Origin of the sequence: Paraprevotella clara YIT 11840 (assembly GCF_000233955.1) — a bacterium.
Classification (GTDB): domain Bacteria; phylum Bacteroidota; class Bacteroidia; order Bacteroidales; family Bacteroidaceae; genus Paraprevotella; species Paraprevotella clara.
In genome coordinates this window covers 115,344-173,014 of sequence record NZ_JH376592.1, presented here as the reverse complement: position 1 = coordinate 173,014, position 57,671 = coordinate 115,344, and the positions used below count along the sequence as shown (strand labels likewise).

Sequence of the window (57,671 nt, the reverse complement as noted above, 5' to 3'; positions counted from 1 at the left end):
TATAATGTGAAAGCCGTGCCGCAGACTTATGTGAACATCAAGGCGCGGGACGCGGCTTCGCTCAACCATTTTCTGATGACCCATCGGGAGCAGATAACCGATTTGTTCCTTGCTTCGGAAATGCAGTGGGAAGCAGCGCGTTTGAAGAAAAAGTACAGCAAGATTGTGGACGACGCGTCGCGGGAACTTTTCGGCTATACGGTGAAGGTGCCGGCAGATATCGCTAAGGTCAAAAAGGGGGAACAGTTTATCTGGGCTTCGTCAGACCGTCAGACACAAGATATGAACTATGTATGCTACAGTCTTCCGTTGGCGGACAGCAGCATGTTGTTGACCAAACGGTGGGTAGAACTGCGTGATTCGGTCATGAAACGGAATATTCCCGGTTCGACACCCGAGAACTGGATGACCACCACACGTGAAAACGGCGAACCGTTGGTGGTGCAGCGGTCGGTTCAGTTGGCCGACGGGCGTCAGGTATATGAGATGCGCGGTCTGTGGGAGATGCGCAAAGGGGCGCTCGGCGGTCCTTTCGTGTCGTTGGCATATCCCGACTCTGCGCAGGGGCGTTTGTTGGTGACGGAAGGTTTTATTTATTCGCCCGATACGAACAAACGCGACCTGGTGCGCCGCATGGAAGCCGCCTTGCGTACGTTAGCTCCGATGAAACCTTGAAAAAAACGCTTCCTTCCTTGTGGGATGGGGCCGTTTTTCTTATCTTTGTTCTCACGAAGATAGGATGCGGTTCGGTATAGACCAATCAGAAAACTGCGTTTTCGTTTGTCTCTGCGCTCACCTTTCACTATCTTTGTACCAAATGAAAGTACGAATATGTCTGTAAAAAGAACCTTCCTGAGCGTTTGGGGAATGATACTGGCGGGAGTTGTGTGGGCACAACCCCGGCTTGCCGTAGACCGCGATGTGGCCAACATGGGTGAGATTATGTTTCAACTGCCTTCTAAAGTAAACTTTACGTTGCGCAACACGGGGACTGACCCGTTGAGTATCACGGAAGTCATCCCTTCATGCGGCTGTACGGCCGTAGACTGGACGCGCGAGCTGATAGCCCCCGGAGCGGAAGGTACGATCACAGCGATATATGACGCCAAGATGTTGGGCGTTTTCCAGAAAGACCTTGAGGTGTACACCAATGCTTCGGACGAGCCGGTTTATTTGCATATACAAGGGCGCGTGGTGTCTAAGCTGTCCGACTATTCAGGTTCTTTTCCCATAGATTTGGGGAATGTGCGATTGAATATCAATAATATAGAATTTGACAATGTGAATCGCGGAGATCATCCGATGGTGGAACTGCAAATCGTCAATATGGGGCGGAAGAGTTACAAGCCTTATCTGATGCACTTGCCGCCTTATCTTTCGGCACAGTATTTCCCGGAGACGTTGAGCGGCGGGCGTATCGGCAAGATCATGCTCACGCTGGACAGTGAGAAGTTGCACCAGATGGGGTTGACGCAGACTTCCATCTACTTGGCCCGTAAGGTGGGCGACAAGGTGTCGGAGGACAATGAGATTACAGTTTCTTCCGTGTTGTTGCCCGACTTTTCGTCTTTGTCGGCGAAAGACAGGGAACAGGCACCTCACATGGAACTTTCCGCCGACACATTGGACATGGGCGAACTGGGACGCAAGCGTAAGAAGTCGATGACAGTCCTTGTGAGCAATAAGGGCAAGCGTACGCTCGAAATCCGGACTTTGCAAGTCTTCAATAAAGCTTTGGCTGTGGGGTTGAGCGACCGGAATATCGAGCCGGGTGAGACGGCGAAGCTGAAAGTCACGGTGTTGGCTAAATATCTGAATAAAGTGAAGAGCAGCCCGCGCGTGTTGTTGATTACGAACGACCCTGCCCGCTCGAAAGAGATTATTACCGTAAACGTGAAGCAATAAAGATGACGGCTATGGAACATCCTGAGAACAGTGCGGAATATAAGGGACTGACCGTGAACAGCGGCGTAGCCCAACCTTCGATTGTGAACCCGTACCTGAAGCGCGGCCGGTACCGGCATCGGCAGATGTCGGCAGGGGATTATGTGGAAGGCATCCTGAAAGGGGACGTGACGATACTCGGACGGGCCGTGACGTTGGTGGAAAGTACGAACCCCGCCCATCAGGCCGTGGCGCAGGAAGTGATAGAAAAATGCCTGCCCCATGCCGGGCGTTCCATTCGCGTGGGCATCAGCGGGGTGCCCGGTGCCGGGAAAAGTACAAGCATTGACGTGTTCGGCATCCATGTGTTGCAGGAGTACGGAGGCAAATTGGCCGTGCTGGCCATCGACCCGAGCAGCGAGCGGAGCAAAGGGAGTATTTTGGGCGACAAGACCCGTATGGAGAAACTGGCCGTGCATCCCGACTCTTTTATCCGTCCCAGTCCCTCGGCCGGTTCGTTAGGCGGCGTAGCCCGCAAGACGCGTGAGACGATCATCCTATGCGAGGCTGCCGGTTTCGACAAGATTTTCGTGGAGACGGTGGGCGTGGGACAGAGCGAAACGGCCTGTCATTCCATGGTAGACTTCTTCCTGCTCATCCAGTTGGCCGGTACGGGAGATGAGTTGCAAGGCATCAAACGCGGTATCATGGAGATGGCCGACGGCATCGTCATCAACAAATGTGACGGGAACAACGTGGATAAGTGCCAGTTGGCCGCTACGCAGTTCCGCAATGCGTTGCACCTGTTCCCAGCCCCAGAAAGCGGATGGACGCCACAAGTGCTGACCTATTCCGGCTTTTACAATTTGGGCGTGAAGGAGATTTGGGACATGGTGTACCGTTATATGGATTTTGTGAAAGGGAACGGATATTTCGAACATCGGCGCAACGAGCAGTCCAAATACTGGATGTATGAGACCATCAACGAGCAGTTGCGCAACAGCTTTTTCCAGAACGAACAAATTGTATCCCGTCTGGCTGAAGCCGAAGCCATGGTGTTGTCGGGACGGCAAACCTCTTTCGTGGCAGCCAAACAGTTGCTCGATGAATATTTCGCCTCGCTCCGGTGAGCGGAGGTGGCGCGTAGGAAACAGCCGGGACGGATGTGTGGCATCCGTCCCGGCTGTTTTTCTTCTGGACAGGAAGCCCCGTCCTGTGTGTTTACGGTTACATCCGCTTCCGGATGGCTTCAGCGCATTCCTCCATCAGCCACTTCGGAGTGGACGTGGCCCCGCAGATGCCTACCGAACGGCAGTCCTCCAACCAGGCGAAATCGATTTCCGACGCGGCGTCCACCAGATACGAGCGTGGGTTCACGCTTCGGCATTCGTCGTACAAGACTTTTCCGTTGGAACTCTTTTTGCCGCACACGAAGAGAATCACATCGTGGCGCGTGGCGAAATCGCGGATGTGCGGCATGCGGTTGGCCACTTGGCGGCAAATGGTGTCATAGTAACGGAAGGTTGCTGTGGGAGAGATGTACGCGCCGATGTATTCCACGATTTTCCGGAAACCCTCCAACGGTTTGGTGGTTTGCGAATACAGGCAAATGTCCCGGTTGAAGTCCAGTTTGTCTACTTCTTCCGGCGATTCGATGACGATGGCCTTGCCGTCGGTCTGTCCCACGAGACCGAGCACCTCGGCATGGCCGTTCTTTCCGTAGATGACGATTTGTTTGCTTTCCGTGCCCCCCTCCTGGTATTCCTTTTTGATGCGTTCCTGTAAGTGAAGTACCACAGGGCAGGTCGCGTCTATGATTTCAATCCCGTTGGTTTCGGCTTGCCCGTACGTGGCCGGAGGCTCACCGTGGGCACGCAAGAGCACTTTGGCGTGATGCAAGGTCGAGAATGTGGCGTGGTCGATGGTGATGAGGCCGAGTTTTTTCAGACGGTCGCATTCCTTGCCGTTGTGCACGATGTCGCCCAGACAATAGAGCGTGGCTCCCCGTGCCAGCTCTTCTTCCGCCTTGTTGATGGCGCGGGTCACGCCGAAGCAGAAGCCCGACCCTTGGTCTATCTCTATCTTCATTTGTAAGAATCCTTTAAGTTTTAAACACTGTGCCGTACAGTCCCTTTTTCCGTTTTGCTGAAGTTGTCGTTTCGTTCTGCTCCGAATGGAAAATCAATCGGAGCAGAACGATTTTTCAATCTCAAGAGATTGATTTTTCATTCTCAGTAGATTTTTTAGCCGACTCTATCTTATTGGTATGCAATGGTTTGCATGTTTGTATGGAATCCTCTTTATTCCGCTCCGGCAGCTTTGCGGAACCGGGCTGCGAGCCATTCCTTTTGTTCGGAAATCGTCATGTGGCTGTTGTCCAGTTCTATGGCGTCGTCGGCCTTACGGAGCGGACTTACGGCGCGGCTCGTGTCTATCCGGTCGCGTTCTTTCACGTTTTCCAGGATTTCCTCGTAACTGCCTTTTTCACCTTTGGCCTGCAATTCGTCATAGCGGCGTTGGGCACGGATTTCGGGCGAGGCGGTCACGAATATTTTGAGCTCGGCATCGGGGAACACCGTCGTGCCGATGTCCCGTCCGTCCATGACGATACCTTTTTCCCGTCCCATCTGTTGTTGGAGGCTGACCATGGCTTCGCGCACGAAACCGAGTGCGGCCACGATGCTGACTTTGGACGATACGGCCAGCGTACGGATGTCGTCTTCCACCAACGCCCCGTCCAGATAGGTTTGTGGTTTTCCCGTCTCGGGATTGAGCTTGAAAGCGATGTCTATGTGCGGAAGGGCGGTTTTCAGGCGGTCGGTGTCTACCTCGTCGCCGTGGAATAGCCCGTGCCGGAGGCAGTAGAGCGTGACGGCACGGTACATGGCACCGCTGTCGATGTAAATATAGCCTATTTCGCGAGCTAAATCTTTGGCCATCGTGCTTTTTCCGCAAGAGGAAAAACCGTCTATGGCAATCGTGATTTTCTTCATGTCGTTCTGTATATTATAATAATGTATAAGCTGAAATGAGGACTTGTCTGTCCTTACAGGCGGTAGGACGCGTTGAAGACGAAAGACGGGGCGGACAGGTGGTACTGGGCGTATGCCAGTCCGAAACCGAAACGGGAAAGCAGGATGCCCGCACCGGCACAAAGACCGGCGGCGTGGGAAGAGCCTACCGCCTTCATTTCGTTGGCTTTCCGGAAGTTGTAACCCAAGGACAGGTACATGTAGTCGGTAGGCAGGAAATCCACGCCCGCTGCCAGATGGTTCATGAGCATCTTGCCTGTAGACAACTCTTCGCCCGATGCGAAATAGTAATCCTTGTCCCATCGTGTCAGGTCCACGAGGGTGACGGACACGCGGAATGGGGCGTGGTCGAATCCTTTCGTAAAACCGATTTGCATGGAGAAGGGCAGCTTTTCGTGAATTTCGCCGAATGCTTTTACCTGTCCGCCCAGGTTGCGCGCTACGGCCGACAACGAGAAATCCGTGTTCTCGTTGTAGTAATTTACGCCCAAATCTACGGCCAGTGCCACAGACGAATAGTCGCCGTATTTCGAATAGATGAACTTTCCTGTGGCACCACCGGCCCACCGGTCGTTCAGGTTGTAGGCATACATGCCGCTCAAAGCCATGTCCATGGCCGAGAAAGAGCCCACGGTGACGTTGTCGGCCGTGATTTCGTCCATGGTGCCGTAGTGGGCATATTGCGCCGTGACGCCCATTGTGGAACGTTCTCCCAATATCTTGACAAACGCCGCGCTCCCCACGTTACATCCTTGCAGGTAAGTCATGAAATTGAGATTCAGCGTCTTGTCACTTACGGAACTGAGCAGTGCGGGGTTGCTGAAAACGAGCGACGCGTCGTCCTCTATCAGGGAGATATTGCGTCCGCCCAAAGCCGTGGAATGTGCGGACACAGGCATTTCCAAGAAGTTGAACACGGAGTTGCTTTCTTGGGCATGCGACGCGGCAGCAAGCAGGATATATAATGCTAAAATAAGCTTTTTCGTCATCTGAAATGAATTTTGTGGCCAAAGATACGGATTTTCTGAAATATCTGATTATATTTGCGCGATAATTCCGTATGGGCATACCGTTATGCAGATATAACGTGAAAAAGTCCGATTTAGGGTGTGGAACGAAAAAAAATGTGAGATTGGAAAAAAAATGGGGCGAAGCGCATGAGATATAAAAAAAATGTGCTACTTTTGCCCTTGCATGAAGAATACGTAAAAAGCTAAATATAATATGGAAATTAAAAAATCATTGAGCGCGGATCTCGAAGGCAAGAAAGGCACTGGATTACTGATGGGCTTTGTCTTGGCTCTTTCGGCCATGTTTGTCGCATTCGAGTGGACACAGCATGACAAGAAGGTTATTGAAACAGAACCTGTATTCACGGCGGCGATTGAGGAGGACATGATTCCCATCACGCAACAGCCCGAAGTTGTGGCACCACCCCCGGCTGCAGCTCCGAAAATCGCTGAAATCATCAATATCGTGGACAATGAAACGGAATTGGTGGAGGAGGAAGTGGAAACTTCCGAGGAAGTGAACCAAGCCATTGTGACGACTCCGGGTACGGGGACAACGGCCGTAGCTACGGGACCGGTAGGCCCTGTGGTGGAAGAAGTGGACGAGAACCAGATTTATGACATCGTAGAGGAGAATCCTCGCTTCCCCGGTGGTGAAGAAGCTTGTATGAAGTGGTTGTCCGACAACATCAAGTATCCCCCTATTTGTGTGGAGCAAGGTATTCAGGGACGTGTATACGCTCAGTTCGTGGTGAACAAGGATGGTTCTATCGTGGATATTAAGATTGTGCGTAGTCCGGATCCTTATTTGTCGAAAGAGGCTGAGCGCGTGTTGAAGATGATGCCGAAGTGGAGTCCCGGTAAGCAAAGAGGTAAACCGGTACGTGTGAAGTTCTCATTGCCGGTGATGTTCAGATTGCAATAATATAATAAGATGTATAATGTAAGGAGGCTGCTCACGGCAGCCTCTTTTTGTGAAAAGTATAGCCTATGTATAATTGGAAAGAACTTTTAGACTACATTAACGGTGAGATTGCCGGAATGTCTTTCGAGCGTCAGCCGGCGGAACTCTATGCACCGATTCGTTACGTCCTTTCGATGGGGGGGAAGCGAATCCGGCCGGTATTGATGTTGATGGCTTATAACCTTTATAAGGAAAAGGTGGAGGTTATCGGATCCCAGGCCATGGCCATCGAGATTTATCATAATTATACGTTGTTGCACGATGATTTGATGGACAGGGCCGATATGCGGCGGGGTATGGCTACGGTGCATAAGAAATGGGACGACAATGCCGCGATATTGAGTGGGGACTCCATGCTGGTCATGGCTTACCGTTACATGCAGCAGGGTTGTCCGGTGGAACAATTGGGAAACGTTATGGGATTGTTTACGGAAACTGCCCTTGAAATAGGAGAAGGGCAGCAATACGATATTGAATTCGAGACCCGTGCGGATGTCAGCGAAGAAGAATATATAGAGATGATTCGTTTGAAGACATCCGTATTGTTGGCTTGCGCGCTGAAAATCGGGGCATGGCTGGGGGATGCCCCCCGGCAGGATGCGGAGCTTCTTTATCGTTTCGGCGAGAATCTCGGTCTGGCTTTCCAGTTGCAGGATGATTACTTGGATGTATATGGCGACCCGGCGGTCTTCGGTAAGAAAATAGGAGGGGATATCCTGTGCAACAAGAAGACTTATATGCTGATTAATGCGTTGGGGCGCGCTTTGCCTGCCGATCGTGAGCGGTTGGAGCAGTGGTTGGAAAAAGAAGAGGGGACTTATGCGCCTGAAGAAAAAATCGCCGCCGTAACAGAACTGTATGATAAGATGGGTGTCCGTGCCTTGTGCGACGAGAAAATCCGTTTCTATTTTGAACGGGCTCATGAAATTCTGGATAAGGTGAATTTGCCGGAGGAGCGGAAGGAACCGTTGTGGGAGATGGCGCAAAGTTTGTTGAATCGGAAGTCTTGAAGGAACGGGGAAGTCGGTGATGAGAATAATTGATACGCATGCCCATTTGTTCGATGAGGTTTTTGCCGAAGATTTGGAAGAGGTGGTTTCCCGTGCTTTGCAGAACGATGTGGAGAAGGTGTTTCTGCCCAATATAGATGAGACGACTATCACGTCCATGTTGGAATTGTGTACAAGGTTTCCGGGATTCTTTCATCCGATGCTGGGGCTTCATCCCACGGAGGTGAGAGCGGATTATGGCGAGGTGCTCGGACGTATGGAGGCACTGTTGCAAGCCGGCCATTCTTTTATAGGTATCGGTGAAGTGGGATTGGACTATTACTGGGACCGTACTTATTATAAAGAACAGCAAGAAGCCTTCCGTTGCCAAGTGGAGTGGTCGCTGTCATACGGTCTTCCCCTGATGATTCATTCCCGTTCCGCACAAAAAGAACTGGTGGACCTGCTCACTCCTTTTCGTACGAGAGGGGTTGCAGGAGTTTTCCATAGCTTTGGCGGCACGGTGGAAGAGGCACGGGAGTTGCTTTCGTTCGAAGGATTCATGATAGGAATCAATGGTGTGCTGACTTTTAAAAAGTCTGCCTTGCCGGAGGTGTTGCGGCAGATTCCGATAGAGCGGGTGGTGCTGGAAACCGATGCCCCTTATTTGTCGCCGGTTCCTCACCGGGGCAAAAGGAATGAAAGCGCATATATCCGGCACACATTGGTGAAAGTGGCGGAGGTTTACGGTTTGCCGGTGGAAACGGTTGCCGAACAAACATACGAAAATGCATTGAAAATGTATCCTGGCGCCCGTAAATGAAGCCGTCGAAAGGTTAAAATTAAACTTTTTGTAGGATGAGACGCACTTTTTGGGCTGAGTATGGTGATAGTCCGGAAAAAAAAGAATATTTTTGTACTCGAAAACGGAGGCATATCGTTTTTTTTTGTAACTTGCGCCCGTTTTGAGAAGGAGAGATGCTCGAGTGGCTGAAGAGGCACGCCTGGAAAGCGTGTATACGCCTAAAGCGTATCGGGGGTTCGAATCCCCCTCTCTCCGCTAAACATAAACGAGGAAATAATAATAATTAATATTAATCTTAAAAAATTAGACACACAATGAAAAAGTTATTTGCAATTATTGCGATGTTTGGAGTTTTTGCATTCGGTGCGACTCAGGCCATGATGGCACAGACTGACGAGGCCGCTGCTGCGGAATCGGATTCGGCTGCTGCAATGGTAGACAGTGCAGCAGTAGATTCGGCTGCCATAGATACGGCTGTTGTCGAGACAATGGATGCTACGGAAGAAACTGTTGCGCCGGTAGAGGAAGAAAGCTTCCATAAGGAATTGAAGACGAAGTTCATCGAAGGTGATGCAGGCTTCATGTCATTGGTTGCTATAGCCTTGGTGTTCGGTTTGGCATTCTGCATTGAACGTATCATTTACTTGAGCTTGGCTGAAATCGATTCTAAAAAATTGATGGCTCAGATTGAGGAAAGACTGAATGCAGGTGATGTTGAAGGTGCAAAGACGATCTGCCGTAACACTCGCGGTCCTATTGCTTCTATCTGCTATCAGGGCTTGATGCGTTTCGATGACGGTGTGGAGGATGTAGAGCGTTCTATTACGGCTTATGGTGCCGTGCAGGCCGGCTATTTGGAAAAAGGATGCTCTTGGATTACCTTGTTTATTGCTATGGCACCGTCACTCGGGTTCTTGGGTACTGTGATCGGTATGGTGATGGCCTTCGACCAGATTCAGCAGGCAGGTGATATTTCTCCGACTATCGTTGCCGGTGGTATGAAGGTGGCCTTGATTACGACAATCTTCGGTATTATCGTTGCATTGGTATTGCAGGTATTTTATAACTATATCCTTTCTAAGATTGAGGAAATCACTTCTAACATGGAAGAAGCTACTATTTCTTTGCTTGACATGTGTATGAAGTATAACTTGAAAAAATAATTAGCAATATGGCAGCAAAGAAATATATGACGTCATATTATGTCCTGTATGCTTGCTTTGCAATCATCGTATTGTTTTTCGCGGCATTCTTTGGATATGGATATGATAATCCCGTAGGAGATTATAACGCTCCTGTTTGTACGGAAGGTTTAATGTGGCTGATGTATGGTATGTTTGCCGTAACTTGCTTGTTGGCGCTTTGGAGTGTCGTTCGCGGCATTAAGATTTCCATGGGTTCCAAGGGAGGCGACATCAGCGGTGTGCCGGGGGCTAAGATTAGTGCTGTTTCTTTTGCCCTTTTGGTAGTTTCTTTAGTGGTAGGTTGGGTTTGTAACCTGAACGAGACCGATTTTACGGCAGCGGACGGAACTGTGACATCTGCCACTATGGTTACCGTAACTGATATGTTCTTGGTATCGATTTATATCATGTTGTTATTGACTACTGTTGCAGTTGTCTTTAACATGTCTGGTGTAATGAAGAAAAAGAAATAAAAACGTCTAATTTAAGAGTAGGAAATGGCAAGAAAAAAAAGAAAAGTACCTGGATTGAACGCCAGTTCAACAGCGGATATTTCTTTCATATTGCTTATCTTCTTCCTTGTGACAACTTCAATGGATACGGATTCCGGTTTGGCAAGACGCTTGCCGCCGCCGCCTGAAGATGAACAAAACGAAGCTCAGATAGACGTGAAAGAGAGAAACGTGTTGATGGTTAAAGTCAATGCAGCGGGGCAACTCATGTGTGGGGGGGATTTCATCGAGATCGACCAATTGTGCGATAGAGTGAAAGATTTCGTGAAGAACGAGAACAACAGTCCTAACCTGCCTGAGAAACATGCCAAGAATATTCCTTTGTTGGGAGTATGTGCGGTGACGGACAAGCATGTGGTTTCCGTACAGACCGACCGAGGGACAAGTTATAATGTGTATTTTCAGGTTCAGAACGAGTTGGTTCGTGCATACAATGAGTTGAGAGACGAGTTGAGTAAAGCCAAGTTCGGGAAACTTTATGGGGCTTTGGATGATGAGCATCAGGCTGCCATTCGCGAATACTATCCGCAGAAGATTTCCGAGGCAGAACCTAAAAATTATGGAGGGACAGACTAATGGGACGATTTAGTAGAGGCGGAAGCCGAGAAATGCCGGAATTGAATACATCTTCACTTCCTGACTTGATTTTTACCATTTTGTTCTTCTTCATGATCGTAACGACCATGCGTGAAGTTACCTTGAAAGTGAAATTTACGGTGCCTACAGGTACGGAATTGGAGAAGTTGGAGAAGAAATCTGCGGTTTCTTTCATCTATGTAGGGCCTCCGACAGACCAATTAAGGGCTGCAATGGGTTCGGGTACGAGAATCCAGTTGAATGATAGATTTGCGGAGCCGGCCGAGGTGATGGATTTCATTGCGGAGGAACGTACAAGAATGACAGACCAGGCTGCCCAGACTGTATCTATGAAAGTAGATCAACATACGCAGATGGGTATTATTACCGATATCAAACAGGTTTTACGTAAGTCGTGGGCCTTAAAGATCAATTATTCTGCTGCAAAGCGAAATTGATAAAGAGAAATCATTAAAAAACGGTATTTTCATTATGAAAATGCCGTTTTTTTTATGGATTTATACCAAGGTCTTTGTTTTTTCTTTATTTTTGCAATAAATAAACGAATAGATTATGGGGATTGCTAATTTGGATGCTCTTGACGAGCAGATTCTGAAATTAATTGCCGACAACGCACGTATTCCTTTTTTGGAAGTGGCTCGTGCTTGTCATGTATCTGGTGCCGCTATTCATCAGCGCATACAGAAGTTGACGCGCTTAGGGGTCTTGAAAGGTTCACAATATGTGTTGGACCCGGAAAGAATCGGTTACGAGACTTGTGCCTACGTGGGGCTTTTTCTGAAAGATCCTTCAGATTTCGATCGCGTGGTAGAGGAGTTGAGAAACATTCCGGAAGTGGTGGAATGTCATTATACAACTGGTGATTATGACATGTTTATCAAAATCTACGCCCGGAACAACCACCACATGTTGAGTATCATCCATGATAAGTTACAGCCTTTGGGCTTGCAACGCTCCGAAACCATTATTTCTTTTCATGAGGCCATTAACCGGCAGATGCCGATTCCTGAGATAAAGAATAAGAAGGGGAGCACGGAGAATATGGATGTAGAAGTGGAGGAAGAAGAATAATGGGGAGAAAGGAAAAGAGGTTGTCATGTCGGGAAGGCGGACAACCTCTTTTCCTTTCTTTTTAGGTCTTGTTATTTTATACGATTCTTCGTTTGAGACGGAATTTCTTAGGGGTATCAATGGTGGCTCTTTCTCTGATAATCTTTGAAGGAGAAAGGGCATTGATGTTTTTCGTCCCTATCATGTCGGGAACTTTGTATGAGTTCCCATAGCCGGATGTCGAAGGGCGGGAAGAAGGCATCCGCTTGTTGGGGCGTGTCTTCTATTTCCGTGAGATATAGTTTTTGGGCGAGTGGCAGGGCTTCTTTGTACACACTTTCACCGCCGATGATGAATATCTCTTCTTCTTCCTTACAATGTGACAGAGCTTCTTGTAAGCTACTGAATGTTTCCGCACCGGGGAAGACGGCTGCTTTGTTTTTACTCAGCACGATATTACGCCGGTTGGGCAACGCTCCTTTGGGAAAGGATTCAAACGTCTTGCGCCCCATGATGATGGTGTGTCCGGTGGTGAGTGCCTTGAAGCGCCTCAGGTCGTCGGGAAGCCGGTACAGCAAGCGGTTTTCAAAACCGATGGCACGGTTGCGTGCAATAGCTACGATAACGGATATCATGTCGGGATGGTTAGAGGGTTATACGGAAACCGCACCGGCAATGTGCGGCCAAGGATTATAGTCTTCCAATGTGAAGTCTTCGAACTTGAAGTCGAAGATGCTTTTCACGTCCGGATTGAGCTTCATGCGAGGCAAGGGACGAGGTTCCCGGGTGAGTTGCAGTTTCACTTGTTCCAGATGATTCTTATAGATATGTGTGTCTCCTAACGTGTGTACGAAGTCGCCTGCTTTCAGTCCCGTCACTTGTGCCATCATCATCAACAACAGGGCGTATGATGCAATATTGAAGGGAACGCCGAGAAACGTATCCGCACTACGCTGGTAGAGCTGGAGGCTCAATTTCCCGTTAGCCACGTAGAACTGAAAAAAAGCATGGCAGGGAGGCAGGTTCATGTTCCCGAGATCGCCGACGTTCCATGCACTGACGATGATACGGCGCGAATCGGGATTGTGTTTGATGGTATCCACAGCCTCTTGTATCTGGTCTATGAATCCCCCTTTATAGTCCGGCCACGAACGCCACTGATACCCGTAAATATGTCCCAGGTCGCCGTTCTCGTCCGCCCATTCGTTCCAGATCCTTACGCCGTGTTCCTGCAAATATTTCACGTTGGTATCGCCTTGCAGGAACCAGAGCAGTTCGTAGATGATGGATTTCAGGTGTAACTTCTTTGTGGTAAGCAGCGGGAATCCTTCTTCGAGGTTGAACCGCATCTGATGGCCGAATACACTGAGGGTACCCGTACCCGTACGGTCGCTTTTTTCCACGCCTTCCTCCAGTATTCTGTGTAACAGGTCGAGATATTGTTTCATGCTTAATATTGTTTTATTCTTTTTTCTTCTTGATAAGGGTGGTCAGCCAATCGTTGGCGGCTATGCAGAGCATGACTACACCCACGACATACAACAGGTCGGTGAAGTCGATAATCCATTCAATGACGATAAGCCCTACGCCCCAACAGGCATTCTTGATGGCAGATTGTTTGAGCAATTGGTTTCTCCTATCTTCGTCTACCGTCCGTTTTTCCGGGTCATACGCGGATCTTTCTATTCTCATGTTCTTTTCACGATGAGAACGGTATATCAGGTAGACGGCCAAAAGTACGAGGAGGACAGGAATGAGGAACAGGATTACGGTAAGTACCGTAAGGAGCACGCCGCCAATTCCGAGAAGTCCGGATATGAAGTCCAAAATCCCTTCGTTTCCCAAGTCTTCCATGAGAGAAAATGTGTGGGAGTAAACCGATGGAGGAGCATTCCACGTGCTGTCGTCAACCACGTCTTCCAGAGCCGACACCGTATCGGAGTAGACAGTGATGCCATTTTGTGCCAAGGTAATATTTTGTGCGAGACAAGCCCATAAAAGGCAAAGCCATATTTTGAGCCGTATGACGGGAAATATAGGGCGTTTCATGTGATAAGCTGTTTGATTTTTGGGACAAAGATAGCGAAAGGCGAGCGCAGAGACAAATGAAAACGAAGTTTTCTGGTTTGGCTATGCCGAGCCGCATCCTATCTTCGTGGGAACAAAGATAGCGAAAGGCGAGCGCAGAAGCAAATGAAAATCCGTCCGATTTTGTTGTTCGCCCCATTTTTTTTGCCTACTTTTATCCTCATAAAATGATACGACATGACACGACCGGATATACCTCAAGAGTTTAAAGACTATGCCCGACGTTTGCTCGGTGCGGAGCGTTATGCACGTTTTGCCCAAGCTTTGGATGAAGACCCTTCCGTAAGTGTGAGGCTGAACCCGTTCAAGGCCGTATGGTCCGGTCTTTTAGCGGAAGATTTGAATGGGGTAGATGGCTCGGTGCCTTGGGCCTCCGGAGAAGGATGCTACCTGAGCGAACGCCCTCCGTTCACGTTCGACCCGTTGTTTCATGCCGGTGCCTATTATGTACAAGAGGCGGCTTCCATGTTTTTGGGGCAAATCTTACGCCGTTATGTGACTCGTCCGGTGGTAGCACTCGACCTTTGTGCTGCGCCCGGGGGCAAGTCTACCCATATTCGTTCATGTCTGCCGGAGGGTAGCCTGCTGGTATCCAACGAGCCCGTTAAGGCACGTGCTCAGGTTTTACTGGAGAATCTGACGAAGTGGGGACATCCCGACGTGATAGTGACAAACAGTTACCCAAAGGATTTTGCCCGTTTGCCGGACTTTTTCGACCTGTTGGTGACCGATGTGCCGTGCTCCGGTGAGGGGATGTTCCGGAAAGAAGAAGATGCCGTGACGGGTTGGAGCATGGAGGCTGTGCGGATGTGCCGGGACCGTCAGCGTGAGATTTTGCGTGACGTATGGCTTTCGTTGAAGCCGGGAGGGCTGTTGGTGTACAGTACTTGTACGCTGAATGCTTTGGAGGATGAGGAAAATGTGGCTTGGATAGCCGAAGAACTTGGTGCGGAAATACTTCCTTTTGATGTGGAACCGGGTTGGGGTGTCGTCGGGAACCTGTTGGCAGTCTCCTCAGTAAAAGATACGGCGAAGGCGGAAAAGCTTTTTCCCGTCGCCCATTTCATTCCCGGCTTTACTCGTGGAGAAGGATTCTTTTTGGCTGTTTTACGTAAAAATGGCGAAGAGGAGACTTCTGATTGGGCGATGTCCTTCGATAGGTATGAAAATGAGCGCGTGAAGTCTAAAAAGAAACGTGCGCTACACGCTTCCGTTCCGGCTTTGCCTGCTTCCTGCCGGTCATGGTTGCTTCATGCCGATACCTTTGATTTCGTGCCCGACGGACCGGTGTGGACGGCTGTACGCGCTTCGTTCTCCCGTCAGGTAGGCCTGTTGCAGGAAGCGGTTAAAGTGTGGCAGGCTGGTGTTCCGTTGGCTACGGTAAAGGGGAAAGACTATATTCCGCTGCACGCTTTAGCGATGTCCGTTGACTTGAATCGCTCGGCTTTTCCAATTGTTCCCGTTTCCTACGATATGGCGGTGGCCTATTTACGTAAAGAAGTGCTTGTCTTACCTCCCGACACTCCTAAAGGTTACGTGTTGCTGACGTTTCAGGATACTCCGATCGGTTTCGTGAAAAATATAGGTGGACGGGCCAATAACCTTTATCCCCAGGAATGGAAAATACGTACAAGTTATCTTTCAACTTATAGTTTAAGGGGAGATTTAGGACGAAAATCAATAGAGTAAAGTGAAAAATACTAAAAAATAGATGCTTTTCCTTTTGATTCCTTGCTTTTTAATCCGGTAAAAGCTATATTTAAAGCCTGAGAGTGTGAATGGATTGAAACGATGAGGGTTCATACTCACACCGTAGAAATCTAATTGTCTAACTTAATCTAAACAACGCTATGAAAATTTTATTTATCGGATCCGGGTGCGCCTGCAGGCTACCTTTTGTAGAATATCTTTTTAAGAAGAAAATACAAGAGGCAGAGGTTCCGGACATTGAAGTAGAGTCTGCCGATATGGCCATGTGGGGAGTCACTTCTAATGAAAGTGGGATTCCGGAAAGCAGTGGTCCTGATAAAGTAGGCAATTTACTGAATCAGGCTGATTTTATCGTGGTTATGGAGGGGAGGCAGCGCAACTTTCTGACACGTTTTATGGATTACAGTAGTTGGAATAAAATTCACTTATTCTTGGATTATTGTACATCCGGGAAAGAACATTTGGTAGGTTCCGTGTGTGGCGATCTCGATTATCAGACGCAGGATGAAGAAATGACTAACGGTTGCATGAATCTGATAGCTCGTATAAAAGCCTTTTTGAAGGAGCATTTAGGCGAGAAAACGGAAATCTCCACGTTGATAACGGCTTAAACGATAAAGCATATCGGGCAGGGACATTCATGCTCGGTATGCTTTATGATTAGATATGAAGGAATATGTGTTTTGTGAAAACTATTGTGAGTCTCCTTGTGATGCTTATGGTCGGATTGCAAAGTGTGCAATCGCAAAATTGGGTCATAGTGAAAACTCCGTCTGTAAAGGTGATATCCGAAACACGGAGGGTCGGGGGAGTCTTGGGGAAAGCTAAAAAAGGGGCGGCGTTATGGTTGCGTGAAGGGACGGTAACGGATGATTGGGCTCATGTTTGGTTTAAGGGACGTGCCGGAGGGCTGCCGCTTTCTGCCGTGGAACAGTTCTCTTCGTCAAAGCTTTCGTGGCAGGCTATGGCGCGTACATACGATTTGGTGAGCCTTAAAGAAGAAGGTAAAGTGTTGGCCACAATGGATTTCGAGGTAAGGGACAGTACGTTGTTCATGTGTTTGCGTTGGCCGGATTCAAGGCGGGGTACGGAAATCTATGAGTTGGCTCGGGATTCTTGCCGGTTGGTAGCCACGCGGGCTTGTGCTGGGGAGATGCCCGACGACATGAAGATGTTTTATCAAACTGCCAAGTCATTGAAATATGCACGTGTTTTCTATTACGATGAAACGAAAAAATCTTTCTTCGACGGGGACTCTTTCTATTTTCGTGAAAATGCAGAGGCCGTTTCCAAGGATACCGCTTGCTTTTCTGGGGTAAGGATACGATTAAAAGAATTTCGGAAAGAAACGAAGGGACCTAAGACAGGCACCGGTCGGAATGCCGTTATGCCTGGGGAGCAGAATCCTGAGTTTCCGGGAGGTGAAAAGGCATGTATGGCCTTTTTGTCTAAGAATATCCACTATCCGCCTGTTTGTGTATCTGAAGAAGCGAGCGGAAGAGTATATGTGCAATTCGTGGTGGAAAAGGACGGAGAAATCGGTCAAATCAGGGTGTTGCGAAGTCCTCATCCTTATTTGGCACAGGAAGCAGTGAGGGTGGTGGGCATGATGCCTGATTGGAAGCCCGGATATAAGAACGGCAAACCCGTCAGGGTGTTGTTTTCTTTGCCGGTAAAGTTTGGGTTGAAATAGGCATAAGGAAAGATGAAAGGCGGAAGCGAAGTGTATTCCTTCCGCTTTATTCTTGTGGTGTAGCGCTGTCCTGCTCTTTTGCTTCCGTGTTGTTTTTCGGTGCGTCCGGCGTATCGAACAAACCGTAAGTAGTACGGAGGACACGGAATTCCGTCCGGCGGTTCAGGGCGTTGCAGATTTCCTGCTGTTCTTCCGGCAGTTTTTTGATGAAAGCTTCCGTCAACGTGTCGTTCTCATGCAGGAACGGATACCGTTCCGTCAATCGTTTGCGGATGACTTTCGGGCGTGTCTCGCCGTATCCGATGGGAGTCAGACGGTCGGTTGCGACGCCGTGTGCTATCAGGTACTTCACCACGGATTCTGCCCGGCGTTGGGAGAGGCGGATGTTGTATTCATCCCTTCCCCGGTAGTCGCAATGCGAGCTGAGTTCAATCGTGATGTTCGGATTGTCTTCCATGAGCGTGACGAGGGAATCCAGTGCGAGGGTAGAAGAGTCCGTGAGTTCCGCACTGTCGAAAGCGTAAAACACATTGTCTACCAATACGGGAGCCGTGATAGAAGCCAGTTCGAACTGAAGTACGTATTCTTTGCTTACGCTGCTGGTGTCCACTCGCAGTTGTTCTTTATGATTCAGGAATCCCTTGCACGTACCTAAAAATACATAGTCTACATTCGGTTGGATTTCCTGGGTAAAGGAACCGTCGCCTTTCACGCTCAACTTTAGATTGGTTCCGTCGTTGCCTACCATGTAAACCAAGCCTTCCGGCAGTTCATAGCCGTCTTTTTCGTAGACCCATCCCTTGACCGTGAGCAATACTTCCGGACATTCGAAACTCATGATGTGGTCCCACCCTCGGGCATCGCCTCGGTTGGTACTGAAAAATCCCCGGTTGTGCAGTCCGTCGAAAGTCATGGCAAAATCATCTCCTTGCGAATTCATCGGATATTTCAGGTTCTCTACGGTCCATGTGCCCGTACTGTCCTGTTCGGCCTTGAACAGGTCCAAGCCGCCCATGCCGACGTGTCCGTCGGAGGAAAAATACAAATCTCCGTTCGGACGGAACGAAGGGAACATTTCATTCCCCGGAGTATTGATGGGTTCGCCGAGATTATCCACTCCGCCTAACCCGTGTTCTCCTATTTCGATTCGCCAGATGTCCAGGCCTCCTAATCCTCCCGGCATGTCGGAGACGAAATACAGCCATCTGCCGTCCGGCGATACGGTAGGATGGGCAAAGGAGGATAAAGTGTCTTTGGTGATTTCCAACAATTTGGGTGCGCCCCAACTGGCATCCGTACGATCCGAAGTATAAATCTGTGCATATCGCGGATATTCGGGGTCATGCGTGCAACGGGTGAAATACATCGTTTTGCCGTCCGGCGAGAAAGCACAGGCTCCTTCATCGTACTCACTGTTTATCTCGGATTCTACCTGTTCCGGCGACTGCCATTTCCCTTTATCGTCTTTTCGGGAGATAAAGATGTCACCGGACTTGATTCCTGTGATGCCGCTCAGTTCGTTGCCTGTTGCCTGTGGGCGTGTGGAAGTCAGGTACAGCATGTCCATATCATCCCCTGTCAGCATCGGGCAATAGTCCGAACGGCGGGCATTGAGTAGCGGTTCTTTCTTTATCGAATACAATGTAGGTTTCTGTTTCCAGATGGGCGCCATGGTACAGCCCTGTAGGCCGTGACGTGCCAACACGTCGTCCGGTTTGTACTGAAGGTAAATCTCATAATTCTGCAACGCTTTTTTGTAATCGCCGTTTTTGCGTTGCATTTCAGCTAAATAAAAATAAACGATGCTGTCCGGGTAGTTGTATCGTGCCGCATTCTGATATGACCCGATAGCCCGTGAGGTGTAATTGATACGCCGATAACAGTCTGCGGCTTTATAGGCCCGTTCGCCCCTCTTGGCCCGTTCCTTGGGTTTGGTTCGCATATAAGCTTTCCGGTATTCGGCAGCCGCTTCGAAATATTCTCCGATGGCGTAGAATTTATCTCCTTTTTTCACATTGCTTTCCGCACTACAGCCTGCGAGCCATAGTGTCACGAAAACGACCCCAAAAAGAGAAATCCATTTTTTCATATTCCGTTCGGTGTGCAAATATAATTTTTTTATTTCATTTGCCCTTGCAGTTCACTGCTTTTTTTGGACCGTAACGGTTTTTAATGGTCTCTTTGTGGGGTCGTTGTGCAATAGTGAATATCTCGTTTAGCGGATAATGATTTTATCTTGTTTTACGCTACCGTCGGTGAAGGTGGTCTGACGGATGTTGATACCCTTGCGGGGCTGCTCTAACTGTATACCGTCCATTGAATAATATATCGTTCGTGCCACAACTTTACCGCCGGTCGTTTCGGATACCTTACTGCCTTCTACAGGAATGAATTCGAACGGGTAATCATTCGGGGTTTCCGTCGCAGCGAAGTCGATACTGCCGTCTTCTGCCACTTGCCAATAGATGTTACCGCTACGGGCCGACTTTTGGATGGCTAATGTTTCAATATCTACGGCACCGCTGAAGCGGAACGGCTTGGTCATGGTTTCCTGCCACAACCCCTCGTCGGTCAAGTAGGTTCCGTCCAAAACCGACTGGAAACCGTAGGTCGTAGAAGGAGGAGTGTTGACGACGTTCCATTGTTGCGCAGCTTTATTGGATTCATCTTCTGGCTCGAACGAGGGATAGTCGTCGTTGCCATGATTGGTAAGATACGTTCCGTAGGTCTTGTGCCGGATGTAGTAGTTGCCCGGTGTTACACTGCGGTATCCCGTTTCTTTTACATAGATTTGATAAGTGATGGTACTTGTCTGGCCGTTTATGGTATAATCCAATGTATAAGAGGCGGAAGTTTGCACGTTATTAATGGTGAGAGAGTCTTTGGTAGAGCCGTCTCCCCACAAGTAAGTTCCTCCCGTCATGGCATCTGCCGGTGTGGCCGTGAGCGTCACGTTGTCGCCTTTTTCTACGATCATCATGTTCTTATCCGTATAACGTCCGCCGTTGACGATGATGTCAGGGCGTGCAGCCTGTACATTGATACGGAAGACGGTTTCCTGGCGACGTCCGCCTTGATTGGTATGGATGACGGAAACGGTACGTGAGGTCGTGACGTGCGGTAGGGTGATGGAAGAAGCCGTACTGCCGGTTTCCCACAAATAGCTTCCATAGCCTCCCACACCGAATATGGATAAGGACACTTCGCTGTTGTATAATACGTTGATGGAAGTCGCTGCACGTGTGGAACCATTATAGGTTATGGTCGGGTTGATTGTGCTTTCCCCACAATCGCCTTCCACGGCGATGCTGAACATCTGTTCGCTTTCCACACCGTTTTCATTCGTATATGTCACGCGCCAGATGCCGCTCCTGTCGGCTGCCACGGTGAGGTCTTTCGTGTTTTCTCCGGTGCTCCATTTCCATTTTCCCGTATCGGTCGTGCCGTCGGGAAGTTGTGGCTTCAGGGTGACAATCGTACCTGCCGGGAGCGTTTCTGTGGGTTCGGTACGGTACGTATTGTGCAGTCCGCCCAGTTCGTTGTGTTCCACGCTTATACCGTTGTATTCCATGATGGGAGTGAGCGGGGTGGGTATTTGTTCGGGAGTAGGGAAGTCGCGGGTGTTCATCAATACGGAATAGCCCATGTGGTCGTAGCCTCCGCTGGTGTTACCCTGTCCGCCGCCGTCGATGCCCATTTTTTCGTAGACTGCTTTGGAGAAAGGCATTTCTACGCCTTTAATGCCTTCATAGTGCCCGATGACGGTACCCCAGTAAGGACGTATTTGTTCTCCCAATGCAGGGCCGGTCTGCAGCCATGCCCTGCCGTCGCTCCAATGCAGGCCACTGCTTCCGTAATGATAGTTTGTCCATGGCAGGTTTTGCACGCTTTGTATTTGTGCCGCCAAATACTCTATACCGGCTGCCAGTCTGTGGTCCATGTAAGAGAACAAATCATCGCCTTGGTTCCAACCGATGTGGGCTACGTCTACGGCCAGTCCGCCGGCCATGGTGGCATGGCCCACATCACGGCCGCTTTCTTGCATTTGTCCCAGTTTGCCGTAAGCTCCGGTTTCCAAATCAGATTCTTGTGTCGTGACGACAAGGTTGCCTAAAAACTCGGTCAGTCCGTCGTTCAGGATAGGGTCGGAAGTACGCGGGTCGGTGAAGGTGCCCACTTGATCGTATTTGAAGAAAGACAGTCCCTGATTATAAATGAATACGTCATCGCAAAGGATGCCTATGCTCATGACGGCCAGTACGTTGCAAAGTCCCCAGTTCGACCAGTAATGCCCGGGGCATTCCCACCATTTTCCCGAATTTTGCCAAGTTCCGTTGCGGCCGCGCAGGAAGCCGATGCAAGATGGATACCACACGTCGAGCATCCATTGTTTGAATGTGGTGAAATCTTCGTCAGACCATCCTTCGTAGTCGCGCACGAGTTCGGCGGCGTTGGCAAAGGCATATCCGTATAGTCCTGCAGCCAGTGCATAATTGGAGTCGCCTCCGATGCCTTTGGTGACGCGTGCCCATTTCATCAGGACATCTACTGCGTGTTTGGCATGTTCTTCCGAACCGTCGATTTTCCACCGCAGGGCATTTTGGTAAGCGATAGAAGCTCCCTGCGCTGCATTAATGTAATTTTCTCCTACTCCCCCTCCGCGTATGATGGTCGGTACGGGATTTGTAGCTGCCGTAGACTGTGAGAATCCGGCGTTGACCAATACATTGTAGGCTGCTACGACTTTTTCATTTCCGGCTTTGAGCTGTTCCCTGATACGTTCAAAGTCGGCATCGGTATGGAGGGCACCGGGATGCCGGAATCCTCTTTCTGTGTCGTATCCTGTCGTAATGCCTGTGACATCGAAATCGAATCCTGCCGCGGCTTCCAAGGCCGTACGGGCTGATGCGAGGTTTTCGAGCTGTCGGTCGATGGCATTTTGGTTTACTTTACCTTCGTTCACGAGGTCTTGGGCGATATTGACTTCGTCTTGGTAAAGTGCAACGATTGCGCCTGTGTAAGAAGAGGCGTGTGAAGCGATATATTCCTGGGCTTCATTGATGGCATTTTGCAATGCCGTGAAGTCGCCCGGATTGCCGTAAGTATATTCGTATTCCAAATCGTCAACTGCGGCTGCCAGTTCGCCGATTTCCGATGTTCCCAGTACACGGTCATAGAGGCGGACGTCGGCTACAAGAGTTTGCTTCAGGTAATTGTCGGCTGTAAAAGCGGGACGTCCGATCCATGCGTAAGGAACAGAAGTGGTGAAGTTGGATGAATTGGTGGGCATCTCGGTGTTCGTTCCCTTGGCCACTCCGTCGAGGTAGAGCGTACCGGTTTGTCCGTCTTGGGTGTACACGACGTGTGTCCATTTTCCTTTGGCCGCTTCTCCACCGATTTCTATAGCCGTTTCGTTGCCGTATCCTCCTGTGGCGTTGGCAAAGCGTTGGGCATTGAGGCGGTAAGCAGAGTACTTGCCCTCCGACCCCGTACAGGCCGCAGAAGAGGAGAATGTCCAAAGGAAGAAGCCGGCACCGGAAAGTGAGGCTTTCTCGTCTACGCGGTAGTACATGGAGATGGAGTACGCATCCATACTCTTGAACAGTTCGCCCGCTTGTTCTGTCAGGTCGAGATAACCGGTTCCGCTACCGAGATCGAGTACGCGGTATTTTCCCATTTTGCTTACCGTAGCTTCATTTTTGAGTGAGGCCGTGATGCCGGAACATTCCGTATCCGAGACGGAAGTACCATTCATGTTTTTAAAATCGAAGTGCAGGCGAAGGCCATTTTCCTGGCCCATTGCGGTATGGCCGGCACATACGATAAGGCAGGATGCCAATAGCGTCCTAAACCTGTTTCTTTTGCTTTTCATGTTTTTGTTCATAAGTGTGATTCGATATAAATTGAGTCATTCGTTTTATGTTTATACGAATGAACAATTAAAACTACCTGTTATAAAAAGTATAAAGAACGTTAAATTAGAAAAGAAAACCGCGGCACAGGGATTAGCTTTCCTTGTGTCGCGGTTGGGGATGAGGTAATTTTTCTTCGGTTATTTCTGTTTTTTCCCGTTCCAATAATTCTCCAGCCGGTCGGCCTCTTCTTGGGTCAGGTGGATGACTGCGCCGTGCTTGGGCGACCGGAAGTTAGTGGTCTTCATCACGCCTTCGTTGAAGCGTCCCAAGTTTTTGAAGTGTACGAAATCGCTGGTTTCTACAAAACCGAAGTTATGTGGGTTGATACCGAATATATCGTACATGAGCACCCATTTGTCTTCACCGATTCGTTTCCAGACGTTAGGCGCCTCGCAGGCCACCGGTTCAAAGTCTATCCAACGCGGGTCGAACCGGTAGCCTCCGTCGATACGGTCGGAAACCGCCTGTTTGATGCCCGAACCGGATTCATGCGCCACGTAGAACAAGTGATATTCCATTTTTTGCCGTTCCTCGTTCCATATCGGGGTGATGTCGCCGTCGATGGCAGACGCTCCCGAGGGGTATTCAAACAAGATTTGCGGAATGCTCTCGATACGGTTGAAATCTTGGTTTACGTAGACATAATAAAGCCTGTTCTGCTCGGTGCCGAACCGCATGGTAAAATAAATCATCATCCGTCCCGTGACGGGGTCGTAGACCGTTTCCGGCGCCCAAGCGCAACCGATTTGTGCAAATTCCTTGGACATTTGGTCGAAACGTATGTTGGTGCGCGTCCAATGGATGAGGTCGAACGACTTCATCAGCACCAAGCCACGGTTGTTTCCCCAGCCATAAGTTTTTCCGTCGCGCTCCCATTCCGTATCGCGGTAACCGTCGCGTTGTGCATAAATATGCAGGTCGGTCATGGCCAAGTAGAAGCCGCCGTCCGGACCACGGTAGATATGCGGGTCGCGGATACCTTTCTGGTCGGCAATCGTATCGCCTGCAATAATGGGCTTGCCGTCGTTCAGAGCGGTAAACGTATAACCGTCACGGCTGATGGCCGCATGCAGGCAGTGGTCTTCGTCCTGATGGAATACCATAAGGTAGGCCGCCATGTCTTTTTCTTGCGGTGTGGCGTCACGGTAGGTGAAGTTGCGGAAAGTAGTACGTCCTTTTCCCGCGGACAGGAGTGCAGGACGAAGGGCATAGAACCCACCGTAGTTGTTGTGATGAAGTCCCGACACGTCGATATCCGTGGCCAGTTCCTTCCATGACTTTCCGTCCTTGCTGGCAGAGAGGGTCACGCGGTTGGCACGGTTGAGCAGGCGGAGGTGGAAATGCTTGTGGTAATCGGACGGCATGGTTTCGGTTTTTTCCCCGTTGCGGTATATCGTGAACGTCTTTCCGTCCGAAGCGACACCGGCATATGCCTTCTCGTCATAGAACAAGAGCAGGCCGCCCGTGTTTCCTTTTCCGAGAGCGATTTCCGTCGTGAGTTCATAGTTCTTGTCGGTGGCTGTAACCATGAGCAACCGTCCGTCAGCCGGTGTCTTGCCTTTGGCTTTGACGCTCATGCCATCCTTGCCGAACGAGAGGCTTTCGGGGGCGTATTCCTTCCAAAAGGTCCATTGCAGGCCGAGCTGCTTGCCCGTGAAGTCGTCGGAAAGTTCCAGTCCGTGTTTTTCAGGGGCTTGTGCCGGGAGCGGACGGGCGTCATGCCGCAACTTGACCCATCCGTCGGCCGTCCATTCCACCGGGTCTATCAGCGTCTGCCGGCCCAACGTGTGGTAACCTTGTGCGTAAGCGTGGTACACCACCCACCAGTTTCCTTCGGCATCGTCGATGAGCGTACCGTGTCCTTTCGACCACCAAGGGTCGCTTGCACTATAGGTATGCACCAAAGGATTGTAGGGAGAGTTTTCCCACGGCCCGAACACGCTTTTGGAACGTGCCACAACCACCATGTGGCTCGTGGCCGGTCCGGCCGTGCCGCCTTCTGCCGATACCATATAATAATAACCGTCCTTGTGCAACAGTTTCGGACCTTCGAGGAACATGTCGCCATTGCCTTCGGTTTTCCATTCTTTGGGGAATTGCCAGCCTTCGTAGACGGTCTTTTTCGGTCCCGTCACTTTCAGCCCGTCATCGCTCAGCGGGGCTATGGCACCTTTGTCTACATATAAATACCGCTTACCGTCTTCGCCCACTACATGTCCGGGGTCGATGCCCGTCAGGTCGAGTTTCACCGGTTGGCTCCACGGGCCGCGGATGTTGTCGGCATAGACCACATAGTTGGCTCCGGCAGCGGGATAGTAGATATAGTAACGTCCTTTGTACTTCACCAAGTCTGGAGCGTAGACCGAACCGTCGAGGGCATGGAGTGCACGGGCTATGGGTGTCCAGTTCACCAAGTCGGTAGAATGCCAGACGAGCAGTCCCGGTGCATAATTAAAAGATGAGTTCGTCATGTAGAAGTCTTTTCCTTCCCTGATGATGGACGGGTCGGGATAATCCCCACCCAGAAGCAGGCGAGGGAAGGTTTGTGCACGGCCTGTGGTTGCCAGGCATAAAAATAGTAAACTAAGAATCAGTTTGCTGATGCGAGTACTGTTCATGGTTTTAGTGATTAAAAGTTATTGGGTTGAAATTCTCTTCAAAGGTATATAAATAGGGAGTGAAGAGTGTGCTGTTTACACACGAACGTTTGTTCTTTTAATACAGTTTAACTGTTTTATATTTCATTTTTCTTCTGCGACAACTAAGATGGGATTGGACATGTCGTTCAATGGATAATCGTTTACCGCTATTTTCTTTAAAACTTCCAAGTCGTTGTCGTCAAACCTGTCTATGGGCAGTAAATCCACCGCCTTATCATTGAATGCCACCCAAGGCCAAAAACTTACATGCTTGAATCCTTTTAAAGAAAGGTGTTCCGATTCACTTCCATAAGCATACTTCTTATCGTGGATAAAAGCATACGAGTGGCGGTCTATCAGTAGGTCGCACTGCTCCTTGTCCATGGTCACGGTTAAATAAAAGTATTTATCTGTAACCACAATGTTGTCGATTTGATACTTCGTCCTGTAGAGTTCGTCCGCATAATCCCAGTTTTCACATAGTTTCCTGCTTGGGCGAAGATTACCTCTGTCCATCGTTAATGTGTCTATGATACCTTGTTGGGTAAGTAAAGTCACTTTGTCGTCAAATGGCAGCATGAACATGACTCCCTCCGAAGTATTACGAAGCATGCCGGTCCTTGTCATACTACGTGAAACCTGTTCGTTATCTTCATATATAGGATATGTACCTTTCTCGACTCCTTCAGGCGACACTGTACGAAGGCTGACCTGAAGCCCCTCGCCAGAATACTTCCTCGTCTCGCAAACCAAGGCGTCCAACTGTTTGTTGAACCTGACAGTCTGGAGGATTTCACCGTTTTCGGCTATCTTGAACTGTCCTATATAGTTGCCTTCAAGGTCGTATTTATATATGAAACCTCCCATGTTTCCGACATAGATAATTTTCTTGTTTTCATCATAATTGGCTGAGTTGATACGCTCGTGTTCTCCATGTCCTTTTCCTAACCGTCCCACTCTGTTCAGGAATTTTCCATTGGAATCAAATCTCAGAATCTCGTCTTGCTCCCAAATCAGCACGTTGTCGCCGTCCATTCCAAACACGTTCGGGCTGCTCAATATGCTTTGCCCGTGGGTCTCAAGCGGAATGAATTTTATGGAAGAGTAAATGCTTTCTGTAGGAACAACGATTTCGTTCTGTCCTATGTCGGTCAAATCTATTATAGCTCCGCCTTTTTGTCGGCTACATGCGCATAAGCAAAAAATACACAGCAATAGAAAATGACGTTTATTCATTGTGCTGTTTATTTAAATGATCCACTAATTTTAATACAAGCAAAATAGATGTGGTTCTCGTCGGGATTTTCCATGGCAATGGCAATTCCCTCTTTACAAACGTGCATGTTTTGGTAATGGAACTTTTTGTAATCCGTTGAGATGCTGCTTTCCGACAAAATTTCTCCCTTCGTATCCGATATGACGATGGAGAACGGTTTGCAAAATGCTCCTTTCTCGTTCCAGTCTTGTAACGGATGTTCTGCAAGTCTCAGGTAGAGATTCCGGTAAGGATCATATATGATATTGGAATAAGTAGTTTGGCTGATATAGTAACGGATTTCATTAGTTTCATCTTCTGAACCGTCAAATGCAAATTCTTCAATGCCCTTATCGTACCGGCTTTTCATTGGTATGGTATCGCACAATGAAAAATCATTATTATAACGCAGTACTTTATCCAATATAGGGAAACTATACAGGTAGCGGCCTTTTGAATCCTTAGTTACGTATGTGCAATTCATATAATATCCTCCCCAATTATATTGCATATATAAATCAGGATAATAAGCAACAGATTTCCATTCGCCTGATTCCTTGTATAAGCATTCAGATATGGGGATGGTCAAACCTTTCGCTTGGCTTAGTGCACCCAATATGCTTCCGGAAAGCAGAAACTTTTCATGGTCGGATTCAATACGTGTCCCGTTCAGTGCATCTACTGAAGAGACCCATTGTGTATAATTATCACTTCGGGGGATATTCCAACGTTTTTGAATATTTCCGTTCGAGTCAATTAAAAAGACAGTTTTCTTGCCATCATTGTAAATGATAATAGAATCAGAATTTATATAATTAAATCCGGAACAGTTCCTAAGAAGGCCGCATTGATGGAGCGAAACAGAATCTTCGAGTATTCCTTGTTGCCAATCAAAAACATAGAGGTAGAATTCGTCCAACATAACGTATTTATCTACCCCGTTCATTGAGATAACCTGAGAAGCCATCGGCTTATTGGTGATGTTTTCCCCAACACTGATTTTTTTGACCTCATAATGATTAATATCTATCATGGAACTGTCGCTGATATTGACCATTTTACTTTGTATGCTTTGGGGGTGGTTTTGGCAAGCTCCCAACAAGCCTATCAATATAAATACCAATAAATGAGCCTTTTTCATGATATTACTTTGTTGTTCATTCTTGTAAACATATAAAAAAGAAATGAATTATAAAAATTTTTTTATCAGAAATCTGTGTTGAATAATCAAAATCGGTCAAAAAGCGGTTGATTTTATGTTTTCAAGCAATACTTCACTTGCAAAGATTGTGGTAAGACCATATCCTTTAGCCTTACAGGAGTAAATGTATGCGGCAGGGGTGGAAGCATGGAGTGCCTTTGTCAAAGAACTTGGGACAGTTGGAGGTTGTCGGGGTAGAAAAAGGTGTTTTGCCGGAGTCCGTCATTCCCTGCATGCTCCCCCCCAAGGGTTTTGAAAAAACATCCTTCATCTTTCAGGATATAAGGTAACCGGTTAACATATAATGCGTTATGGAATGAAGGATGTTTCAGGCATCTTTCCGTTTCCTTTCATTGCGGAAAGCGGTAAAAAGTTCTCAGCCGAATGATTTTTCAATCTCAGCCAAACGATTTTTCATTCTAAGCCAACTGATTTTTCAATCTGAATCAAGCGAAATGAAGCATGGCTGAAAGATGCCTGAAACATCCTTCAGCTTATAATATCAAAAGTATGAGAGACTTACCATGCGACCTGAAGGATGAAAGATCTTTTTGCAAAATTCCTGTGTAGGAGCGGTACGGTATGCAAGGACGTGGCTTATGAAGAGATTTCCAGCGGTGCGCGGAAAGTACATCCGTTTTTCCATTCCGAACAGCCGAATGCGGTCTTGCCTTTGATGATATGCCCTTTTCCGCAGAGCGGGCAGAGGTCCCCCTCTTTGGGGGCAGGAGGCGTGGCCGGAATTATGGCAGCTTGAGGGGCGGCCGACTTTTTAGATAAATCGCTCCCGCTCGGCATAGTCAAGCGAGCTTGGCTATGCTCTCGCTTACTCGCGATTTTGCGTGTCGTCTTTTGGGTTTTGGTCGGTTTTTCTTTCGCGGCTCCCTTTTTTCCCTTGGGTGCAGGCTTATCTTCCTGTGTTTCCGCGACACGGCGATTGGTGTTGTCCGCCAGGACGGTATGTACGATTTCGGCTACCATTTGCTTGAGTTCTTCCAAAAAGGTTTTGGCATCGTAGGTTTTCTTTTCAATCAACCGCAGACGGCGTTCCCAAATGCCGGTCAACTCGGCACTTTTGAGCAGTTCTTCGTGAATCAGGCTGATGAGTTCCACCCCCGTGGGAGTGGCTATCAGGTTTTTCCGTTCCAATCGGATATAATGTCGCTTGAAGAGGGTCTGGATGATGGCGGCCCGGGTGGACGGACGGCCGATACCGTTCTCTTTCAAGGCATCACGCAATTCGTCGTCGTCCACCAAGCGACCCGCAGTCTCCATGGCGCGCAAGAGCGTGGCTTCTGTGTAAGGTTTGGGCGGTTGTGTCCATTTTTCGGCCAAGTCCGGTACGTGAGGGCCGCTTTCGCCTTTTGTGAAAGCGGGAAGCGTGCGTTCCTCCTCGGCGGTTTTTGCCAAGGTTTCCGCTGTTTTGGCCTCCTGTGCATACACGTCCCGCCAGCCCGGCAAGAGAATCTGTTTGCCGGTGGCTTTGAATGGAATGTCGGCCGTTTCGCCGAGGATGGTGGTGGTAGCAAATTTACAGTCGGGGTAGAACGCTGCGATGAAACGCCGCGCCACGAGGTCGAATACCCGTTGTTCGTCCGGTGTCAAGCCGTGTGGTGCTACTCCTGTAGGGATAATGGCATGGTGGTCGGTGACTTTGGAAGAGTCGAACACCTTTTTACTCTTTTTCAACGCCGCGCCACGTAAGGGTTGGAGCAAGGCGGCGTATTCGCCGGCTATACCGTTGAGAATGGCGTTGCATTTCGGATAAATGTCGTCGCTCAGGAAAGTGGTGTCCACACGCGGATAAGTCGTGAATTTCTTCTCGTAGAGCGACTGGATGAGTTGCAGGGTCAGGTCGGATGAGAAAGAAAACTTGCGGTTGCATTCCACCTGTAGCGAGGTCAGGTCGTACAAGCGGGGAGGGGCTTCCGTTCCGTTTTTCTTGGTGACGGACGTAATCGTGAACGGTGCGTCTTTGATTTGTTCAAGGGCTTTCCGCCCTTCTTCTTCCGAGGTGAATCCCCGGCGTGCCACATCGTTTGCCTTGCCGCTTCCGTTGCCGTTCGCACCTTTTTCCTGAGAAGCCGTTGCGGTTTCCTCTTCGTCTTGTTCCAACACAGCGGTAAAGACTGTATCACGGTAGTGGGTGGTCAGCACCCAATAAGGTTCCGGTTTGAAGTTCTTGATTTCCAGTTGACGGTTGACGATGAGGGCCAGTGTGGGAGTCTGCACCCGTCCGATGCTCAGCACCTGGCGTCCCTGTGCGTACTTCAACGTGTAGAGCCGCGTGGCGTTCATGCCCAAAGTCCAGTCGCCGATGGCGCGGCTCAGTCCGGCTTCGTAGAGCGACTGGTATTCGCTCTGGTCTTTCAGGTTGCTGAATCCCTCACGGATGGCTTCTTCCGTGAGTGACGAAATCCAGAGGCGTTTCACCGGACATCGGGCACCGGCCTTCTGCATGACCCAACGTTGTATCAGCTCCCCCTCCTGCCCGGCATCTCCGCAGTTGATGATCATGTCGGCAGCCTGCATCAGTCGCTCAATCACCCGGAACTGTTCTTCGATGCCCTTGTCGCTTTTCAGCTTGATGCCGAAGCGGGGAGGAATCATAGGTAATGAAGAAAGGCTCCACGCTTTCCAGAGCGGAGTATATTCGTGCGGTTCCTTCAGCTCGCAAAGATGACCGAAAGTCCAAGTGACCTGGTAGCCGTTGCCTTCCCAATAATTACGGTGGTCTTGCGTGGCGCCCAGCACTTTGGCAATGTCTTTACCCACACTGGGTTTCTCTGCGATACATACAATCATGCGTTTCTCTTCTTCATTATAGCGGGACAAAGATAGTGTTTTTTGCCGGAAAAATGCAGGGAAAGCCTTTCGATTTGCAAGTGGATACAAGGATGTCTGGGGATTGGGATTGTATTTTTGCGGTTGTTTTATAGTTAAAAAACGCCCGAAGCCTCTTCTTTTCTTTCTTTTTTATTATTTTTGCATTGTTTTAATACAAAAAAGTGTGTCTATGAGAAAGTCTACTTCTATTTTTAAGGCAGTTTTGATTGCCTTGTTTGCTATTTCATTGGGTGTGGAAATGGTTTCGGCAGCCGGTTTCCCTTCGGTTAAGGATTTGTATGGCCGCTATAAATTTAGTGGAGAATGCTCTTATGTTGACATGGTTTCTGGAGCGGCGGGCGAGGCTCCGGTTCCTGCTACAACGGATTATAATATGGCCGTGTTGCCGGGCGAATCAGAGAATGAAGTGAAGGTGCTCGGTTTCTTCGGTTATGGCGGTGGTGTGACGTTGACCTATAATCAGGAAGATGGAACGTTGAAGGGAGAAACGCCAACCGCAGTGTTTATAATGGGAATGAATTTAATGGTTGTAGCGGATGCGGCATCTACAGGAGGGACTGTTGTCTTTAATTATCAGGTGACGGAGAAAGACGGCAAAATACAGATTACGGCGCAGAATGCATTGGAAGATGTCACCATTATGGATATGGAGAACGGTATTATGGGGATGCTTTCTTACGCTTCTGCATATACCATGACCAAGGAGGAAGCCTCCTATAATCTTAGTGATGTGATTGGGGAGTACGATTTCGCGTCGACGAGAGTCGATAATAATTTGTTGGCTGATGCGTCTGAAAATTTTAAGCTGAAAATTATGGGAAATACCTCAGAAACGATTTCTTCCGGTGTGAGCTTAGGGAATTGGTTCGGGGTGGAAAACACGGATGTGACCGCTGAGTTCTATGCCGATGGTGGCATATTGGTATTGCCGCATGATATGAAACTGGCCAATGGCATGTGCTTCGGGCAGCAACCAACTGAGGAAGGTGGGTATAATCCCAACGAAGCTCCGTTCTTTTTTGTGGAAAAAGACAAGTTGGTGACTCCGGGCTATTTGGTATTAGACAACGGATTCGATGAGGTAATGGAAATGCCATTGCAAATGTCTGTCGTTGGCGGTGAGGCTGTGAAGGCAGGAAGTAGCATTAGCAGCCGTTGTATCAAGGATGTCAAAATTTATAGTTCAGACGGTTCGATTCGCGTGGATGGGTTGGAAGATGCCGAAATCTGTGTGTTTGACGCACAGGGTATGCTGGTGGCATCTGCGCACGGAGCTACAGCAGCATTTAACGGCCTGAAGTCTGGTCTGTATCTGGTGAAATTTGGCAATCAGACAGCGAAAGTTGTAGTGAAATAACCTGAAGATATACATGTAAAACGAAGGGAACCGAGTCTTGTGAGACTTCTTTCTCTTCGTTTTATTTTTCTTTTTCCAGAGTGTTGGAGAAAGGGAATATAAAATGGTTGGCAGGAGTAGTAATGTCCTGCTTTTTTATATATAACGAAAGAAGTATGAAAATAAACTTGAGAATCGTATTTTTCCGTTTGAAGGCTTACGGTGCTGGGCTTGCCCTTTTCGTTCTTGCGATGGTGCTCTCATCGGTCACTGCGCTTCATGCACAGAACGGTACGGGTGTCGGAGGGGCGGTCCGTACCGAAACAGTCGGAAGTACGGAAAAAATGACGGTAAAAGGCGTTGTGGTGGATAAGGAGACCGGAGAGACCATGATTGGAGTTTCCATTCGCGTATTGGGTACGGACGTGATTACGGTGACGGATATAGACGGTGCTTATTCATTAACTTTGCCCAAAGGACGTTATAAAGTGGTTTTTACTTATATCGGCTACGAAAGGTTAGAGCGGGAATTGGACGCATCCCATACGGAAAGTTTTAAGAAGGTAGTGATGGCTCCGGCTTCGAAAGCCATGAACGAAGTGGTGGTGACGGGAATATACCAGCGTAAGAAGGAAAGCTTTACGGGATCGGCTGCCACTTTCGAGGGGCCGGAATTGAAAAAAATCGGGGTACAGAATGTCTTGCAGAGTTTGAAAACCCTTGACCCTTCTTTCAAAATCGCGGATAACATCCAGTTTGGTTCAGACCCCAACCGCATGCCGGACATCGAAATCCGTGGTAAGAGCAGTATTATGGGGTTGAAAGAGGAGTATGGTACGGATCCGAATCAGCCTTTGTTCATATTGGACGGATTTGAAACCGATTTGCAGACGGTCTCGGATTTGAACATGAACCGTGTGGCTTCCGTTACGATATTGAAGGATGCGGCTTCTACGGCTATTTACGGTTCGAAAGCGGCCAATGGTGTTGTGGTCATCGAGACGGTGAAGCCGGAGAAGGGACGGTTGCGCTTGAGTTATAAAGGCGACTTTTCTCTGACGATGGCCGACTTGACGGATTATAACCTGATGAATGCCAGCGAAAAGATAAAGTTCGAAGAATTGGCCGGGTTATATACTGATTTGACGAACGACCCGTTAAACCAACTGAGGTTGGACAACCTGAGGAACGAACGTTTGAAAGAAGTGGCACGTGGAGTGGATACTTATTGGTTGAGTGAGCCGTTGCGTACCGGTTTCGTGCAAAAACATAACGTTTATGCCGAGGGCGGAGAAGAGAAAATCAGGTATGGCTTAGGGCTGACTTACGGGAATACGGAAGGCGTGATGAAGGAGTCGAGCCGCCAGACCCTATCCGGTAATCTGGATTTGATTTATCGTACCGGGAAGTTCCAGTTCAGTAACAAACTGACGATTGATTATCTGGAAACGTCCGACCCAGTGGTCTCGTTCTCCGAATATGCTTTGGCTAATCCCTATTACCGCAAGTACAATGCCGATGGCGGAGTAGACAAGTATTTGTATGTTCCGGAGAATGACGACGAGGCTCCTGTTCCGAATCCGCTCTGGAATGCCCGTCTGAACAATTATGATCGTGGGGATGAATTTGGCTTTACGAATAACTTTATTGCGGAATGGTTTGCCACGACGGATTTGCGTGCCCGTGCCAAGTTCGGAGTGACGAAAACTACGGCCACAGCCGAAACGCGTTTGTCTCCGTTGCATACGGATTTCGACAGTATGAGCGATACGGAGAAAGGCTCATACGAACATTCCACTACTGCTGTTACGAAGTATGAAGGGGACCTGTCCGTGACTTACGGCAAGCTGTTCCGGGAAGTTCACATGCTCAATCTTGTCGGCGGGTTTAATTTTTCCAATACGGAGTCTACCCGTAACGGTTATAAAGCAATAGGCTTCACCGAAGATCAGTTCGGTGCACCTTCTTTTGCCAATGGTTATCCGGATGGTGGAAAACCGTCATATTCCGAAAGCACCACGCGTGCGGCCAGTTTCTATTTGAATGGTGGATACGCGTATGACAACCGTTATTTGCTTGACGTAAACTATCGGCGCGACGGAGCTTCCATGTTCGGGTCGAGCCACCGTTTTCGCGATACGTGGTCGGTGGGTATAGGTTGGAATATTCACAAGGAAAAGTTCATGGGCGGCACGGACCTGTTTCAACTGCTCAAGTTGCGTGCGTCTGTCGGCAATCCCGGTAATCAGAACTTTTCCGCTTATCAGGCTTTCACGACTTATCAATTCAATGGATGGATGACCAATGTATTCGGTGCGGGTGTTTTGATATCGGCTTTGGGAAATCCCGACCTTCAGTGGCAGAACACTTTGAATTATACGGTAGGGACGGATATAGCCATGTTCGACAATCGTTTGAATGTAACGGTGGATGTCTTCCGCAAAATCACAGACCCGCTGTTGGCTGTCATTACGACACCGGGTTCGGTAGGCGTAAAGAGCGTAGCGATGAATGCCGGCCAGCAAAATACGAATGGACTGGAGGCTACGTTGCGTGTGTCTCCTATTCATAATTTAGAAAAGGGGATACAATGGACCGTCAGCTTGAATGCACGGACGTATAAATCGAAGTACGCTCATATCGGTAATTCTTTGAGTGCCTTGAACAAAGCCGGACAGGCTTCGGTGACGGGGACGACGCGTTATTACGATGGAGGAAGCCCGACGGCTATTTGGGCTGTCCGTTCGGCAGGTATTGACCCGGCTACGGGTAAAGAGCTTTTTATTAAGAAAGACGGTAGTTATTCGTTCGATTATGATGTGAATGACGAAGTCGTCGTCGGTGACACGCAGCCCAAATTGGAAGGGGTTTTGGGAACGACCTTTTATTACAAGGGCTTTTCGTTCGGAGCTTATTTCCGTTACCAACTCGGGGGGCAGATATTCAATTCAGACTTATATAATAAGGTGGAGAATATCGACTTGAGTGACATAAACTACAACCAGGACCGGCGTGCGTTGTATGACCGTTGGTCCGTACCCGGCCAGGAAGCACAGTTTAAGGGTATCTCTTTAGTACAGAAAACGGATAAATCTTCTCGCTTCGTGATGGATGAGAATACGTTTGCCGGAGAGTCCTTTAATGTAGGATATGAATTCACGCAACCTTTCATTAAAAAGGTCGGTCTGTCGTCGTTGACCCTTCAGGCCAACATGAACGACATCTTCCGGGTGTCTACCGTAAAAGCGGAACGGGGTATTGATTATCCTTTTGCGCGAACTGTGTCATTCTCTGTTTCAGCCGTATTCTAAAGCTATAGAAATTATGAAAATCCTAAAATATATCATATTGTCTTTTTTCGGCCTGTTTTTCACGGCCGGATGTAGTGACTGGCTTGAAGTGAAGCCCTACGACACCATGGCCGAAGGTGATTTGTTGAGCACCGAAGAAGGTTTCAAGAAATTGCTTAACGGAGTGTATATTGATTTGAATAAAGACGAGCTGTACGGCCAGACGCTTACTGTGGAAATGGTGGAGATTATGGGAGGGTCTTATCTGATCGGTACCGACCCGTTGACTTGGGGAGATTATATTGATTTGAACAACCGGAACTTCACTACCGAGTATTGGCGTACGAGACTCGACAATACGTGGGACAAAGCGTATGCATTGATTCGTAACTGCAATACGATATTGGAACAGATGGAGAGTCGTAAGTCGGTCTTTACGGGTAACAATTATAATTTGATTCGGGGAGAAGCGCTGGCGTTAAGGGCTTTGCTGCATTTCGACATGTTCCGTCTGTTCGGTCCCGTATATAAGCTGAATCCGACGAAGGCCAGTATTCCCTATCAGACGTCCACTACCTTGCAGGTGCAGGAACTGTTACCGGGGAATGAAGTGATGCGTCATGTCATAGAGGACTTGTCTGAAGCGGAAAGGCTGTTGGCCGGTGATCCTATTATCACGACGACGGACCATTTGGTCAATCATGCGACGACGGGGGGCAGCAATTTCTTGGAGTACCGCACGTTGAGGCTTAATTATTATGCCGTACAGGCGTTGTTGGCACGGGCATATCACTATATATCCAGTTACAAGGATGAGCATCAGGCAGACTATAAAGCCAAGGCTAAAAGCTATGCCGAAGGGATTATTAATATTGCTCCGCAGCATTTTCCGTTTGTGAATAAAGCAAACGTGTTGGGAACACCGGAGAATGTGGACCGCATTTTTGCTACGGAAGTGATTTTCGGTCTGACGAATGTGAACCGTAATCTGATGTTCAAGAACAACAACGATCCGGACCACAGCCCGAAGCCGGTGCTCAGGATGGATCCGGCTCTTTTGGAGATGCCTTATTTCGGCGGCGGAGCGGACTACGGCGGGTCTACTGACGACTATCGTTACATTGCCAACTGGAAAAAGAGCGGAAATGATTACTATTTTTATAAGTATGCAGACATTACCGACGTGGGGAAGATAGAGAACACCATCGTTCCGATGATACGGTTGGGAGAAATGTATCTGATTATTGCAGACCTTTATGACGAAGTGAGCGAACGTCCTCTTATGGGCAGTTGGGTGAATAAGTTGAGAGAACACCGTGGAGTAGAGAAAATGGATGAATCTAAATATGCTCCGCGTTTCTTGGGATATGAGGTCGTGAGAGAGCTGTACGGAGAGGGACAAATCTTTTTCTATCATAAGCGGAACTATTTACCGGTATTGATTACTTTTGATCCTATTACGGAATTCATCCCGGCTTCGGAGAAATTTTTTGTAGTTCCTTTACCGGATACGGAATCAGACAACAGACAATAAACAGGTTATGATGAAGAAATTAAAAATATGGTTTCCGATGTGCCTTGCGCTTTGCTTGTGGAGTGCATGCGATGAGCGCACGCCGGATTTGTATAGTGCTCCCGACGGAATTTACTTTAATAACCGGACTTCGGGGAGTGTGTTGGTCGATACGACGACTTTGACTTTCGTTTATGAGCCGGACGAAACGATGTATCTCGACGTACCGGTAGTCATACAGACCATCGGAAGGCAGGCTGACATCGATCGTCCGGTCAATCTCAAGGTCTGGTCGGACAATGCCGAGGAGGGAGTGGATTATGAGTTGCTGACACCGGCGGTGGTACCGGCTCATACCTCCATGTTTTCCTATGTGGTTCGTTTGAAACGTACGGAAGCCATTAAAACGGAATTGAAGTCCATTTATCTGGAACTATCGGCTAACGAGTTTTTCACGACGTTTCTGAAGAAGGATTCTACGGGAAGCGAGGAACGTCCTTACACAGAGATGTTGAAGTTCCGGATAGATTTTTCCGACTTCTATTCTACTCCTCCGGCCGGATGGCTTCCTGAGTATGTCGGTGAGTTTTCAGAACGTAAGTTACGTCTGATGTGGAAACTGTTCGACGATGTGGTGGACCGTGCCGACTATAATGTAAAGGGAGCTATTCCTTTCAATAAATGGGTGTACATGCAACGGGAAATAGATACCTACATGACGATGCAATTGTATATATTGTTGGGATACGAACAAGGAACGGTGGATGTAGACGCATTGGTGGACCCGACGGCTGAAGGGAATGACCGCCAGTTACTGGATTTTACTCCTATAACCTCTGATAACTAATATGGAATGATATGGAAAGAATGAAATATATCCGTTTGTTATGGTTGCTGTTGCCATTCTTATGGCAAAGCTGTGCGGAAGATAAGGGGAATTACGATTACAAGGATTTGAACGATTTGAATATTTCGTTCGATGATGTTTATTCTGCCATTTCCCGTGAACCTTTCGTCATAAAGCCGGAGGTGACAGCAAAAGAGTTCGCACCGGACGCTTATACTTATGAATGGAAGGCGTACGACCAGGCCGGGAGCCAGGAACCGGTTGTGTTGGGTACGGCTTTGAATTTGGATGTGGAATTGACTCTTGCACAGGGCAACTATCAGTTGGTACTGACCATTAGGGAGAAGGCGTCGGGGCTGTATTATCAAAAGTCGGCCACGTTGAACGTGGATACGCCGCTTTCGTTGGGGTGGTTGATATTGTGCTCCGACAACGGGCGTGTGCGTCTGGACATGGTGTCGCACATTAAGGAAACGGATAATGTGTATTACGATTTGTTGAAAGGGACGGATTTGGAGGATTGGCTACAACCCTACCAGTTGCTTTGCGATCCCGGGATGCAAGAGCCTTTCTATTTGGTGACCGGTAGCGGGACTACGCGTTTGAGCAATAACGATTTTCAGTGGAACGACTCCTATATGATAGGTTATGAGTTCGGTAACGGAATGTATACCGGTACGGTACGTTGCTTGGCTTCTCACAGGCCGGGCAAGTTGTTTGTCGATATTGCGGGACGTGTGTATTATTGTAATACGTTGTCCGGCGACGGGTTGTTCGGTTCCGTTCGAGCCAACGGTTTTTATGTAGAGCCGGCAGTCGGTTATAATGCCAAAGGGACTCCTTTTGTTCCGGCTTTTATGATGTGGGACAAGAATAACCGCCGTTTCGTGGTCTGTGCTTCGGAGTTTGCGTCTATCGGATTGGATAATGTGAGAGACGTGCCGATGGATGAATTGGCCGCCGACGGTTTCCCTACGGTGAATGAAGAGCTTTTCGCATGGCCGAAAAGAGCAGACCGAATGGACTTTATCTGTATGGAGAATACCCGTTACGACCGTAATCAAGACGGTAACGGAATGACATACGCCGTGTTGGGTAAAGGCGATCAACGTTTCTTGTATGGTATCATTCTCAATGAGCTTTACTCTTTTGCCGAAGCCAAATACGGTTATGCCTATGAGAAAGCTTATTATGTGGATTTGTCTGCTTGTACGGACATTGCGCAAGCCACACATTTTGCGTTCAGTTCCCTGAAGACATTTATGTATTATGCCGTGGGTAGAAAGGTCTATCGCGTGAATTTTTCCAATGCGGCTCCGGCGGCAGAATTACAGTTCGAATTGTCCGAAGGAGAAGAAATCACCTGTTTGAAATTCTATCTGTGGGAACAAGAAGATGCAGACAACCGTTCTTACGACCTGATTGTAGGCAGCAAGAAAAATGATACGGGTGAGAGTACATTGCGTATTTATGACGGTTTCACGAATGAAGGCAATTTCCAGGATGCCGTTCCGGTAGAACAATACGCCGGTTTTGCAGACATTGTGGACGTGATTTACCGCGAGAAAGTAATTTATCAACAATAATTAATAATGAATGAGATGATGAAAAATAATATGTGGTTTAAGGCAGCCTTTCTGACATTTGTCTTTTGTGCCTTCGGGTTCGTACAGAGTCGGGCCGATATTCAGTTGACGGTCGATGTGGCGAATAAGACGGCTTCGACAGTCGTTGTGGTGTATCAGACTACGATCGTAGAGATTCCGTTGGACGACAACGGGCACGGTAGCCATACCTTTCAACATATAGGTGCCGTACATGCCAGTCTGTTTTATGGAATGGACAGCAAAAACATTTTTTTGGAAGACGGAGATCGTATCCATATCTCCTTCGACGGGGCTGATTTCAAGGAATCCGTAAAATTTGAAGCGGATGGAGGCAAAGAGAAAATCTTTAAGTATCTGAATCAGGTGACCCTTTTGGATGTCCCGCAAGAGAAGATGGCCCTGCCGTTTGAGGAGTACGCCGCGTTGGTGGACAAGAAAGAAGAGTCCATGATGCGTATTCTGAAGGCATGGAAGCTGGATGAAGTCAGTCCGCGTTTTGTTACCGTCGAAACCGGCCGCATCCGTTATGCTTATGCTTCTTCGCTGATGATGTACGCCGTGGGGCATCCTTTTGTAGCTCAGGATACCACTTACCGCCCGGACGAAGCCTATTACGATACGCTTAAAAAGTATGCTGTGGCAGACGAGAACCTGGTAGAACTGAAGGAGTATCGTGAGTATATGAAAGAGATAGCCCGGATGTTCGGCTGCAAGAAAGAAGAGGCAAAGACACCATACGACCGTACGATTTGTATGATGAACTACATTGCCGACCATATCGAGGACGACAAAGTGAAACAGGCGCTGTTGAACGTGTTGGCTATCGAGCAAGTAGAACAGTACGGCATCAGCAATATAGATGAGTTGCTGAATCTGCACGGCACTTACGTGACCGATCCCATACTGCAGGCTGCCTTCAAAGAAAAATATGATGCTTGGGATTTGGCTCGTCCGGGTAACCCTTCTCCCGATTTCCGGGCATGGGACGTGGACGGGAAAGCTTATACCGTAGCCGATTTCAAGGGGAAATATGTGTATATCGATCTTTGGGCGACGTGGTGCGGTCCGTGCCGCCGTGAGATGCCTTTCCTCAAGCAGTTGGAAGAAGAATACAAAGGGCGCAATATCACCTTCCTGAGCCTTTCTACGGATGCACGTAAGGCCGATTGGCTGAAGATGGTGAAAAGTCAGCCGATGACGGGAATACAGTTGCATTTAGGTACCGGCAGCCGTTTCCAGACGGCATACAAGGCCGATGGCATTCCTCATTTTATCCTGCTCGATCCCGAGGGAAAGATTGTGAATGCCAATATGCTGCGTCCTTCTTCGCCCGACATTCGCGGTTACCTGGACCGCCAACCCGGTCTGTAAAAGAAGTGATATGAGGATAAAAGGAGCTTTCGGGCTCCTTTTTTTGTGGGGACAAGCCTTGTACGGTTACACTCCGAAATATCTTTTTTGTTTTTTTACGGCACGGACGGTTGACGAAGAATGTTATTTTTTTCATCTTTGTACAATTAAATTCCAAGAGCCGTAACTATGAATGTTTCCATTGAAATAGGATTGCTTGTATCCGCCTTTCTGATTTTCTGTAGTATCCTGATGAGCAAGACCGGTTACCGTTTCGGTATTCCTACTCTGTTGATGTTCCTGTTGGCCGGCATGCTGTTCGGCACAGACGGTCTGGGCATACAGTTCGACGATGTGTCGGTGGCCCAGCATATCGGTATGGTTGCGCTGTGTATCATCCTTTTCACCGGCGGAATGGACACGAAGATGGAGGACATCCGTCCGGTATTGTCGCCGGGTGTCATGTTGGCCACCTCCGGCGTGTTTCTGACTACGCTTTTTTGTGGATTGTTCGTCTATTGGGTTTCCGGCTGGCAACTGCATACGGGCGTCGGTTTCACCCTCATCGGTTCCTTGTTGTTGGCCGCCACGATGTCGTCCACCGACTCCGCCTCCGTCTTCAACATCCTTCGTTCGCAGCAAATCAACCTGAAACATAATCTTAAACCGATGTTGGAACTCGAAAGCGGGAGCAATGACCCGATGGCCTATCTGTTGACCATCATCCTGATACAATGCCTGCAGGCCGGAGGAGTTTCAGGTTGGGAAATCCTGTGGTCTTTTCTGCTGCAGTTTGTAGTCGGCATAGCCGGGGGGTATCTGTTGGGACGTTTGTCCGTATGGCTCATCAACCGTGTGAGCCTGAAGAATGCCGAGCTTTATTCCATCATGGTGCTTTGTTTCATTTTCATCATTTATTGTTCGGTCTATTTGATGAAAGGCAATGGGTATCTGGCGGTTTATATTGCCGGTATGGTCATCGGCAACAGCCGCCTGTTCAAGAAGAAGGAAATAGGAACTTTTCTCGATGGCATGACATGGCTGCTCCAGATTGTGATGTTCCTCATGTTGGGACTGCTGGTCAATCCCCACGAGATGCTTCCCGTCATGCTGACGGCCGTCCTGGTCAGCGTCTTTATGACCTTTGTGGCCCGTCCGCTTAGCGTATGGTTAAGCCTTCTGCCTTTTGGACGGAAAATCACGCATAAATCCAAGCTTTTTATTTCCTGGGTCGGTATCCGTGGGGCTGCTCCCATTATTTTCGCTACCTATCCGGTGATGGCGCAAGTGGACGGTGCCAGTCAGATTTTCAATATCGTGTTTTTCGTCACGTTGATATCTTTGCTTTTTCAGGGTATGTCCTTGTCATGGGTGGCGCGTAAGTTGGGCCTTACGGAACCCTTGCCGGAAAAAGAGGACAACTTCGGAATCGAACTGACCGAGGATGTCGGGAGCACGTTACGTGAAGTGCTTTGTACGGAAGAGCTTCTGCAACGGGGACGTCATATTCGCGAACTGTCGCTTCCGGAAGGAACGCTGGTTATTATGATTAAGCGGGGTGACCGTTATATTGTGCCGAACGGTTCGCTGGAACTGATGTTGGGCGACCGCCTGCTTTTCATGCAGCATGGCGAAACGGTGGAACGGTAAGACCATAAGATTTCTTTTTGTCAAAGTGTCAATGCTTCCTCTTTTTCCTTGCCGTATTTTCATGGGGTTGCCCTTGTGTCGGATTTTACGCGATTCTCGTGGAATAGGGGATTGCCGTTTTGTCACCTCTATGCGTTTGACAGTTTCTTCGTGTTCTGTCGCTGTGTGTGTTGTACGCTTATAGGTTCGTGTCGTGTCATCTTTTTAAGTTTTTCCGTGGCAAACGGATTGGGCATAACGGTTTGTATTTTGCCTTCAAATAATTATAGAAACCATCCTTTGGGCGGGACGCGTGCGGTTTTGCTGCCGTCTTTTCTCCGTTTGGAGCCGTTTGCAGTGCAGATATGCGGAGAACTTTTTTTTGTTTGGCTTAGATTGATTTTTTGTTCGGCTTAGAAAAAACGCGTGTTATACGGTATATATGCGAAAAATCCGGGGTGATTCTGTATAAATATGCAGAATCTGTCTGGTTTTCCGTTCCGGATTACATTTTATCTTCTGTATTTTCCGCCGTGTTTTATGTCTTTTTGGATGGAAAATCCCGTTTTACGTGAAGTTTTGTCAGTATGGAACGGTTCATACCTGTGCGGAATGGTTCGTTGGCTTCGGCCAATCGGATAGTTTCAGGATGCAGAAGTCTCCCCCTGAGAGTACTGCTTTTTAAACCGGTATGTTCTACACACGTTGCTATCTTTAAATTCGGACTGTAATGGCACGTTTGAAGAATATGACAAAAATATATGAATAGATGTACTTTGATTGTTGGGGAATGTTTGTGACTTTTACAATGCTTGTTCTCTTATATATCCTTGAAATACATTGTGTTATATGGGGAATATAAATTCCATCTCTATGCAAGAGGTGGAAGATTTCGATGCAAATGTAGATAAAATACGCATACAAACAAAATAATCTCTTCTTTTTCTGATGAAAAAAACAAGAAAATCTTAAAATAAATAGGTTTTTATAAAGTCGATTCTTGAGCTTACCTTATTATATATAAGGCATTTACGGGATACTATTTCCACCTCTTGCATAGAGATAGAAGTTTATCAACGGCAATAAAGAGAGTAGAGAATTATACGTTTTAACTAATTTTATTTGATTATGAAGAGAAAGTTTATCAGTGTGGCTTTGTTTGGTGCGCTTCTTGCGGCATCGACAAGCGTAACGACTTCTTGCAAGGACTACGATGATGACATCAGTGGCTTGCAAGGGCAGATTACGGCCAATGCGACGAATCTTGATGAATTGGTGAATGAGAAGGTCAACAACCTGACTCAGGAAATCAATTCGCTGAAAGCGCAGGAGGCTGCCTTGGAAACGGCTTTGGCCACAGCCAAAACCGAGTTGACGGCTACTATCGCAGAAGCTGAACAAGGAGCTAAGGATTATGCCGACATTCAGGCCGCTGCGGCCCAAGTGGCAGCCATCGAAGCTTCAAAGGCCAATATCGAGGAAGCCCGTACGGCACTCCAGGCCGGTATCGACGCGGCAAACGCTGCCATCGAAACCCTGAATTCGCAGGTAGCAACCCAAGCCGGACAGATTGATGCTTTGCTTTCTGCCGACGCGGCTTTGCAAGAGGCTATCAACATAGCCAATGGCGAGATTGAATCGGCCAAGAGCATGGCGGCCACAGCGCAGAGTGCAGCCGAAGCGGCTCAAGGTACAGCCGACGAAAATGCGCAAAAGATAGCCGGTGTGACGGAAAAGCTCCAGGCCGTGGAAGAAGGCTTGCAGGGGCAGATTACCCTTTTGGACGAAAAACTCAATCAGGCCGTAGCCGACATCGCTGCTAACAAAGCTGACGTGGAAGCCAAGCTGGCCACGGTGAACGCCCTTGTGCAAGCCAATACGGAGGCTATATCCGCATTACAAGACAAGGATGCTGAATTGTTGGACAAGATTGCCCAAAACAGTACGGAACTGTTGGCTCTTTCTGAGAAACTGACGGCTTTACAGAGCACGGTAGAGCAGAACCTGACGGCAGCCAAAGCATATACAGATGCACAAGTAGCTGCTTTGAAAGCCGAATTGGGCGCCGATATGGAGCTTGTAAAAGCTGACCTTGCCGGTGCTTTGTCTCGTTTGGGTGCTGCGGAAGAGAAAATTGCAGCTATTCAGGAAGCCGTTGGTGCTTTGGAAGATAAGGACGAAGAGCTTGCTGCAACCATTGCAGAGGTAGAAGGCAATATCGAAAGCATCAATACTTCTATCGGTGGCATCCTTGGCAGGCTTGAAACTTTGGACGGTACGGTAGCGCAACAGAATCTCGACATCGAAACGCTGAAGCAGACTGCTGCAGGGTTGAGAACGGATTTGGATGCCGTGAAAGTTACGGCTGATGAAGCCAAGAGCCAGATTGTCCAGTTGACTTCGGATTTCAACAGCTATGTGTCAGCGAACAACGAAGCATTGGTGAACCTGGAGAACCGGATGAGTAATAAGCTGGACGAAGCTGTCAGCACGTTGGGTAGTGAACTACGTAGCGAATTGACAACAGCTACGGGCGAACTGGATACCAAAATCGGTGAACTTCAAGGTGACCTGCAAGAGAAATATGAGGCTCTGAAAAATCAGATTGGTGCCATCACGGGCGATGAAGGTACAGTCGGGCTGATAGACGAAAAGATAAACGCCGTAAACCAGAAGGTTGCTGAGTTGGGTACTAAAGTAGAAAGCCTGACTACCGATTTGACCGCATTGACGGGTCGGGTGACGACTGTAGAGACTGAAATCGGTGAAATATATAAGCAGTTGGCACAGACTTCTGCCATCATCGGGCAGTGTATCAATGTGTTCAATGCTGAATTGGGGCAACTTTGTGCGATGTTGAGTGCTCAGTTGAGGAGCATCGTCTTCAGTCCGACGGAGTATTATCAGGGTATCGAAGCGATTGGAGTCTTCTCATTCAACTATAATGCTTTGAGCGTGAGCGCGGCTGATAAGACGGGCGACCAAAAGACGGATAGGCCGACCACGTTGACGCAACCTGAAACGAGCGTCGTGCCGTTCGTGAAGGCTTCTTACCACTTGAATCCTTCGAATGCGGCCATCAGCACGGACAAGGAACATTTCTCCTATGTGGTCAACAATGCTTCTTACACGCGTTCGGTAGGCAGGAACGATATTTCTGTGGACAGCGTGGAACTTGACAAAGAGGAGACCGGTATGCTTAATGTCTACTTCAGCATGAAGAATGCCAACGATATAGAGAAGATTCCGGCTGCGGGCGACGGCAAGGTGGATGTGGCTGCCCTCCGTTACACTTATTCTACAGAGAACGGGGATACGCTTATCACTTCCGACTACGCAGCCTTGAAGCAGTATAAGATTACGGACTTTGCCATCAACAAGGTGACGGCGAGAGGCAATATGGAGGAGAAGATAGAGAACCATTTGGCTGCTACGGCTGCCGAAGCCATTACCTCTAACAATCGCCTGCAAATTACATACGAGAACAAAGACCCGTATGCTGACTCTGAAACTACAGGCCTTGACCTCAACGAGTGGATTAACGTGCATTATGTAGTAAATGATGCGAATACCGATCAGGTATGGGGCGACCAGGAGAAGATCAATGAAAAGAAATTCAAACTGGTGTATGAGTTGATCGGTTACAAGGCCAATGATGCGGACAAGACGAGTGAAAGCGAACATGCCACTATCGTAGACGGCCATATCCTGAACGTACACGGAGTAGACGGAAGCCCTGCCGGAAACCGCAACATTATCGGTCGTACGCCGTTGCTTCGCGTAACGTTGGTGGATGAGAATACGAATAACCAGATTGCAGAAGTTGGTTATATCTTAGTAGAGATTACGGATGTAATCGTGGGTCCTGTAACTGTGGACGACATTGCACCAATCACCAATGGTTATACAGTAAACTGTGGTGATGCTCCGATATTGAATAACGTAAGAGCCGTTACATGGGTAGAAGTCGAGAATAAGATTTTGGGTCAGTTGAACATGAGCAAGGAAGAGTTTGAAGCAAATTATGCGCTTGAACTCAACAGCGACGGCGTGACTTGCAAGCAATTCAGCGAACCGAAGGATGAGGCTGTGAGGAATCCGCAAATCGGTAAGATTGTCAACACTAACGACGACCAGGCGCACGAAACGAACGTGCTGAAGTGGAGCGTGGGTAACCAGCAAGCCTATATGTTGTTCTCGGAAGACAGACAAAATCTGGATGCTGTCTCTACTTGGGTTAAGTTTACTCCGAAGAGCACGGTTTCTTCCCACAAGCCTGTATTCGTGAAGTTGACGTGGGCACCGAGCGTGGTGAATGATAAGCCAGAAGCCGCTATCGAGGACAGCTACAACCACAAGAAACGTGCCGATTGGCATGCAGAAAACTCACGTGATGAAGGCTTCAAGGAATTGCAAATCCAAGTGGGTAAAGCTACCGATCCGTCTGCGACTTGTGAATACGAGCACATGGTTGTAGCGAATACGTTCAACAAGCAACCGGTAGACATCATCAAGGATGCTATCAAGGGTACTTATGGAGCTTTGGCTGATGCTGTGACTGTGGAATATAAGTTTGCTCCGACTAATGAGCAGAGTAAGCGGAGCTACATTGTAGGAAATACCACTTACAATATTCAAGTGTCTGCTGATGGTCGTACAATCTCTACTACAGGTGGTGTAACGTTGGCCACGATAGAACCTACTAACGGTGAAATCACAATGGGTAGCGATGATGTTGTGAAAGCTATCATCAACATTTATGAAGAATCTTTGGCTGATGCTTTAACGTTCACGGTATTGGTTGACGAAGCCACTTGTGAGCCGGCAAAGGATTTGATTACCTTTAACAACAACAAGTTCAATGTGAAGGTCATCAAGCCGATCTTCCTCAAAGGAGGTAGCATTGCCGAGATGACGCTGAACCAATGGAACACTTTGACGCAGAAGTTGTCGCTCACCTTCGAGGACTTCAACGGTTACGACCCGAAAGAGTTCTACGACTACAGTAACAAGACCAAGACGTTCTGGGACTTCTACGGAGTGTCTCGTATAGAGCTTGTTGGCACAGAGACTGACTATTCTGGTAATTGGGGTGCTGTGGATAACAATGTGTTTACGATTAGCTACACTGAACCGACTGGTAGCATCAGTTTGGACAACATGGGTTCTGTAACCCTGACACAGGTGAACATGAGCCGTGCGAACTCGTTCAATGTGCAGATGACGTTCAAGGTGACTTACTTGTGGGGTGAGCTCACAGAGACTGTTACCTTGCATGTGAACAATGCCCCGGGTAAACGTTCTCTCAACCGCTAATATGCGTAGCATTTAGCATGGGGATTTAGGAAGGAGGGCAGGTGGTTGAAACCTGCCCTCCTTTTCATTTTAAGTAAAAGTAATTTAGATTGTAAGATGAAAATTCATCATTTGCTGTTCCCCTTATGGATGGGAATCATAATATGTTCGGTGTCAGCCTGTGCGGATAAGAACAAGAAAAGTAGCGAAGAACAAACGCAAACGGAATTCGAGCAGACGCTGGAGGCGAAAGATACAATAGCCGTCAAGGAGCTTATAGACCAGTTCTTCACGTATGTGAAAAACAAGCAGACGGACGAAGCCATTCTTATGCTATATCGTAACGACCAGACAGAAGACGGTACACCGGTTTCGCTAAACAACGAAGAGATGGCGGAAGTACGAGCCATGTTCGAATCCATACCGATGGCAGGCTACGAGATTGCATACATGAAGTTCAGTGAATATTATGCGAATGAGGTGCAATGCAATGTGATTATCCGCGAAGCGGGAGACGGCATACCTCCTGTCACGACCAAGATATTCTTCAAACCGGTGTTTTATCTTGGTAATTGGGTGCTTTGCCTGACCAATACGGAATATGGGGACAAGTCGTTAGGCCGTTAGTCGGATGAAGGATGTTTAATATAAAAAAAGAATGACTATGAAGAAAAAGAATTTAATGTTCGTGTGCGCATGCCTGTTGATGTCGCATGCGGTATCTGCGCAGTCCAAGGGTGAAGAGATACAGTTCCACCGGCATGGTAGCCTGCAACTGCAAGGCGGTGCGGCTTACACCTTGGGTGAGGCCGGGTTTGGCGACTTGGTATCTCCGGCTGTGGGGGTGCATGGCAGTTACTATTTTACTCCGGTGTGGGGACTGCGTGCCGGTGTGTCCGGTTATGAATCCAAAGGAGCGTGGGTGAATCCGCTCCAAGTATATAAGTATAATTACCTGCAAGGAGACATTGACGTGGTGGTGGACCTGGCCAACTGTTTCAAGTATAATTATAAACGGGTGGTGAATCCTTATTTGTTCCTGGGGATAGGACTGAACGGTGCGTTCGGCAACGACGAAGCGGTGGCCGTCAATGACGGTGGTCATACGTTGGAATATTTATGGCGTGACCGCCAGTTCAATCCGGTAGGTCGCGGCGGTATAGGAGCTAACGTTCGCTTGGGCGGGAGAGTTTATTTTAACCTTGAGGTCAATGCCAACGTGTTGGGCGACAAGTACAACTCCAAGAAGGCGGGCAATCCGGACTGGGTGTTCAACGCGTTAGGAGGCTTGGTCATCAAGTTGGGCAAGACACACAAGAAGGTGGTCGAAGAAGCTCCCGAGCCGGTGGCTCCACCCGTGATACCGGAAAAGCGCGAACCGGTGACTCCGAAGAAGGCCGAACCGGTAGTGGAGAAAGCCAAAGTGGAAAAATTGCAGGAGAATGTGTTCTTTAAACTTAATTCAGCCGTAATCCGTGCGTCTGAGGAAGCTAAAATAGAACGTCTGGCCGCTTATCTCACCGCCAACCCACAAGCGAAGGTCGTGATTTGCGGATATGCCGACAAAGCTACGGGCACTCCTAAAATCAATGATGCACTTTCGCTGAAACGTGCTCAGGCCGTGTCGAAGGCCTTACAGGTCAAAAAGATAGATGCGGGCAGGATACGAGTGGAACATAAAGGAGATTCCGTACAGCCTTTTACAGAGGTTGAAAAGAACCGCGTATCTATTTGCATAGCCGAATAATTTGACTTTTGGACGTTTTGCGACCGCCGTGAAAGGAAAAGGTTGGTTGGTTCCCGGTAAAAAGAGGGTGTTTGTCGGGAGACCTTTCATGGCGGTTTTTTTTATTCAATGCAGTTTATGGGAAAAGAGGATGTTGAAGAAAAACATGTCAAGCGTACGCAGAAAGATTATACGCTTGACTTTAAACTTCGTGTAGTACGAGAACTGGAGACTTCCCACATCAGTATGAATGCCATTTCACGGAAGTATGGGATACAGGGGGAGAGCACGGTGAGCAGATGGTTGGAGAAATACGGTGCGCGGGATGCAGACGGAAATGTGGCAGCCCTCATGCTTCGGAAGAAGCGTCCGCTTTCAGGACTGGAACAAAGAAACCTTGTTTTGGAACATGAACTGTCACTGTTGAGAGAAAAGCTGAAACAGAAAGGGTATAAAGAAGCTTTTTATGAAGTGTTGTTGAATATGTTGGAGAGTGGATACCGCGTAGAAATTTATAAAGATAAGGATAAATTAGGTATAAAACCGGGAAGGTAGTTTTTGCGTTTCCTGAAAAGGAAACCGGCAGACCGGCTTTTTAAAAGGCGGGAAAACGAAAGTAGGAGAAAAGCTTCATCTTGCTTTCCTCCTACTTGATTGTTTGGGATAGGAACCTTGTCCGGTCCTTATTCTTTGTCCAAAAGGATTTTCATCATTTCACAGGCTGCTTTGGCTACGGAGGTTCCGGGGCCGAAGATGGCCGCTACGCCTGCTTTGTACAGGAAGTCGTAGTCTTGTGCCGGGATGACACCGCCCGCGATGACCATGATGTCCTCGCGTCCCAACCGCTTCAACTCTTCGATGACTTGCGGGATGAGGGTTTTGTGTCCGGCTGCCAGCGAACTTACGCCCATGATGTTCACGTCGTTCTCTACGGCTTGGCGTGCAGCCTCGGCCGGTGTCTGGAACAACGGTCCCATGTCGACGTCGAAACCGCAGTCGGCATAACCCGTGGCACAAACCTTGGCCCCGCGGTCGTGGCCGTCCTGTCCCATCTTGGCAATCATGATACGCGGCCGGCGGCCTTCCTGCCGGGCGAACTCTTCCGTCAACTCGCAAGCTTCTGCGAAGTCGGTGTCTGCTTTACTTTCTGATGAATACACTTGTGAAATAGTTCTGATTACGGCTTTATATCGGCCTACGATAGCCTCGCAAGCATCTGAAATCTCTCCTAACGTGGCACGTACGCTGGCTGCCTTTACGGCCAGGTCAAGCAGGTTGTGTTCGCTCTTCTTGCCTTCGTTGAACTCGCGTACGCATTCGGTGATGGCGGCCAATGCCTTTTTCACCTCTTCCTCGTTCCGTCCGGCTTTCAGTTTCTTCAGGTTTTCTTCCTGTTGCAGGCGGACGGCAGTGTTGTCCACTTCGAGGATGTCGATAGGATCTTCGTGGTCCAAACGGTATTTGTTCACACCCACGATGGTCTGTGCGCCGGAGTCGATACGGGCCTGCGTACGGGCTGCGGCCTCTTCGATACGCATCTTGGGCAGACCGGTTTCGATGGCTTTGGCCATACCGCCCAGTTTCTCGATTTCCTGAATGTGTTCCCAAGCCTTGTGGACGAGTTCGTTCGTCAGGGTTTCCACATAGTAAGAACCGGCCCACGGGTCGATGTGCTTGCACACTTGGGTTTCGTTCTGGATGTATATCTGAGTGTTACGTGCGATACGGGCCGAGAAGTCCGTCGGCAGGGCGATGGCTTCGTCCAGCGAGTTGGTATGCAACGACTGGGTGTGCCCCAAAACGGCTGCCATGGCCTCGATGCACGTACGTCCCACGTTGTTGAACGGGTCTTGTTCCGTAAGCGACCAACCGGAAGTCTGCGAGTGGGTACGCAACGCCATGGATTTCGGGTTTTTCGCGCCGAAGCCCTTCACAATCTTGGCCCACAGCAAACGTGCCGCACGCATCTTGGCAATCTCCATGAAATGGTTCATGCCGATGGCCCAGAAGAAAGACAAACGAGGCGCGAATGCATCGATGTCGATTCCGGCGTTCACTCCGGCGCGCAGGTAATCCATACCGTCGGCCAGTGTGTAGGCCAGCTCGATGTCCGCCGTGGCACCGGCTTCCTGCATGTGGTAACCGGAGATGGAGATGGAGTTGAACTTAGGCATCTTCTGTGAAGTGTATTCGAAGATGTCGGCAATAATCTTCATCGAGAAGGCGGGCGGATAAATATAGGTGTTGCGCACCATGAATTCTTTCAGGATGTCGTTCTGGATGGTTCCGGCCATTTCTTCCAACTGTGCGCCTTGTTCCAGTCCGGCGTTGATGTAGAAGGCCAGAATGGGGAGCACCGCACCGTTCATCGTCATGGAGACGGACATCTTGTTCAAGGGGATTCCCTCGAAAAGCACTTTCATGTTCTCCAATGAGCAGATCGACACGCCGGCCTTGCCCACGTCGCCTACCACACGTTCGTTGTCCGGGTCGTAGCCACGGTGTGTCGGGAGGTCGAAAGCCACGGACAAACCTTTCTGTCCGCTGGCCAGGTTGCGGCGGTAGAATGCGTTACTTTCCTCGGCGGTGGAGAATCCGGCGTACTGGCGGATGGTCCACGGGCGGAACGGGTACATCATGCTGTACGGGCCGCGCAGGAACGGAGGTATACCGGCCGCAAAGTCCAAATGCTCCATTCCTTCCAAATCTTCTTGGGTGTACACCGGCTGGATGTCGATCTGTTCGGGCGTTTTCCAGTTGGCGGTGATACCGTTTTCTTTTTGCCAGTCCTGACCGTTCTGTCGGCCGAAACCGGAGAATATGTTTATATCTTTAAAATTCTGTCTCATTTGATTCCCAATTTTGCGTTATACTCTTTCAGTGTTTGGAGTTGGTCTACACGAACGTGGATGAAGTTCTCGATGCCTGCGGCTTTCAAGTCCTCCATGCAGGCCGGAGCACCGGCCACGACGAACATGGCACGGCCGTCTACGGCTTTGAAGGCCGGGATGGCATATTCGGCGTATTCGTCATCGCTGGAGCAAAGTACCACGATGTCGGCACCTGCCTTCATGGCGGCTTCCACGCCTTCTTCCACGGTTGGGAAACCTAAATTGTCTATCACCTTGTAGCCTGCGCAAGCCAGGAAGTTGCAACTGAACTGGGCGCGTGCCTGCCGCATGGCCAAATTGCCTATGGTGAGCATGAAGGCCACCGGCTGTTTTTCGGCTTGTTCCGTCTGTAGGCGCAATGCCTCGAAATCGGCAGCCAGACGGCTTGTTTCCAGTTTGGCGAACGGCTTTTCGCAACTGTCGCCGTGGCTGTGGCAACAGCATGTGGCTGCCAACGGGGCTTTCCCTTCGCTCTTTTCGTTGAAGTTGGGGAATTGGTTCGTACCGAGCAGGAACTCCTTACGCTTGCCTGCGTTGGCATGGCGCTTGGCGTTGGTGTCGTTCACGGCCTTTTGGATGCTGCCAGCCTTGGCGGCTGCGAGGAATCCACCCTCTTCTTCCACGGCAAGGAACAGTTTCCAAGCTCCTTCTGCCAGCGAACGGGTGAGCGTTTCGATGAAATATGAACCACCGGCCACGTCTACGATTTTGTCGAAATGGCTTTCTTCCTGCAACAACAACTGCTGGTTGCGGGCGATACGTTCGGCAAAATCGGTCGGAACCTCGTATGGAGCGTCGAACGGAGTCACCACGATGGCGTCCACGTTGGCCAATGCGGCACTCATCGCCTCTGTCTGCGTGCGCAGCATGTTCACGTAGCTGTCGAACACCGTCATGTTGTAAGTGGAAGTGGTCGCATTGACATACATTTTACAAGCACAGTTGCAGGACTTATCCTCACCCGTGTTGGTGCAGTCTTCGCGCGGACAAACCGGGTTGTACTGCTTCACGATCTGGGCCCACATCATGCGTGCGGCGCGGAACTTCGCGATTTCCATGAAATAGACACCGCTGATGCCGAAGTTGAATTTGATTTTCTTGGCGGCGAGGGCTGCCGGGATACCGGCCTCCACCATCAGGTTGAGGTATTCGTTCCCCCATGCCAGGGCGTAGCCCAGTTCCTGATAGATATAGGCGCCGGCGTTGCAAAGCGTGTCGGCATTGATACAAATGCAACGCATTTTGGGGAAGGGTGCGAGAATATTGACCAGTTCCGCCAGTTTGTTCAGTAGGGCGGTCGTATCCTTACCTTTGGTCAGAATCTTCTGCATCGGGTCGAAGTCGATGCTACCTACCAATGCGGTGCGGTCATATCCTTTTTCATCGTAGTATGCCGTCAGGAGACGGGCTAATTCCACGGTATGACCTTGACACGTACTGAAATTCAGTTCCACTGCATCAGCCTTAATGCCTTCCAGCAAAGTGGAGATGAACGTGGCATTCAGTTCTTTGGCCGGAACTTTAAATCCTAATGATGTGACTCCCTTGTCCAGAAGGTCGAGTGCCTTTTCGTTCGCCTCTTTAGGGTCGGTTACTCGGATGTTTTGGCGGACATACCAACGGTTATTGTCCTTTTTGTTCCCTCTCAGGTAGGGAAATTCGCCGGGAAGCGCATCGGTCTGCGCCATGCCTTCCAAATCTTCTTTTCGGTAAAACGGCTCTGCGCTGAACCCTTCATTGGTTCTCCAGACCATTTTTTTCTGATAATCCGCACCTTTGAGGTCGACGTTGATTTTGTCGAGCCATTCTTGTCGCGTAGGTGCAATGAAGTCAGAGAAAAGCTTTTCTTTACTATCTGCCATAGCTATACTGTTAAAAAGAATTTTATCAATCGAGCAAAAGTAACAAAACTTTTGTAGAAGCACAAAAAAATAAGGTGGAAAAACTCAGTTGGTGTCCTTTTTTTGAGTACTTTTGCCGACGAATTGGAAGAATTAAAAAAATCATTTATTTATAAAATTAAAGTAAAGCGATGAATTGGTTAGAGCAATTGCTGTTTGATTCAAATTCCATTGCCCATATCGTCTTGTTGTACACGGCGGTAATTTCTTTGGGAGTCTATTTGGGAAAAATTAAATTTTTCGGCATCTCATTGGGAGTGACGTTCGTGTTGTTTGCAGGTATTCTGGCCGGACATTTCGGATTTACCGGTCCTGTCTCCACGTTGAATTTCTTGCAGGATTTCGGTTTGATACTGTTTGTGTATTGTATCGGCTTGCAGGTGGGGCCGGGGTTCTTCGAGTCCTTTAAGAAAGGTGGTGTGACGTTGAATCTGTTGGCTTGTGGTATCGTGGCACTGAACATCCTGGTGATGTTGGTGCTGTATTATTGTGTGTTCGACACGAACGATCCACGCAACTTGCCGATGATGGTGGGTGTGCTTTGCGGTGCGGTGACGAATACACCGGGGTTAGGTGCCGCGACGGAAGCTCTGACCCAAGTGTTTGCCAACGCTCAGGCTGTTCCTCAGATAGCTTCGGGATATGCTTGCGCCTATCCCCTCGGAGTGGTGGGTATTATTGCTGCAACCATTTCTATTCGTTATATCTGCGGAATTGTGTTGAAAGATGAAGAGGATCGTATATTGGCGCAACAGGCGGAAAATCCGCATGCCAAACCGCACAAAATGACCTTGAAGGTCACGAACACGGCCCTGCATGAAAAGACGCTTCTGCAAGTGCGTGATTTCTTGGGACGCAATTATGTTTGTTCGCGTGCCTTGCATGAAGGTCACGTAAGTATCCCGACCAAGGATACGAAGTTTTATTTGGGCGACCACTTGTTTATTACATGTGCCGAAGACGACGCAGAAGCTGTCCGTGCTTTTATCGGACCGGAAGAATATATCGACTGGGATATGCAGGACATGCCGATGGTATCGAAGAGCATTGTGGTAACTCAACCGAAGATGAACGGCAAGACTTTCGGGCAGTTGCATTTCAGTTCTGTCTATGGGGTGAATGTGACGCGTATTTCCCGTTCCGGAATGAATCTTTTTGCCGACCGTAACTTGCGCATGCAGGTGGGCGACAAGATTGTCGTAGTTGGGCCGGAAGATGCTGTCGACCGTGTGGCGAGCCTGATGGGTAATTCCGTGAAACGTTTGGACCATCCCAATTTGGTGACGATTTTTGTCGGTATTCTGGTGGGTATCATATTCGGAAGTATTCCGTTTGCTTTCCCAGGCGTGCCCACGCCGGTGAAGCTCGGTTTGGCCGGAGGTCCGCTGATTGTGGCTATTTTGATAGGTCGTTTCGGTTATAAGTTCCGTCTGGTTACGTATGTGTCAACGAGTGCCAATTTCATGTTGCGCGAGTTCGGATTGGCATTGTTCCTGGCCAGTGTGGGGATAAAAGCCGGAGAGCATTTTGTGGATACGGTAGTAGCTGGTGACGGTCTGACGTATGTGTGGACCGGTTTCCTGATAACCGTGATACCTATATTAATAATAGGTGTGATAGCCCGGATGCGTTTCAAGTTGAACTACTTCACCATTATGGGGTTGATAGCCGGTAGCACGACCGATCCCCCGGCTTTGGCTTTTGCCAATCAGGCGTCCAGTACGGATGCTCCTGCTGTGGGCTATTCTACGGTTTATCCGTTAACGATGTTCTTGCGCATTCTGACGGCACAGTTGATCGTGCTGTTGCTTTGCGGCACATTCTGATGCCGTATGGTGTAACTATACGAATGGCGCCCGGTTTATCAAATAAACCGGGCGCCATTCGTAGGATGCGGTTGTTATAATATGCCGGATGAACTTTCCGGTCGGGGTATTTCTATCACTTCCAAGTCTTTGAAGGCCTGCCCCTCTACGGTGAAACGTACGAGCGTACGTACTTTGTGCCAGCCCATGATACCCGCAGCTCCCGGGTTGATATGCAGCAAACCCAATTTCGGGTCGAACTGAACCTTTAGGATATGAGAATGGCCACAGATAAACAAATGAGGCGGACGATTGTACAATTGTGTTCGAATGCCGGGAGCATATTTGCCGGGGTATCCTCCGATGTGTGTCATCAGCACCTCGGCATCTTCACAACGCCACCGGAGTTTTTCTCCGAACATTTTACGGATGTCCCCACCGTCGCAGTTTCCGTATACGGCTCTGAAAGGACGGAACGCAGATAATTTTTGTACCACTTCCATGGAACCGATGTCGCCGGCATGCCATATTTCGTCGCATTCTTCGAAATATTCCAGATATTTAGGATCCCAAAAACTGTGTGTGTCCGACAGTAATCCGATACGTTTCATAATTTGAGCTTCTGGGATATGAAGTTTTCAATCACGTCGATAGTAGCTTCTATACCCAAAGCAGACGAGTTGATGCAAAGGTCGTAGGATTCTGCGCTTCCCCATGTCTTGGCACTGTAATAGTTATAGTACTCAGACCGCTTCTCGTCACCTTCGATACATTTCTTTTCTGCCTCTTTTTCCGTGATGTGGAGCATCTCGCAGACGCGTTTGATTCGGTCGGGCATGTCGGCTGTGATAAAGATACTTACGGTGTTAGGGTAGTCGCGCAAAATGTAGTCGGCGCATCTTCCTACGAACACGCAAGAATCCTGTTCGGCCGCCTTGCGGATGGCGTCGCTTTGAAATTTGAAAAGCGATTCGTCACTAAGCTGGTTAGCGTATGGGTCGCTATTGCCGAAGATGGGAGCAAAAGAACTGAACAATACTTTGAGAAAGCCTTTGTGTTCATCATTACGTTCGAAGAACTTTTTGTTGAAACCGCTTTCTTTTGCA

Annotated in this window: 42 protein-coding genes and 1 tRNA gene (2 of these 43 cut by a window edge); 27 read left to right on the top strand and 16 right to left on the bottom strand. The window is 48.7% G+C overall.

Annotation, left to right across the window (positions count from 1 at the left end; translation table 11 throughout):
* The 3 genes from HMPREF9441_RS04935 to meaB form a co-directional block, all read left to right on the top strand.
* Positions 1-675, top strand: the 3' portion of a protein-coding gene (locus HMPREF9441_RS04935) for a DUF4837 family protein (protein WP_244949622.1). Its footprint begins 342 nt before the window's first position; the window shows 675 of its 1,017 coding nt (coding positions 343-1,017); its start codon lies off the left edge, out of view; the stop codon is at positions 673-675.
* A gap of 156 nt (positions 676-831) precedes the next feature.
* Positions 832-1,905, top strand: coding sequence for a DUF1573 domain-containing protein (locus tag HMPREF9441_RS04930; RefSeq protein ID WP_008618687.1), 1,074 nt, complete (start codon positions 832-834; stop codon positions 1,903-1,905).
* Positions 1,906-1,916: 11 nt separating this feature from the next.
* Positions 1,917-3,014, top strand: a complete 1,098-nt coding sequence (gene meaB, locus HMPREF9441_RS04925; RefSeq protein ID WP_021981012.1) for a methylmalonyl Co-A mutase-associated GTPase MeaB — start codon at positions 1,917-1,919, stop codon at positions 3,012-3,014.
* A 97-nt stretch (positions 3,015-3,111) separates the two neighbouring features.
* Here meaB and HMPREF9441_RS04920 read toward each other — a convergent pair whose 3' ends face one another.
* The 3 genes from HMPREF9441_RS04920 to porQ form a co-directional block, all read right to left on the bottom strand.
* Positions 3,112-3,972, bottom strand: a complete 861-nt coding sequence (locus tag HMPREF9441_RS04920) for a 4-hydroxy-3-methylbut-2-enyl diphosphate reductase (RefSeq protein ID WP_008618685.1) — start codon at positions 3,970-3,972, stop codon at positions 3,112-3,114.
* 212 nt (positions 3,973-4,184) lie between these two features.
* A complete protein-coding gene (gene cmk / locus HMPREF9441_RS04915) occupies positions 4,185-4,877 on the bottom strand; it encodes a (d)CMP kinase (protein ID WP_008618684.1) in 693 nt (230 codons plus the stop codon).
* A gap of 53 nt (positions 4,878-4,930) precedes the next feature.
* Positions 4,931-5,905: a type IX secretion system protein PorQ gene (gene porQ / locus HMPREF9441_RS04910; RefSeq protein WP_008618683.1), complete on the bottom strand. Its 975-nt coding sequence runs from the start codon at positions 5,903-5,905 to the stop codon at positions 4,931-4,933.
* 235 nt (positions 5,906-6,140) lie between these two features.
* On the opposite strand from porQ, the gene HMPREF9441_RS04905 reads away from it, so the two are divergent.
* The 9 genes from HMPREF9441_RS04905 to HMPREF9441_RS04865 all read left to right on the top strand — a co-directional run bounded on the left by HMPREF9441_RS04905 (position 6,141) and on the right by HMPREF9441_RS04865 (position 12,048).
* Positions 6,141-6,851 (top strand): energy transducer TonB, encoded by a 711-nt coding sequence (locus HMPREF9441_RS04905; RefSeq protein ID WP_008618667.1) that lies wholly within the window; start codon positions 6,141-6,143, stop codon positions 6,849-6,851.
* A 65-nt stretch (positions 6,852-6,916) separates the two neighbouring features.
* Entirely contained in the window at positions 6,917-7,900 is a 984-nt protein-coding gene (locus HMPREF9441_RS04900) for a polyprenyl synthetase family protein (protein ID WP_008618664.1), read from the top strand.
* A 19-nt stretch (positions 7,901-7,919) separates the two neighbouring features.
* Positions 7,920-8,702 carry a TatD family hydrolase gene (locus tag HMPREF9441_RS04895; RefSeq protein WP_008618663.1) on the top strand — a complete coding sequence of 261 codons (783 nt, stop codon included), beginning with the start codon at positions 7,920-7,922 and terminating at the stop codon, positions 8,700-8,702.
* A 149-nt stretch (positions 8,703-8,851) separates the two neighbouring features.
* Positions 8,852-8,939: transfer RNA gene (locus HMPREF9441_RS04890), tRNA-Ser, on the top strand.
* A gap of 59 nt (positions 8,940-8,998) precedes the next feature.
* Positions 8,999-9,847, top strand: coding sequence for a MotA/TolQ/ExbB proton channel family protein (locus tag HMPREF9441_RS04885; RefSeq protein WP_008618662.1), 849 nt, complete (start codon positions 8,999-9,001; stop codon positions 9,845-9,847).
* Positions 9,848-9,855: 8 nt separating this feature from the next.
* Positions 9,856-10,341: a hypothetical protein gene (locus HMPREF9441_RS04880; protein ID WP_008618661.1), complete on the top strand. Its 486-nt coding sequence runs from the start codon at positions 9,856-9,858 to the stop codon at positions 10,339-10,341.
* 24 nt (positions 10,342-10,365) lie between these two features.
* Entirely contained in the window at positions 10,366-10,956 is a 591-nt protein-coding gene (locus tag HMPREF9441_RS04875) for an ExbD/TolR family protein (RefSeq protein ID WP_008618660.1), read from the top strand.
* Entirely contained in the window at positions 10,956-11,414 is a 459-nt protein-coding gene (locus tag HMPREF9441_RS04870) for an ExbD/TolR family protein (RefSeq protein ID WP_008618659.1), read from the top strand. Before HMPREF9441_RS04875 ends, HMPREF9441_RS04870 begins: the two co-directional genes overlap by 1 nt.
* 115 nt (positions 11,415-11,529) lie before the next feature.
* Positions 11,530-12,048 carry an Lrp/AsnC family transcriptional regulator gene (locus HMPREF9441_RS04865; protein WP_008618658.1) on the top strand — a complete coding sequence of 173 codons (519 nt, stop codon included), beginning with the start codon at positions 11,530-11,532 and terminating at the stop codon, positions 12,046-12,048.
* A 116-nt stretch (positions 12,049-12,164) separates the two neighbouring features.
* Here the strand turns inward: HMPREF9441_RS04865 and HMPREF9441_RS04860 are convergent, their stop codons facing one another.
* Genes HMPREF9441_RS04860 through HMPREF9441_RS04850 form a run of 3 tightly spaced genes read right to left on the bottom strand, consistent with a single transcriptional unit; the run spans position 12,165 to position 14,076 of the window.
* Positions 12,165-12,662 (bottom strand): dihydrofolate reductase, encoded by a 498-nt coding sequence (locus tag HMPREF9441_RS04860; protein WP_008618654.1) that lies wholly within the window; start codon positions 12,660-12,662, stop codon positions 12,165-12,167.
* 18 nt (positions 12,663-12,680) lie between these two features.
* The gene (locus HMPREF9441_RS04855) at positions 12,681-13,475 is read right to left on the bottom strand and encodes a thymidylate synthase (RefSeq protein WP_008618652.1); all 795 of its coding nucleotides are present in this window, start codon (positions 13,473-13,475) and stop codon (positions 12,681-12,683) included.
* A gap of 13 nt (positions 13,476-13,488) precedes the next feature.
* Positions 13,489-14,076 carry a DUF6249 domain-containing protein gene (locus tag HMPREF9441_RS04850; protein ID WP_008618650.1) on the bottom strand — a complete coding sequence of 196 codons (588 nt, stop codon included), beginning with the start codon at positions 14,074-14,076 and terminating at the stop codon, positions 13,489-13,491.
* A 216-nt stretch (positions 14,077-14,292) separates the two neighbouring features.
* Here HMPREF9441_RS04850 and HMPREF9441_RS04845 point away from each other — a divergent pair, with 216 nt between their 5' ends.
* The 3 genes from HMPREF9441_RS04845 (at position 14,293) to HMPREF9441_RS04835 (ending at position 17,518) form a co-directional block, all read left to right on the top strand.
* Positions 14,293-15,804: a methyltransferase RsmF C-terminal domain-like protein gene (locus tag HMPREF9441_RS04845; RefSeq protein WP_008618648.1), complete on the top strand. Its 1,512-nt coding sequence runs from the start codon at positions 14,293-14,295 to the stop codon at positions 15,802-15,804.
* Between the two features lie 161 nt (positions 15,805-15,965).
* Positions 15,966-16,436 carry a low molecular weight phosphatase family protein gene (locus tag HMPREF9441_RS04840; RefSeq protein WP_008618643.1) on the top strand — a complete coding sequence of 157 codons (471 nt, stop codon included), beginning with the start codon at positions 15,966-15,968 and terminating at the stop codon, positions 16,434-16,436.
* Positions 16,437-16,585: 149 nt separating this feature from the next.
* Positions 16,586-17,518: an energy transducer TonB gene (locus HMPREF9441_RS04835; protein WP_244949621.1), complete on the top strand. Its 933-nt coding sequence runs from the start codon at positions 16,586-16,588 to the stop codon at positions 17,516-17,518.
* Between the two features lie 46 nt (positions 17,519-17,564).
* On the opposite strand, the gene porE is transcribed toward HMPREF9441_RS04835, so the two are convergent.
* From porE to HMPREF9441_RS04805, 6 genes are all read right to left on the bottom strand, one after another.
* Complete coding sequence (porE, locus tag HMPREF9441_RS04830; protein ID WP_008618640.1) at positions 17,565-19,607, bottom strand: PorE family type IX secretion system protein; 2,043 nt, start codon at positions 19,605-19,607, stop codon at positions 17,565-17,567.
* Positions 19,608-19,733: 126 nt separating this feature from the next.
* Entirely contained in the window at positions 19,734-23,390 is a 3,657-nt protein-coding gene (locus tag HMPREF9441_RS04825) for a LamG-like jellyroll fold domain-containing protein (protein ID WP_008618635.1), read from the bottom strand.
* A gap of 180 nt (positions 23,391-23,570) precedes the next feature.
* On the bottom strand, positions 23,571-26,051 hold the full coding sequence (locus HMPREF9441_RS04820) for a family 43 glycosylhydrolase (RefSeq protein WP_008618634.1): 2,481 nt from the start codon (positions 26,049-26,051) through the stop codon (positions 23,571-23,573).
* Between the two features lie 123 nt (positions 26,052-26,174).
* Complete coding sequence (locus HMPREF9441_RS04815; RefSeq protein ID WP_008618633.1) at positions 26,175-27,308, bottom strand: 6-bladed beta-propeller; 1,134 nt, start codon at positions 27,306-27,308, stop codon at positions 26,175-26,177.
* An 8-nt stretch (positions 27,309-27,316) separates the two neighbouring features.
* Positions 27,317-28,468 carry a DUF4221 family protein gene (locus tag HMPREF9441_RS04810; RefSeq protein ID WP_008618632.1) on the bottom strand — a complete coding sequence of 384 codons (1,152 nt, stop codon included), beginning with the start codon at positions 28,466-28,468 and terminating at the stop codon, positions 27,317-27,319.
* A 657-nt stretch (positions 28,469-29,125) separates the two neighbouring features.
* A complete protein-coding gene (locus tag HMPREF9441_RS04805) occupies positions 29,126-31,333 on the bottom strand; it encodes a DNA topoisomerase 3 (RefSeq protein ID WP_008618622.1) in 2,208 nt (735 codons plus the stop codon).
* A 211-nt stretch (positions 31,334-31,544) separates the two neighbouring features.
* Between HMPREF9441_RS04805 and HMPREF9441_RS04800 the strand changes: the two genes are divergently transcribed.
* The 11 genes from HMPREF9441_RS04800 (at position 31,545) to HMPREF9441_RS04750 (ending at position 50,523) form a co-directional block, all read left to right on the top strand.
* Positions 31,545-32,732 carry a T9SS type A sorting domain-containing protein gene (locus HMPREF9441_RS04800; RefSeq protein ID WP_008618621.1) on the top strand — a complete coding sequence of 396 codons (1,188 nt, stop codon included), beginning with the start codon at positions 31,545-31,547 and terminating at the stop codon, positions 32,730-32,732.
* A gap of 155 nt (positions 32,733-32,887) precedes the next feature.
* On the top strand, positions 32,888-36,022 hold the full coding sequence (locus HMPREF9441_RS04795; protein ID WP_244949620.1) for a SusC/RagA family TonB-linked outer membrane protein: 3,135 nt from the start codon (positions 32,888-32,890) through the stop codon (positions 36,020-36,022).
* Positions 36,023-36,035: 13 nt separating this feature from the next.
* The gene (locus tag HMPREF9441_RS04790; protein ID WP_008618619.1) at positions 36,036-37,535 is read left to right on the top strand and encodes a RagB/SusD family nutrient uptake outer membrane protein; all 1,500 of its coding nucleotides are present in this window, start codon (positions 36,036-36,038) and stop codon (positions 37,533-37,535) included.
* A gap of 7 nt (positions 37,536-37,542) precedes the next feature.
* Positions 37,543-38,361, top strand: coding sequence for a hypothetical protein (locus HMPREF9441_RS04785; RefSeq protein WP_008618618.1), 819 nt, complete (start codon positions 37,543-37,545; stop codon positions 38,359-38,361).
* Between the two features lie 11 nt (positions 38,362-38,372).
* A complete protein-coding gene (locus tag HMPREF9441_RS04780; protein ID WP_008618617.1) occupies positions 38,373-39,947 on the top strand; it encodes a PKD-like family lipoprotein in 1,575 nt (524 codons plus the stop codon).
* 15 nt (positions 39,948-39,962) lie between these two features.
* On the top strand, positions 39,963-41,339 hold the full coding sequence (locus HMPREF9441_RS04775; RefSeq protein ID WP_244949619.1) for a TlpA family protein disulfide reductase: 1,377 nt from the start codon (positions 39,963-39,965) through the stop codon (positions 41,337-41,339).
* A 168-nt stretch (positions 41,340-41,507) separates the two neighbouring features.
* Positions 41,508-42,968: a potassium/proton antiporter gene (locus HMPREF9441_RS04770; RefSeq protein WP_008618614.1), complete on the top strand. Its 1,461-nt coding sequence runs from the start codon at positions 41,508-41,510 to the stop codon at positions 42,966-42,968.
* A gap of 1,107 nt (positions 42,969-44,075) precedes the next feature.
* Complete coding sequence (locus tag HMPREF9441_RS04765) at positions 44,076-48,263, top strand: coiled-coil domain-containing protein (RefSeq protein WP_008618611.1); 4,188 nt, start codon at positions 44,076-44,078, stop codon at positions 48,261-48,263.
* Between the two features lie 96 nt (positions 48,264-48,359).
* Positions 48,360-48,869, top strand: coding sequence for a hypothetical protein (locus HMPREF9441_RS04760; RefSeq protein WP_008618605.1), 510 nt, complete (start codon positions 48,360-48,362; stop codon positions 48,867-48,869).
* A 31-nt stretch (positions 48,870-48,900) separates the two neighbouring features.
* A complete protein-coding gene (locus HMPREF9441_RS04755) occupies positions 48,901-49,989 on the top strand; it encodes an OmpA family protein (RefSeq protein WP_008618604.1) in 1,089 nt (362 codons plus the stop codon).
* A gap of 117 nt (positions 49,990-50,106) precedes the next feature.
* Entirely contained in the window at positions 50,107-50,523 is a 417-nt protein-coding gene (locus HMPREF9441_RS04750; protein ID WP_157244561.1) for a helix-turn-helix domain-containing protein, read from the top strand.
* Between the two features lie 128 nt (positions 50,524-50,651).
* Here the strand turns inward: HMPREF9441_RS04750 and scpA are convergent, their stop codons facing one another.
* Both scpA and mutA read right to left on the bottom strand, forming a co-directional pair.
* Positions 50,652-52,817 (bottom strand): methylmalonyl-CoA mutase, encoded by a 2,166-nt coding sequence (gene scpA / locus HMPREF9441_RS04745; protein ID WP_008618602.1) that lies wholly within the window; start codon positions 52,815-52,817, stop codon positions 50,652-50,654.
* Entirely contained in the window at positions 52,814-54,721 is a 1,908-nt protein-coding gene (gene mutA, locus HMPREF9441_RS04740) for a methylmalonyl-CoA mutase small subunit (RefSeq protein WP_008618601.1), read from the bottom strand. Before mutA ends, scpA begins: the two co-directional genes overlap by 4 nt.
* A 170-nt stretch (positions 54,722-54,891) precedes the next feature.
* Here mutA and HMPREF9441_RS04735 point away from each other — a divergent pair, with 170 nt between their 5' ends.
* Complete coding sequence (locus HMPREF9441_RS04735; RefSeq protein WP_008618600.1) at positions 54,892-56,586, top strand: putative transporter; 1,695 nt, start codon at positions 54,892-54,894, stop codon at positions 56,584-56,586.
* A 74-nt stretch (positions 56,587-56,660) separates the two neighbouring features.
* Here HMPREF9441_RS04735 and HMPREF9441_RS04730 read toward each other — a convergent pair whose 3' ends face one another.
* Entirely contained in the window at positions 56,661-57,176 is a 516-nt protein-coding gene (locus HMPREF9441_RS04730; protein ID WP_008618599.1) for a metallophosphoesterase family protein, read from the bottom strand.
* Positions 57,173-57,671, bottom strand: partial view of a cytidylate kinase-like family protein gene (locus HMPREF9441_RS04725; protein ID WP_008618597.1) — the 3' portion only. The gene runs 122 nt beyond the window's last position; the window shows 499 of its 621 coding nt (coding positions 123-621); its start codon lies off the right edge, out of view — the gene reads right to left on this strand; the stop codon is at positions 57,173-57,175. Before HMPREF9441_RS04725 ends, HMPREF9441_RS04730 begins: the two co-directional genes overlap by 4 nt.

What these genes read in the sequence shown, in the direction of transcription:
- HMPREF9441_RS04815 (WP_008618633.1), bottom strand. Translation starts at nt 27,308, where the DNA reads ATGAATAAACGTCATTTTCTATTGCTGTGTATTTTTTGCTTATGCGCA.
- HMPREF9441_RS04825 (WP_008618635.1), bottom strand. Translation starts at nt 23,390, where the DNA reads ATGAAAAGCAAAAGAAACAGGTTTAGGACGCTATTGGCATCCTGCCTT.
- HMPREF9441_RS04880 (WP_008618661.1), top strand. Translation starts at nt 9,856, where the DNA reads ATGGCAGCAAAGAAATATATGACGTCATATTATGTCCTGTATGCTTGC.
- meaB (WP_021981012.1), top strand. Translation starts at nt 1,917, where the DNA reads ATGGAACATCCTGAGAACAGTGCGGAATATAAGGGACTGACCGTGAAC.
- HMPREF9441_RS04755 (WP_008618604.1), top strand. Translation starts at nt 48,901, where the DNA reads ATGACTATGAAGAAAAAGAATTTAATGTTCGTGTGCGCATGCCTGTTG.
- HMPREF9441_RS04845 (WP_008618648.1), top strand. Translation starts at nt 14,293, where the DNA reads ATGACACGACCGGATATACCTCAAGAGTTTAAAGACTATGCCCGACGT.
- HMPREF9441_RS04790 (WP_008618619.1), top strand. Translation starts at nt 36,036, where the DNA reads ATGAAAATCCTAAAATATATCATATTGTCTTTTTTCGGCCTGTTTTTC.
- HMPREF9441_RS04895 (WP_008618663.1), top strand. Translation starts at nt 7,920, where the DNA reads ATGAGAATAATTGATACGCATGCCCATTTGTTCGATGAGGTTTTTGCC.
- cmk (WP_008618684.1), bottom strand. Translation starts at nt 4,877, where the DNA reads ATGAAGAAAATCACGATTGCCATAGACGGTTTTTCCTCTTGCGGAAAA.
- HMPREF9441_RS04860 (WP_008618654.1), bottom strand. Translation starts at nt 12,662, where the DNA reads ATGATATCCGTTATCGTAGCTATTGCACGCAACCGTGCCATCGGTTTT.
- porE (WP_008618640.1), bottom strand. Translation starts at nt 19,607, where the DNA reads ATGAAAAAATGGATTTCTCTTTTTGGGGTCGTTTTCGTGACACTATGG.
- HMPREF9441_RS04795 (WP_244949620.1), top strand. Translation starts at nt 32,888, where the DNA reads ATGAAAATAAACTTGAGAATCGTATTTTTCCGTTTGAAGGCTTACGGT.
- HMPREF9441_RS04785 (WP_008618618.1), top strand. Translation starts at nt 37,543, where the DNA reads ATGATGAAGAAATTAAAAATATGGTTTCCGATGTGCCTTGCGCTTTGC.
- HMPREF9441_RS04780 (WP_008618617.1), top strand. Translation starts at nt 38,373, where the DNA reads ATGGAAAGAATGAAATATATCCGTTTGTTATGGTTGCTGTTGCCATTC.
- HMPREF9441_RS04800 (WP_008618621.1), top strand. Translation starts at nt 31,545, where the DNA reads ATGAGAAAGTCTACTTCTATTTTTAAGGCAGTTTTGATTGCCTTGTTT.
- HMPREF9441_RS04735 (WP_008618600.1), top strand. Translation starts at nt 54,892, where the DNA reads ATGAATTGGTTAGAGCAATTGCTGTTTGATTCAAATTCCATTGCCCAT.
- HMPREF9441_RS04765 (WP_008618611.1), top strand. Translation starts at nt 44,076, where the DNA reads ATGAAGAGAAAGTTTATCAGTGTGGCTTTGTTTGGTGCGCTTCTTGCG.
- HMPREF9441_RS04875 (WP_008618660.1), top strand. Translation starts at nt 10,366, where the DNA reads ATGGCAAGAAAAAAAAGAAAAGTACCTGGATTGAACGCCAGTTCAACA.
- HMPREF9441_RS04865 (WP_008618658.1), top strand. Translation starts at nt 11,530, where the DNA reads ATGGGGATTGCTAATTTGGATGCTCTTGACGAGCAGATTCTGAAATTA.
- scpA (WP_008618602.1), bottom strand. Translation starts at nt 52,817, where the DNA reads ATGAGACAGAATTTTAAAGATATAAACATATTCTCCGGTTTCGGCCGA.
- HMPREF9441_RS04855 (WP_008618652.1), bottom strand. Translation starts at nt 13,475, where the DNA reads ATGAAACAATATCTCGACCTGTTACACAGAATACTGGAGGAAGGCGTG.
- HMPREF9441_RS04885 (WP_008618662.1), top strand. Translation starts at nt 8,999, where the DNA reads ATGAAAAAGTTATTTGCAATTATTGCGATGTTTGGAGTTTTTGCATTC.
- HMPREF9441_RS04770 (WP_008618614.1), top strand. Translation starts at nt 41,508, where the DNA reads ATGAATGTTTCCATTGAAATAGGATTGCTTGTATCCGCCTTTCTGATT.
- HMPREF9441_RS04810 (WP_008618632.1), bottom strand. Translation starts at nt 28,468, where the DNA reads ATGAAAAAGGCTCATTTATTGGTATTTATATTGATAGGCTTGTTGGGA.
- HMPREF9441_RS04730 (WP_008618599.1), bottom strand. Translation starts at nt 57,176, where the DNA reads ATGAAACGTATCGGATTACTGTCGGACACACACAGTTTTTGGGATCCT.
- HMPREF9441_RS04820 (WP_008618634.1), bottom strand. Translation starts at nt 26,051, where the DNA reads ATGAACAGTACTCGCATCAGCAAACTGATTCTTAGTTTACTATTTTTA.
- HMPREF9441_RS04805 (WP_008618622.1), bottom strand. Translation starts at nt 31,333, where the DNA reads ATGATTGTATGTATCGCAGAGAAACCCAGTGTGGGTAAAGACATTGCC.
- HMPREF9441_RS04870 (WP_008618659.1), top strand. Translation starts at nt 10,956, where the DNA reads ATGGGACGATTTAGTAGAGGCGGAAGCCGAGAAATGCCGGAATTGAAT.
- HMPREF9441_RS04850 (WP_008618650.1), bottom strand. Translation starts at nt 14,076, where the DNA reads ATGAAACGCCCTATATTTCCCGTCATACGGCTCAAAATATGGCTTTGC.
- porQ (WP_008618683.1), bottom strand. Translation starts at nt 5,905, where the DNA reads ATGACGAAAAAGCTTATTTTAGCATTATATATCCTGCTTGCTGCCGCG.
- HMPREF9441_RS04905 (WP_008618667.1), top strand. Translation starts at nt 6,141, where the DNA reads ATGGAAATTAAAAAATCATTGAGCGCGGATCTCGAAGGCAAGAAAGGC.
- HMPREF9441_RS04760 (WP_008618605.1), top strand. Translation starts at nt 48,360, where the DNA reads ATGAAAATTCATCATTTGCTGTTCCCCTTATGGATGGGAATCATAATA.
- HMPREF9441_RS04750 (WP_157244561.1), top strand. Translation starts at nt 50,107, where the DNA reads ATGGGAAAAGAGGATGTTGAAGAAAAACATGTCAAGCGTACGCAGAAA.
- mutA (WP_008618601.1), bottom strand. Translation starts at nt 54,721, where the DNA reads ATGGCAGATAGTAAAGAAAAGCTTTTCTCTGACTTCATTGCACCTACG.
- HMPREF9441_RS04930 (WP_008618687.1), top strand. Translation starts at nt 832, where the DNA reads ATGTCTGTAAAAAGAACCTTCCTGAGCGTTTGGGGAATGATACTGGCG.
- HMPREF9441_RS04900 (WP_008618664.1), top strand. Translation starts at nt 6,917, where the DNA reads ATGTATAATTGGAAAGAACTTTTAGACTACATTAACGGTGAGATTGCC.
- HMPREF9441_RS04840 (WP_008618643.1), top strand. Translation starts at nt 15,966, where the DNA reads ATGAAAATTTTATTTATCGGATCCGGGTGCGCCTGCAGGCTACCTTTT.
- HMPREF9441_RS04775 (WP_244949619.1), top strand. Translation starts at nt 39,963, where the DNA reads ATGATGAAAAATAATATGTGGTTTAAGGCAGCCTTTCTGACATTTGTC.
- HMPREF9441_RS04920 (WP_008618685.1), bottom strand. Translation starts at nt 3,972, where the DNA reads ATGAAGATAGAGATAGACCAAGGGTCGGGCTTCTGCTTCGGCGTGACC.